The sequence below is a fragment of the Streptomyces sp. NPDC005494 genome (assembly GCF_042872025.1).
Classification (GTDB): domain Bacteria; phylum Actinomycetota; class Actinomycetes; order Streptomycetales; family Streptomycetaceae; genus Streptomyces.
The window spans coordinates 170,899-225,832 of record NZ_JBIAJR010000011.1; the positions used below are offsets into that span (position 1 = coordinate 170,899).

At 71.2% G+C, this 54,934-nt stretch carries 57 protein-coding genes and 1 pseudogene (2 of these 58 running past the window's edge); 26 read left to right on the forward strand and 32 right to left on the reverse strand.

What is annotated here, in order from left to right:
- Positions 1–2,029, forward strand: partial view of an FAD/NAD(P)-binding protein gene (locus tag ACFYQ6_RS28875; RefSeq protein WP_361586860.1) — the 3' portion only. 239 nt of this gene lie to the left of the window's left edge; the window shows 2,029 of its 2,268 coding nt (coding positions 240–2,268); the start codon falls outside the window, past its left edge; its stop codon occupies positions 2,027–2,029.
- Between the two features lie 14 nt (positions 2,030–2,043).
- Here the strand turns inward: ACFYQ6_RS28875 and ACFYQ6_RS28880 are convergent, their stop codons facing one another.
- Positions 2,044–2,637: a DUF402 domain-containing protein gene (locus ACFYQ6_RS28880; protein ID WP_361586857.1), complete on the reverse strand. Its 594-nt coding sequence runs from the start codon at positions 2,635–2,637 to the stop codon at positions 2,044–2,046.
- A gap of 341 nt (positions 2,638–2,978) precedes the next feature.
- Between ACFYQ6_RS28880 and ACFYQ6_RS28885 the strand changes: the two genes are divergently transcribed.
- The 3 genes from ACFYQ6_RS28885 (at position 2,979) to ACFYQ6_RS28895 (ending at position 5,223) form a co-directional block, all read left to right on the forward strand.
- Complete coding sequence (locus ACFYQ6_RS28885; RefSeq protein ID WP_361586854.1) at positions 2,979–3,650, forward strand: pyridoxal 5'-phosphate synthase; 672 nt, start codon at positions 2,979–2,981, stop codon at positions 3,648–3,650.
- 234 nt (positions 3,651–3,884) lie between these two features.
- Complete coding sequence (locus tag ACFYQ6_RS28890) at positions 3,885–4,628, forward strand: hypothetical protein (RefSeq protein ID WP_388765718.1); 744 nt, start codon at positions 3,885–3,887, stop codon at positions 4,626–4,628.
- Positions 4,615–5,223, forward strand: a complete 609-nt coding sequence (locus ACFYQ6_RS28895; RefSeq protein WP_388765719.1) for a Fic family protein — start codon at positions 4,615–4,617, stop codon at positions 5,221–5,223. Before ACFYQ6_RS28890 ends, ACFYQ6_RS28895 begins: the two co-directional genes overlap by 14 nt.
- Positions 5,224–5,354: 131 nt before the next feature.
- Here ACFYQ6_RS28895 and ACFYQ6_RS28900 read toward each other — a convergent pair whose 3' ends face one another.
- Together ACFYQ6_RS28900 and ACFYQ6_RS28905 are read right to left on the reverse strand one after the other, a co-directional pair.
- Complete coding sequence (locus tag ACFYQ6_RS28900) at positions 5,355–7,703, reverse strand: ABC transporter permease (protein ID WP_388765722.1); 2,349 nt, start codon at positions 7,701–7,703, stop codon at positions 5,355–5,357.
- Positions 7,700–8,407: an ABC transporter ATP-binding protein gene (locus tag ACFYQ6_RS28905; protein ID WP_361586843.1), complete on the reverse strand. Its 708-nt coding sequence runs from the start codon at positions 8,405–8,407 to the stop codon at positions 7,700–7,702. The genes ACFYQ6_RS28900 and ACFYQ6_RS28905 overlap by 4 nt, the downstream gene beginning before the upstream one ends.
- 224 nt (positions 8,408–8,631) lie before the next feature.
- Here ACFYQ6_RS28905 and ACFYQ6_RS28910 point away from each other — a divergent pair, with 224 nt between their 5' ends.
- Both ACFYQ6_RS28910 and ACFYQ6_RS28915 read left to right on the forward strand, forming a co-directional pair.
- Positions 8,632–9,921, forward strand: coding sequence for a sensor histidine kinase (locus tag ACFYQ6_RS28910; protein WP_388765726.1), 1,290 nt, complete (start codon positions 8,632–8,634; stop codon positions 9,919–9,921).
- The gene (locus ACFYQ6_RS28915; RefSeq protein WP_361586838.1) at positions 9,918–10,634 is read left to right on the forward strand and encodes a response regulator transcription factor; all 717 of its coding nucleotides are present in this window, start codon (positions 9,918–9,920) and stop codon (positions 10,632–10,634) included. The genes ACFYQ6_RS28910 and ACFYQ6_RS28915 overlap by 4 nt, the downstream gene beginning before the upstream one ends.
- Before the next feature lie 61 nt (positions 10,635–10,695).
- On the opposite strand, the gene ACFYQ6_RS28920 is transcribed toward ACFYQ6_RS28915, so the two are convergent.
- Both ACFYQ6_RS28920 and ACFYQ6_RS28925 read right to left on the reverse strand, forming a co-directional pair.
- Positions 10,696–11,358, reverse strand: coding sequence for a response regulator (locus tag ACFYQ6_RS28920; RefSeq protein ID WP_388765728.1), 663 nt, complete (start codon positions 11,356–11,358; stop codon positions 10,696–10,698).
- A complete protein-coding gene (locus ACFYQ6_RS28925) occupies positions 11,355–12,482 on the reverse strand; it encodes a sensor histidine kinase (RefSeq protein WP_388765731.1) in 1,128 nt (375 codons plus the stop codon). Before ACFYQ6_RS28925 ends, ACFYQ6_RS28920 begins: the two co-directional genes overlap by 4 nt.
- Positions 12,483–12,706: 224 nt before the next feature.
- Between ACFYQ6_RS28925 and ACFYQ6_RS28930 the strand changes: the two genes are divergently transcribed.
- The gene (locus ACFYQ6_RS28930) at positions 12,707–13,072 is read left to right on the forward strand and encodes a DUF6223 family protein (protein WP_361586829.1); all 366 of its coding nucleotides are present in this window, start codon (positions 12,707–12,709) and stop codon (positions 13,070–13,072) included.
- 7 nt (positions 13,073–13,079) lie between these two features.
- Here the strand turns inward: ACFYQ6_RS28930 and ACFYQ6_RS28935 are convergent, their stop codons facing one another.
- Entirely contained in the window at positions 13,080–14,351 is a 1,272-nt protein-coding gene (locus ACFYQ6_RS28935; protein WP_388765733.1) for an APC family permease, read from the reverse strand.
- Positions 14,352–14,765: 414 nt separating this feature from the next.
- Here ACFYQ6_RS28935 and ACFYQ6_RS28940 point away from each other — a divergent pair, with 414 nt between their 5' ends.
- On the forward strand, positions 14,766–15,302 hold the full coding sequence (locus tag ACFYQ6_RS28940) for an NUDIX hydrolase family protein (RefSeq protein ID WP_361586823.1): 537 nt from the start codon (positions 14,766–14,768) through the stop codon (positions 15,300–15,302).
- Between the two features lie 184 nt (positions 15,303–15,486).
- On the opposite strand, the gene ACFYQ6_RS28945 is transcribed toward ACFYQ6_RS28940, so the two are convergent.
- Positions 15,487–16,476 (reverse strand): helix-turn-helix domain-containing protein, encoded by a 990-nt coding sequence (locus ACFYQ6_RS28945; protein ID WP_361587058.1) that lies wholly within the window; start codon positions 16,474–16,476, stop codon positions 15,487–15,489.
- Between the two features lie 187 nt (positions 16,477–16,663).
- Complete coding sequence (locus ACFYQ6_RS28950) at positions 16,664–17,464, reverse strand: M23 family metallopeptidase (RefSeq protein WP_361587061.1); 801 nt, start codon at positions 17,462–17,464, stop codon at positions 16,664–16,666.
- A gap of 373 nt (positions 17,465–17,837) precedes the next feature.
- On the opposite strand from ACFYQ6_RS28950, the gene ACFYQ6_RS28955 reads away from it, so the two are divergent.
- Entirely contained in the window at positions 17,838–19,166 is a 1,329-nt protein-coding gene (locus tag ACFYQ6_RS28955; protein ID WP_361587064.1) for an APC family permease, read from the forward strand.
- A 104-nt stretch (positions 19,167–19,270) separates the two neighbouring features.
- On the opposite strand, the gene ACFYQ6_RS28960 is transcribed toward ACFYQ6_RS28955, so the two are convergent.
- The gene (locus ACFYQ6_RS28960) at positions 19,271–19,804 is read right to left on the reverse strand and encodes a metallophosphoesterase (RefSeq protein WP_361587067.1); all 534 of its coding nucleotides are present in this window, start codon (positions 19,802–19,804) and stop codon (positions 19,271–19,273) included.
- Positions 19,805–20,061: 257 nt separating this feature from the next.
- Between ACFYQ6_RS28960 and ACFYQ6_RS28965 the strand changes: the two genes are divergently transcribed.
- Positions 20,062–20,934 carry an MEDS domain-containing protein gene (locus ACFYQ6_RS28965; protein ID WP_361587069.1) on the forward strand — a complete coding sequence of 291 codons (873 nt, stop codon included), beginning with the start codon at positions 20,062–20,064 and terminating at the stop codon, positions 20,932–20,934.
- On the forward strand, positions 20,931–21,890 hold the full coding sequence (locus ACFYQ6_RS28970) for a sensor histidine kinase (protein WP_361587072.1): 960 nt from the start codon (positions 20,931–20,933) through the stop codon (positions 21,888–21,890). Before ACFYQ6_RS28965 ends, ACFYQ6_RS28970 begins: the two co-directional genes overlap by 4 nt.
- A 44-nt stretch (positions 21,891–21,934) precedes the next feature.
- Here ACFYQ6_RS28970 and ACFYQ6_RS28975 read toward each other — a convergent pair whose 3' ends face one another.
- The 5 genes from ACFYQ6_RS28975 to ACFYQ6_RS28995 all read right to left on the reverse strand — a co-directional run bounded on the left by ACFYQ6_RS28975 (position 21,935) and on the right by ACFYQ6_RS28995 (position 25,589).
- Positions 21,935–22,336 carry a response regulator transcription factor gene (locus ACFYQ6_RS28975; RefSeq protein ID WP_361587074.1) on the reverse strand — a complete coding sequence of 134 codons (402 nt, stop codon included), beginning with the start codon at positions 22,334–22,336 and terminating at the stop codon, positions 21,935–21,937.
- Positions 22,333–23,391, reverse strand: a complete 1,059-nt coding sequence (locus tag ACFYQ6_RS28980) for a PAS domain S-box protein (protein WP_361587076.1) — start codon at positions 23,389–23,391, stop codon at positions 22,333–22,335. The genes ACFYQ6_RS28975 and ACFYQ6_RS28980 overlap by 4 nt, the downstream gene beginning before the upstream one ends.
- Before the next feature lie 47 nt (positions 23,392–23,438).
- A complete protein-coding gene (locus ACFYQ6_RS28985) occupies positions 23,439–24,095 on the reverse strand; it encodes a response regulator transcription factor (protein WP_361587079.1) in 657 nt (218 codons plus the stop codon).
- Between the two features lie 30 nt (positions 24,096–24,125).
- A complete protein-coding gene (locus ACFYQ6_RS28990) occupies positions 24,126–24,674 on the reverse strand; it encodes an STAS domain-containing protein (RefSeq protein WP_361587082.1) in 549 nt (182 codons plus the stop codon).
- 420 nt (positions 24,675–25,094) lie between these two features.
- On the reverse strand, positions 25,095–25,589 hold the full coding sequence (locus tag ACFYQ6_RS28995; protein ID WP_388765738.1) for a hemerythrin domain-containing protein: 495 nt from the start codon (positions 25,587–25,589) through the stop codon (positions 25,095–25,097).
- 211 nt (positions 25,590–25,800) lie between these two features.
- On the opposite strand from ACFYQ6_RS28995, the gene ACFYQ6_RS29000 reads away from it, so the two are divergent.
- Positions 25,801–26,109, forward strand: a complete 309-nt coding sequence (locus ACFYQ6_RS29000; RefSeq protein ID WP_388765740.1) for a glycosyltransferase — start codon at positions 25,801–25,803, stop codon at positions 26,107–26,109.
- 355 nt (positions 26,110–26,464) lie between these two features.
- Here the strand turns inward: ACFYQ6_RS29000 and ACFYQ6_RS29005 are convergent, their stop codons facing one another.
- Both ACFYQ6_RS29005 and ACFYQ6_RS29010 read right to left on the reverse strand, forming a co-directional pair.
- The gene (locus ACFYQ6_RS29005; RefSeq protein ID WP_388765742.1) at positions 26,465–26,989 is read right to left on the reverse strand and encodes an O-acetyl-ADP-ribose deacetylase; all 525 of its coding nucleotides are present in this window, start codon (positions 26,987–26,989) and stop codon (positions 26,465–26,467) included.
- Positions 26,990–27,206: 217 nt separating this feature from the next.
- Positions 27,207–27,398 carry a hypothetical protein gene (locus ACFYQ6_RS29010; protein WP_388765744.1) on the reverse strand — a complete coding sequence of 64 codons (192 nt, stop codon included), beginning with the start codon at positions 27,396–27,398 and terminating at the stop codon, positions 27,207–27,209.
- Here ACFYQ6_RS29010 and ACFYQ6_RS29015 point away from each other — a divergent pair.
- From ACFYQ6_RS29015 to ACFYQ6_RS29040, 6 genes are all read left to right on the forward strand, one after another.
- Positions 27,397–27,687 (forward strand): hypothetical protein, encoded by a 291-nt coding sequence (locus tag ACFYQ6_RS29015; RefSeq protein ID WP_361585556.1) that lies wholly within the window; start codon positions 27,397–27,399, stop codon positions 27,685–27,687. The genes ACFYQ6_RS29010 and ACFYQ6_RS29015 overlap by 2 nt on opposite strands.
- 549 nt (positions 27,688–28,236) lie before the next feature.
- The gene (locus tag ACFYQ6_RS29020) at positions 28,237–28,578 is read left to right on the forward strand and encodes a CU044_2847 family protein (RefSeq protein ID WP_388765746.1); all 342 of its coding nucleotides are present in this window, start codon (positions 28,237–28,239) and stop codon (positions 28,576–28,578) included.
- Positions 28,579–28,591: 13 nt separating this feature from the next.
- Positions 28,592–32,704, forward strand: coding sequence for a trypsin-like peptidase domain-containing protein (locus ACFYQ6_RS29025; RefSeq protein ID WP_388765748.1), 4,113 nt, complete (start codon positions 28,592–28,594; stop codon positions 32,702–32,704).
- A gap of 517 nt (positions 32,705–33,221) precedes the next feature.
- The gene (locus ACFYQ6_RS29030) at positions 33,222–34,271 is read left to right on the forward strand and encodes a YihY/virulence factor BrkB family protein (RefSeq protein WP_361585568.1); all 1,050 of its coding nucleotides are present in this window, start codon (positions 33,222–33,224) and stop codon (positions 34,269–34,271) included.
- 162 nt (positions 34,272–34,433) lie between these two features.
- Positions 34,434–34,847, forward strand: coding sequence for a phage holin family protein (locus tag ACFYQ6_RS29035; protein WP_388765750.1), 414 nt, complete (start codon positions 34,434–34,436; stop codon positions 34,845–34,847).
- Positions 34,844–35,338, forward strand: a complete 495-nt coding sequence (locus ACFYQ6_RS29040; RefSeq protein ID WP_356739181.1) for a DUF3618 domain-containing protein — start codon at positions 34,844–34,846, stop codon at positions 35,336–35,338. The genes ACFYQ6_RS29035 and ACFYQ6_RS29040 overlap by 4 nt, the downstream gene beginning before the upstream one ends.
- A gap of 152 nt (positions 35,339–35,490) precedes the next feature.
- Here the strand turns inward: ACFYQ6_RS29040 and ACFYQ6_RS29045 are convergent, their stop codons facing one another.
- The 3 genes and pseudogenes from ACFYQ6_RS29045 to ACFYQ6_RS29055 all read right to left on the reverse strand — a co-directional run bounded on the left by ACFYQ6_RS29045 (position 35,491) and on the right by ACFYQ6_RS29055 (position 37,181).
- Positions 35,491–35,634, reverse strand: a complete 144-nt coding sequence (locus tag ACFYQ6_RS29045; RefSeq protein WP_388765751.1) for a hypothetical protein — start codon at positions 35,632–35,634, stop codon at positions 35,491–35,493.
- A 71-nt stretch (positions 35,635–35,705) separates the two neighbouring features.
- Positions 35,706–36,050, reverse strand: a pseudogene (locus ACFYQ6_RS29050) (GNAT family N-acetyltransferase); the annotation flags it as partial.
- Between the two features lie 15 nt (positions 36,051–36,065).
- Positions 36,066–37,181, reverse strand: coding sequence for an NAD(P)/FAD-dependent oxidoreductase (locus tag ACFYQ6_RS29055; protein WP_361585579.1), 1,116 nt, complete (start codon positions 37,179–37,181; stop codon positions 36,066–36,068).
- A gap of 53 nt (positions 37,182–37,234) precedes the next feature.
- Here ACFYQ6_RS29055 and ACFYQ6_RS29060 point away from each other — a divergent pair, with 53 nt between their 5' ends.
- Positions 37,235–37,927, forward strand: a complete 693-nt coding sequence (locus ACFYQ6_RS29060; protein WP_361585582.1) for a TetR/AcrR family transcriptional regulator C-terminal domain-containing protein — start codon at positions 37,235–37,237, stop codon at positions 37,925–37,927.
- Between the two features lie 83 nt (positions 37,928–38,010).
- Here ACFYQ6_RS29060 and ACFYQ6_RS29065 read toward each other — a convergent pair whose 3' ends face one another.
- Positions 38,011–38,766, reverse strand: coding sequence for a DUF6193 family natural product biosynthesis protein (locus ACFYQ6_RS29065; RefSeq protein ID WP_388765753.1), 756 nt, complete (start codon positions 38,764–38,766; stop codon positions 38,011–38,013).
- Between the two features lie 114 nt (positions 38,767–38,880).
- Here ACFYQ6_RS29065 and ACFYQ6_RS29070 point away from each other — a divergent pair, with 114 nt between their 5' ends.
- Positions 38,881–39,489 (forward strand): DNA starvation/stationary phase protection protein, encoded by a 609-nt coding sequence (locus ACFYQ6_RS29070; RefSeq protein ID WP_361585587.1) that lies wholly within the window; start codon positions 38,881–38,883, stop codon positions 39,487–39,489.
- A gap of 286 nt (positions 39,490–39,775) precedes the next feature.
- Here the strand turns inward: ACFYQ6_RS29070 and ACFYQ6_RS29075 are convergent, their stop codons facing one another.
- Positions 39,776–40,447 carry an enoyl-CoA hydratase-related protein gene (locus ACFYQ6_RS29075; RefSeq protein WP_388765755.1) on the reverse strand — a complete coding sequence of 224 codons (672 nt, stop codon included), beginning with the start codon at positions 40,445–40,447 and terminating at the stop codon, positions 39,776–39,778.
- 444 nt (positions 40,448–40,891) lie between these two features.
- On the reverse strand, positions 40,892–41,629 hold the full coding sequence (locus tag ACFYQ6_RS29080; protein ID WP_361585592.1) for an SDR family oxidoreductase: 738 nt from the start codon (positions 41,627–41,629) through the stop codon (positions 40,892–40,894).
- An 83-nt stretch (positions 41,630–41,712) separates the two neighbouring features.
- Here ACFYQ6_RS29080 and ACFYQ6_RS29085 point away from each other — a divergent pair, with 83 nt between their 5' ends.
- The 5 genes from ACFYQ6_RS29085 (at position 41,713) to ACFYQ6_RS29105 (ending at position 45,369) form a co-directional block, all read left to right on the forward strand.
- Entirely contained in the window at positions 41,713–42,315 is a 603-nt protein-coding gene (locus tag ACFYQ6_RS29085) for a TetR/AcrR family transcriptional regulator (protein WP_388765757.1), read from the forward strand.
- 226 nt (positions 42,316–42,541) lie between these two features.
- The gene (locus ACFYQ6_RS29090; protein WP_361585597.1) at positions 42,542–42,901 is read left to right on the forward strand and encodes a hypothetical protein; all 360 of its coding nucleotides are present in this window, start codon (positions 42,542–42,544) and stop codon (positions 42,899–42,901) included.
- A 203-nt stretch (positions 42,902–43,104) separates the two neighbouring features.
- Positions 43,105–44,043 carry an aminoglycoside phosphotransferase family protein gene (locus ACFYQ6_RS29095; protein ID WP_388765759.1) on the forward strand — a complete coding sequence of 313 codons (939 nt, stop codon included), beginning with the start codon at positions 43,105–43,107 and terminating at the stop codon, positions 44,041–44,043.
- Positions 44,044–44,157: 114 nt separating this feature from the next.
- The gene (locus ACFYQ6_RS29100) at positions 44,158–44,553 is read left to right on the forward strand and encodes a hypothetical protein (protein ID WP_388765761.1); all 396 of its coding nucleotides are present in this window, start codon (positions 44,158–44,160) and stop codon (positions 44,551–44,553) included.
- Positions 44,554–44,658: 105 nt separating this feature from the next.
- Positions 44,659–45,369: a hypothetical protein gene (locus tag ACFYQ6_RS29105; protein WP_388765763.1), complete on the forward strand. Its 711-nt coding sequence runs from the start codon at positions 44,659–44,661 to the stop codon at positions 45,367–45,369.
- Positions 45,370–45,553: 184 nt separating this feature from the next.
- On the opposite strand, the gene ACFYQ6_RS29110 is transcribed toward ACFYQ6_RS29105, so the two are convergent.
- Positions 45,554–46,000: a DUF1772 domain-containing protein gene (locus ACFYQ6_RS29110; protein WP_361585609.1), complete on the reverse strand. Its 447-nt coding sequence runs from the start codon at positions 45,998–46,000 to the stop codon at positions 45,554–45,556.
- A gap of 91 nt (positions 46,001–46,091) precedes the next feature.
- Here ACFYQ6_RS29110 and ACFYQ6_RS29115 point away from each other — a divergent pair, with 91 nt between their 5' ends.
- Positions 46,092–46,670, forward strand: a complete 579-nt coding sequence (locus ACFYQ6_RS29115; protein WP_361585611.1) for a TetR/AcrR family transcriptional regulator — start codon at positions 46,092–46,094, stop codon at positions 46,668–46,670.
- Between the two features lie 133 nt (positions 46,671–46,803).
- Here the strand turns inward: ACFYQ6_RS29115 and ACFYQ6_RS29120 are convergent, their stop codons facing one another.
- The 9 genes from ACFYQ6_RS29120 to ACFYQ6_RS29160 form a co-directional block, all read right to left on the reverse strand.
- Positions 46,804–47,682: a fructosamine kinase family protein gene (locus ACFYQ6_RS29120; protein WP_361585614.1), complete on the reverse strand. Its 879-nt coding sequence runs from the start codon at positions 47,680–47,682 to the stop codon at positions 46,804–46,806.
- Positions 47,683–47,785: 103 nt separating this feature from the next.
- Positions 47,786–48,622: an alpha/beta fold hydrolase gene (locus ACFYQ6_RS29125; protein ID WP_388765766.1), complete on the reverse strand. Its 837-nt coding sequence runs from the start codon at positions 48,620–48,622 to the stop codon at positions 47,786–47,788.
- 360 nt (positions 48,623–48,982) lie between these two features.
- Positions 48,983–50,188 (reverse strand): hypothetical protein, encoded by a 1,206-nt coding sequence (locus ACFYQ6_RS29130; protein WP_388765769.1) that lies wholly within the window; start codon positions 50,186–50,188, stop codon positions 48,983–48,985.
- Positions 50,189–50,305: 117 nt separating this feature from the next.
- On the reverse strand, positions 50,306–52,033 hold the full coding sequence (locus tag ACFYQ6_RS29135; RefSeq protein WP_361585621.1) for a serine/threonine-protein kinase: 1,728 nt from the start codon (positions 52,031–52,033) through the stop codon (positions 50,306–50,308).
- Positions 52,034–52,276: 243 nt separating this feature from the next.
- On the reverse strand, positions 52,277–52,549 hold the full coding sequence (locus tag ACFYQ6_RS29140; protein WP_361585623.1) for a DUF3253 domain-containing protein: 273 nt from the start codon (positions 52,547–52,549) through the stop codon (positions 52,277–52,279).
- Positions 52,546–52,674, reverse strand: coding sequence for a hypothetical protein (locus tag ACFYQ6_RS29145; RefSeq protein WP_361585626.1), 129 nt, complete (start codon positions 52,672–52,674; stop codon positions 52,546–52,548). Before ACFYQ6_RS29145 ends, ACFYQ6_RS29140 begins: the two co-directional genes overlap by 4 nt.
- A gap of 59 nt (positions 52,675–52,733) precedes the next feature.
- Complete coding sequence (locus ACFYQ6_RS29150) at positions 52,734–53,003, reverse strand: hypothetical protein (protein WP_356739140.1); 270 nt, start codon at positions 53,001–53,003, stop codon at positions 52,734–52,736.
- A gap of 136 nt (positions 53,004–53,139) precedes the next feature.
- Positions 53,140–54,219 carry a hypothetical protein gene (locus ACFYQ6_RS29155; protein ID WP_388765772.1) on the reverse strand — a complete coding sequence of 360 codons (1,080 nt, stop codon included), beginning with the start codon at positions 54,217–54,219 and terminating at the stop codon, positions 53,140–53,142.
- 185 nt (positions 54,220–54,404) lie between these two features.
- Positions 54,405–54,934 carry the 3' portion of a hypothetical protein gene (locus tag ACFYQ6_RS29160; protein ID WP_361585632.1) on the reverse strand. 31 nt of this gene lie beyond the right edge of the window, so only the last 530 of its 561 coding nucleotides appear in the window; its start codon lies off the right edge, out of view — the gene reads right to left on this strand; the stop codon is at positions 54,405–54,407.

The following is a 54,934-nucleotide window of genomic DNA, read 5'->3' on the forward strand; positions in this document are numbered from 1 at the left end:
GCCCGCCACGAGCTATCTCAACCGTATCGTCGGGCAGGTGGGGTTCGCCGCCGACGAGAGCGTGGTGGACGCCGGCCCCCTGCTGGACCTCGCCGACCGCCCGACCCTGCTGGAATGGTGCCGCAAGAGGTTCCGCGACACCGGCGACCCCGTGTTCGACCTGAGCGCCGAGGACTGGCCGAAGCGTTACGTCCACGGCCAGGCACTGCGCGACCAGTTCGACCTCTACGTGCGGCTGCTGCGGCAGCGCCCGGGGATACGCGTCCTGCTCCACACCGCCGAAGTCGTCGATCTGGACGAGGACGCCGACGGGAGGCTGACCGTGGTCACCGCGGCCGGCACCCGGCCGGTGCGCGCCAGCCACGTCCTCATGGTGACCGGGCACTCCTCCAACGACCCTCTGAAGTACGCGGGGCCTCGGCGGTGGACGGAGTTCGCGGGGCGGGGGCAGGCGGAGTTCCTGCCCTCGGCCTACCCGTTGGACCAGGCCTTCCCGGCCGGTGCTGCTGGCCCCGACCGCGTGGTGGGCTGCCTGGGCATGGGCCTGACCACGATCGACGTGATCCTCCATCTGACAGAGGGCCGCGGGGGCAGCTTCGTCACCGGTCCCGCCGGGCTGCTGGAGTACCGGCCCTCGGGCGCGGAGCCCGCCTCGATCGTGGCGTTCAGCCGTTCCGGCCTGTTCACCTTCGCCCGCCCCTACAACGCCAAGGAGCGCGACCCGCAGAATCTGGAGCACCGGGGAACCTTCCTCGTCGAGGAAGCCGTGGACCGGTTGCGGACGTCGGCCGGACAGCCCGCGCGGGTGGGCAGGACCGAGCGCAGGCAACTGGACTTCCGCGCTCACCTGCTGCCCGTCGTGGTCCTGGAGATGGCGCACCTCTACTACACGACCCTGTTCGGGCCTGAGTTCGGCCGGGTGGCGGAGCAGGCCGCCCGGCCGGAGTACGAGGCGTTCCTCACCGACGGCGGGGCGGGAGCCGCGTCGCAGGTGTCGGTCGAGCGGCTGCTGGCCCCGCTGGAACGGGCCGTCGACGAAGCGGTGGCGCTGGTCGACGGCGCCCTGGCGGGGGCCGGGTTCGGTCCGGCGGAGGTACCGGACTGGGCCGAGGGCGCCCTGGAGCGGTTCCTGGCGGTGGTCTTCGGTCCGGAACGGGCCGAGGAGATGGGCGCCCTGCGCGGTGACGGCGACGCGTTCGCCGCGGCCGTCGCCGCTGCGGATTCCCCCTTCCGGCACCAGAAGTCCGCCGCGGCCGGCCGCTTCTCGTGGGAGCGCATGATCGAGCCGCTGCGCCGCGAGGACTGTCGCACCCCTGAGGAGTACCGGGAGGCGCTGCTCGACTTCATCGACCTCGACCACCGCTGGGCCGCGCAGGACAACCTCTGGAACCCTGCGAAGGCGGCGGCCGACGGGGTCTGGCGGGACCTGCGCCATGTCCTGTCGCACGCGCTCGACTTCGGCGGGCTGCGGGCCTCTTCGCACCGGGACTTCCTCGATGTGTACATGCGCCACCACAACCGGCTGTGCAACGGTGCCGCGCTGGTGGTGATGGAGAAGATGCGCGCGCTGATCCGCCACGGTCTCGTGGACGTGTCGGCAGGACCGGACGCGGTGGTGGAGACGGACGAGTCGGCGGGCAGGTTCCGGGTGCGGGGCCCCGTCACGGGCGCGGACATCGGGGTGGACGTACTGGTGGACTCGCGGGTGCATCCTTTCGACGCCGCGAACGACGTGCGGCCGCTCTATCCGAACCTGCTGCGGCGTGGGCTGGTACGCAAGTGGACCAACCCGGGCCAGGGGGAGCCCGGCTTCTCCCCGGGCGGACTGGACCTGACGACCGCCTTCCATCCGGTGCAGGCGGACGGCCGCACCGACACCCGGCTGACCCTGCTCGGTCCGCCGAGCGAGGGAGTCATGTTCTTCCAGCTGGGGGCACTACGGCCGCATCAGAACCATCACGTGATGCAGGACATCCTGCTGTGGCTGAAGGGGTTCTGGCCCGACGTCACCGCGCCCGGGAGCCGGTGAGCGAGGGCCACCTTTCACCGGAGGGTGCCCGGCCCGATCGGGCCGGGCACCTCCCAGTCCTCCGGCGGGCGCCAGTCACGCCACCGCTCCCACCAGGGGGTTCCGCGGCTGACCAGATCCGTCACATCGGCTGCCGCGCGGCGCACCTGGGCTGCCTGTTCCGCGGAGAGGGCGCCGCTGCGCTCCAGGGCGTGGAACTCCTCGACGTCCTTCCATCGGGAGGGGGAGCCGTCGCCCGGGATCCACAGGTCGAGTTCGAGATCGAGGGTGTCGAAACCGTGTACGCCACGCCGCAGGGGCTGCTGGAAGTTCACGTACCACCCCTCGAAGGCGTCGCCACTACGGCGTTGCCAGACCGCGTAGGCGTCGGAGGCGCGCTGGATCTGGAGGACACCGTCGGACTGCCAGACCGGGTCGTGCAGGCTCCAGGGGTGCGGCCCCCAGCTGAACTCACCGGCGCCGAAGGTGAGCGGGGTGCGCTCGGAGAGGTAGACGGCCACCAGATCACCTTCGTCGGCGACCACCCGCACCGGGTAGAGCAGCCATTCCCGGCCGTCCAGCATCTCTCGTCTCGCGACGACCTGCCCTGGAGTGAATCTCGCCTGCATGGGACGACATTACCCCTTTCCGATCATGGTTCTGCCGCAATCCGGCCATCCGCTGTACGCTCCATCTGGCCTGCTGGCGGCCGTAGTTGGTCTTGGTCGTGCGGATGAAGTACGTTTCCGGAGGTCTGCGCCCCGCGGACCTGCGCGAACCATGCTGTGGCCGGCCCGCCGGGGGGCCCGCGCCCCTGCGCACGACCCGCGTCCCGTCGCGCCGTGCCCGTCGCCGCCAGGCGGATCCGGCCGGACGCACGGCATGCTCCGCCGGGCCCTCCCGGAGCCGCCCGGTACCGTTCACGCCGTCCTTGAAGATCCTGCGAACCCCGAGTGGAGAAGCGAGACACATGGCCACTGAGCAGAAGTCACCCACCGTGCGTGAGGTGCTCCGGAGTCTTGACGTGTTCGCCGGCGCCCTGCCCCGGTTCGGTCCGCAGGACACCCCGGACACACCGCAGGACCTGTTCACCGAGTGGCTGACGGAGGCCATCGCGGCAGGCGTGCGCGAACCGCACGCCATGACGCTGTCGACGGCGGGGCAGGACGGCACCCCGTCGGCCCGGGTGCTGCTGCTGAAGGACGTCGGCCCGGCCGGCTGGAGCTTCGCCTCCCACGCGGCCAGCCCCAAGGGCCAGGACCTGGCGGCCACTCCGGCGGCCGCTCTCACGTTCTACTGGCCGCTGCAGGCCCGCCAGGTGCGGCTTCGCGGCGCGGTGGCGCCCGAGAGCCCGGAGCTCAGCGCCCAGGACTTCCTCGCCCGCTCACTGGGATCCCGCGCGGAGGCGCTGGCCGGCATGCAGAGCAGGCCGCTGGACGACCCGAAGAGCGTCTCGGCGGCGACTGAGGAGTCGCTCGCCCGGCTGGAACGCGAGCCGGACCTGGTGGTGCCGGAGTGGACCCTGTACACCCTGGCTCCTCACAGCGTCGAGTTCTGGCAGGGCGACAAGCAGCGCAAGCACACCCGGCTCACCTACCTCCGTTCCGACGACGGCTGGGACAAGCAGCTGCTCTGGCCGTGACTCCCGGCGCCTCCCCGACGGCCTGCCGTACCCACACGGCCGGCCGTCCGAACGGCGTCGGGGACACGGCCGCCCTCCTGCCGGCCCAGGAAACCCCCGGTCTCCCCGCGGTCGGGGCTGCCCGGTGCTGACCCGATGAAAACCGTTCGCGCTCCCGGAGTTTCGAGCCGAGACTGATGGGTCGAACACCTCGGACAGGAAGTGTGGCCGGCGCTGACGTACAACCGTGACACCTTGCCCTTTCCCGAGAACCGTGTGCCTCTCCTCACCTACGAGGACATCCGGAACTGGGACGCGTTCGACCCGGCTCTCCACCCGTTCGCCTGGGACGAGGACGAGGAGGCCCACCTCCGCTCGCTGGTCCGCGCGTGGGTACCACCTGTGCTCTCCGGAATGGCCGGCTGGTGGCAGGGCGAACGCTGGTGCGAGAGTCAGGTGGACGCGACGGTCCGGGAACGCTACGGCAGCTGGGCCTGGGGTTGGAGCTGGTCCTACCGCGACGGCGGTCCCATCGGTAACTGGGTGAGCGGGGCCGACTCGGTGACGACCCCCGAGGAGACCGCGGAACGCGTCGTAGCCGCACTGCTGGAGTGGCGGGACTGGCTGGAGCGGACAGCCCGGCGCTTCGCCGAGATGGCTCCGCCACCGGACGCCTCCCCCGAGAATCGCAGCTGGCACCTGGAACGGGCCTGCGTCCGGCTCGTGACCCACACGCTGGACTCGGGTGCGGAGGGCGGCTGGCACGTCCAGGCCTCGATCGTCCTGGGCTGGTTCCTCACCTCCACCGGAATGGACGACGCCGAAGCCGCGCGAGCGGTGAACGACGCGATCGGCGGCCGGTTCGAGAGCTGGGTCGCCCCGGAACGGGGGCTGATCGAGACCGTCGGCGAGGACCTGGCCGCCGGCCTCACCGGCCACCCTCCGTACCAGGACCACCGTGAGAGGGCCGAGCTGGAGGAACTCCATGACCGCTGCTGACAGCCTTTCGGTCTGGCAGCGCGTGCGCCGTGAGGTCGACTGGCAACGGGCACCGGCCCTGCGACGGACCCCGCACGGCCGCGACGGGTTCCGGGCGTGGTGCGAGGGACCGGTGCGCCGGCGCGATCCTGTGCGCGCCGGCCGTCTGCTCGCCGCACACGCCCTGGCCCGAGGCGACGCCGCACGCCGCACCCCGCTGGACTTCGCCCTGCTGGCCGGTTGGCAGCGCGAGGTCCTCGGTGCGACGCAGGCATCGTTCCGCTCGGGTGACGCCCATGCGAAGGCCGGCCGCGAGCGCTACGTCCTGACACCCGACACGCAGGCCGACTTCGATTCCTGCCTCCGCGAAACGACCGACCCGCACGTCCCGTTGGCCGCCCGCGCGGCCCGGGCCTACCTCGACGTGGCGTTCTTCCACCCCTTCACCGACGGCAATGCCCGCGCCGCGCTGTTGACCTTGGTCCATGTCCTGGCCCGGGAGGACATCGTCCTCCCCGAGGTCGGTCCTCTCCAGACCACCCGCTACGCGGATGACCCCGCCGGGGCGGCCGACCTCGCCGTTCTCATCGGGGTGCTCGACCGCCGCCGGCACTGAGACGTCCGGGGCCAGAGCCCCGACCCCACCGCGACCAGGTCGGCCGCCTCCAGCACCGGCCCGGTCGCGGTGGCCGGCCGGCCTGCCCCCACCGCTGCCGCGGCGGGGGCAGGAGCTCCGCATTCGACCTCCTACTCGGTGCGCAGGGCGGTGGCAGTCCGGGTCCTGGCGGCCCAGCCGGCGGGCAGGAGTGCGCCCAGAGTGGCGATGAGCAGGCCGCCCAGTGCGAGCGGGACCAGTACGGTGCCGTCGTGCACGGCGATGACGGAATCGGGCAGCCGCAGTCCCACGCTGTCACCCATCGCGGGCAGGACCCAGCCGTGCAGGGCCACGCCCAGCGGCACACCCAGGGCGCCCGCGACCAGGCCGGTCACCACGACCGAGGTGAGGACCATCGCGACGGTCTGTCGCGGGGTCATGCCGAGCGCCTTGTGGACACCGATCTCCCGTACCCGCTCGCGGGTGTCGAGCAGCACGCCGTTGAGCACACCGAGCGCCGCGACGGCGACGAGCATCAGCGTCAGCATCGCGGACAGCGCGTTGAGCGTGACGACCATGTCGCCGCCGGCGTCGCGTCCGCCGGCCTGAGCGGTGGCACCCAGCGGTGCCAGGTCCTTGTTCAGCGCGGTGATGTAGGCGGAGACGTCGGTACCTGACGTGACCGCGATGTGATGGCTCGTGTCTGTCAGGTCGGGATGCGCGGCGGTGAGGGTCGAGGCGTCGGTGAAGACCTGCATGCCGGAATTACGGGGATCGAGGACTTCGCCGACGAGCCGGACCGTGACCGGCTCGGCCAGGCCGCTCAGGGTGATGCTGTCGCCGATGCGGGTGCCGGTGGCGGTCAGGAAGGGGGTGGGGACCACGGCCTCGCCGGGCCTGTCGATCCAGCGGCCCGCGACCATCGTGTAGCCGCCCCACGAGGCGTCGCCGGTGAAGGCGACCACGTCGACGGTGCCGGCCAGGCCCGACACGGTCGAGCGGACTGTCGAGGCGCGGTAGTACGTGCCGGTTCCGGCGGCGGACTCGACGGCCTCCGCTACTGCGGCGGGGTCGGCGTCGGGCTGCTTCCTGCCGCCGGGGGGCTGAGGCCCGAAGTCCGGCATGGGCGCGGGCACGGTGACGTCGGCGACGTCGTGGGCCTTGGCGTCCATCACCTTGCCGAGCGTGGCGCCCATCCCCACGGTGAACGTGACCGCGACGGCGCCGAACAGGATCGCCGTACCCATGGCGAGCGCGCGGGCGGGCCGCGCGAAGGGCCAGGACAGGCCGAGGGCCACCGGCCGCGGCAAGGGCAGGCGTCCGGCCAGGCGGGCCGCCCACCGGCCGCGCCCCGCCGAGGCGTTACGCCCGACGGCGAGCGCATCGACCGTACGCAGCCGCCCGGCCCGCCAGGCACTCGCCCACGCGGTGGCCGTCACCAGGCCGAGCACCCCGGCGATCACCGCCAGGTCGACCCAGGGGGCGATGGCCAGGGACGAGGAGCCGTAGACCGCCGCTGTCTCGGCCATCACCGGGACGGCGAGCAGGTGGCCGGCGAGGACGCCGAGAGCTGTACCGACGCCGGCCGGGATCAGTGCCTGGCCGATGTAGGCGCGTACGACCTGGGCCGGGGTGAAGCCGACGGCCTTGAGGATCCCGATGCGGCGCGTTCCCGTGCCGACGGCTGACGCGACGACGTTACCGACGATGAGGGTCGACATGACAAGGCCCAGGGCGCCGAACGCCATGAGGAACGGGACGTAGAGGGCGGTGTCGCGCTCGGCGTCCTTCTTGACGGTCAGCCAGGACTGTTCGCCGACGGCCGCTCCCGGCGCCAGGGACCGTGTCACGGCTTTGCCGCCCGCGGTGATCTGCGCGGCGGTGCCCGCTTTCGTGAAGCGGTAGAGCATCTGGTACCCGCCGCTTCCGGGCGCGGTGAGCGCCGGCATCTGGGCCGGGACCACCCAGGCATCGGCGGTCCGCGTGACCGAGCGGGCGACACCGACCACCGTGAGGGCCGGTTCCTCGGGCAGATGGGTGAAGGTGACCCTCCTGCCCAGGGCCGGGATGAGCGAGGAGTCGGCGGACAGCACGATCTCGCCGGGACGGGCGGGCCACCGTCCCTCGCTCAGCGCCATCGTGTCGACGTCCCGTCCGGGATCGGGCCGGCCTACGACGGTCATCGGCCAGCCCGGGCCCGCCTCGCCCGCCCGCGGGGTGACGGTCGCCGTGCGGAACGGTCCGGCCGCGCCGCTCACCCCCGCGGTGTCCTTGGTTTTCGACAGCTGTCCGGCGCCCACCTCGCCCGCGTCGAAGTCGACCGAGAGATGTGCGCCACGCTGCTGGGCGAAGGCGTCGTCGAAGGGTGCGCCGGAGACCACCATCAGCGATCCGCCCAGGACGGAAGCGGCCACCGCCATCATCGCTGCGAGCCCGACCACCAGCGTCTGCACCCGGCGGCGTCCCACCCCCGAGCGCACGACTTCGGAGAGCGCGCTCAACGGACGGCCTCCGGGGAGACTGCCTGCGACGGGACGTCCTCGGTGACCCGGCCGTCGGCGATCCTGACCGTACGCCGCGTGCAGGACCGGGCGAGGGACAGGTCGTGGGTGACCACGACGAGGGTCTGGCCGTCGGCGTTGAGGTCCCTGAGCAGCCTGCTGACGTCCTGTCCGGCGGCTGTGTCCAGGGCGCCGGTCGGCTCGTCGGCCAGCAGCAGTGGCGGCCTGTTCATCAGCGCCCGGGCCACAGCGACGCGCTGCCGCTCGCCGCCGGACAGCCGCCCGGGACAGGCCCGGGCGTGCCGGTCGACGCCGAGGTTCTCCAGGAGCTCCGCCGCCCGCCGGCCCGCCTCGGCGCGTGCCATGCCCGCGAGGCGTGCCGGCAGGACGACGTTGTCGGTGACGGTCAGATCGTCGAGCAGGTTGAAGAACTGGAAGACCATGCCGATCTTCGAACGCCGGTAGAGGGCGGAGCCGGACTCGCTCAGCTCGTCCACGCGCACCCCGTCCACGGTGACGGTCCCCGTGTCCGGCCGGTCAAGGCCCGCGATCAGATTGAGCAGCGTGGACTTGCCGCTGCCGGAAGGACCGAGGATCGCCACGGCCTCGCCTCGCCGCACGGTCAGCGACGCCTCGTGCAGGGCGGGCGGGCCGTCGTCGTATCGGCGGCTCACCCCGCGAAGTTCGATCACCGGCACGGTCATGAAAGGGCTCCTTGCGTAGGGTCGGTGGGCTGTGTGCGCTGTGTGAACGCTAGGAGCGGCCCCGGCCCGCGCGCGTCGCCCGCCCGGACCCCTTGCGGTAACGCGTCGGGATGAGCACCGCAGATGTCATCCCTGCGATGTAGGCGTGCGATGTATGCGGTCCGGTGGGAACGGCCTTCGAGTCGGATCCCACAGGCCCGGGCGGCAGCGACAATGAGCCGGTGATGAACGTGCGTACGACGCTGGTGCGGCTGCGGAGGGCCGCCCGCGACGCGGTCCGCGATGCCAGGACTCCGAGTGGCCCACCGCTGCGGCCCACCCGGCGCGCCTGGCAGTTCGACGTACTGGTGGCACTGGTACTCGGGACCGCCACCGTCTACTACGGCGTCGACAACACCGGCGTCGTCGTGCTGCGAGAGGTCGCACCCGGTGTGGAGGTGGCCGTCCCGCGCCCGTACGGCCCCGGTGGCATGGCGTTCATGGTGACCCTCGCGGCCGTCGCCTCCGGTGCTCTGGCGCTGCGCCGCCGCTACCCGTTCGCCGTGTTGTGCGTCGTGACGGCCGCGACGCTGGCGACTCCGCACAGCGTGATGCGGCTGACCTTCTACGCGTTCGTCGTCGCCGTGTACAGCGCCGCCGTGCACAGCCCGTACCGGACGGCCACCCTGGCCGCGCTGCCGGTGTCGGTCGCCCTGGTCTGCACCTCGGGGAACTCGGTGACACCGATCGTCCCCAACGAATACATCGCCCTGCTGATCCTGGTCCCGATGGCCGGGGCCGCCGTCGGTCTGCGTACCTGGAAACTCCGTACCGCCGAAGGCCGCACGCGGCTCTCCGCCCTGGAGCGCGAACAGGCCGAGGTCCTGCGCCGGGCCGTCGAGCACGAGCGGGCCAGGATCGCCCGCGAACTGCACGACGTCGTCACCCACAACGTCAGCGTGATGGTCATCCAGGCGGGCGCTGCCCGCAAGATCATGAAAACCTCCCCCGAGCAGGCCGGCGAGGCGCTGCTGGCCGTGGAGGCGGGTGGCCGGGCGGCCATGACCGAACTGCGCCACGTCATGGGCCTGCTCACCATGGACGACCGGGCGGACGGCACGGACAGGGACGCGGGGGCAGAGCTGTCCCCGCAGCCCGGCCTCGACCAGCTGGAGACGCTCGTCGGCCGTGTACGGGACACCGGGCTGCGCGTCGGCCTGACCGTGACGGGACCGCCCCGCCCCCTTACCCCCGGCCTCGAACTCGCCGCGTACCGCGTGGTCCAGGAGGGCTTGACCAACGCTGTGAAGCACGCGTCGGGCGCCACCGCCGCCGTCACCGTCGAGTACGGTCCTCAGCACCTCCGGGTGGAAGTCACCGACACCGGCGGGCGCCCGGGTGCGGGTACCGGAAGCGGCCGCGGCCTGATCGGCCTGCGCGAGCGTCTCGCCCTCTACGACGGAACCTTGAACACCGGCCGGCGGCTCACCGGCGGCTACCGTGTGGAAGCCCTGATCCCCTTGGAGACACCGTGACCGAGCCGCTGCGTGTGCTGCTGGCCGACGACCAGACGCTCGTCCGCACCGGATTCCGGATGATCCTCGGTGCCGACGGCATCGATGTCGTCGCCGAGGCGACCAACGGCCTCGAAGCGGTCGAAGCGGTCAGCCGCACCCGCCCCGACGTGGTTCTGATGGATGTCCGGATGCCCGTGATGGACGGTCTGGAGGCCACCCGCCGCATCCTCACCGGCACGGCCGGCGAACCGCGCGTGATCATCCTGACGACCTTCGACCTCGACCGTTACGTCTACGCGGCGCTGTCCGCGGGGGCCAGCGGCTTCCTCCTCAAGGACGTCACCCCCGAGCAGCTGACCGCAGCCGTCCGTACGGTCCGTACCGGCGACGCTCTCCTCGCTCCCGCCATCACCCGCCGTCTCGTGCAGCGGTTCACCCGGCGGGGCAGCGACACCGCCGCCCTCCACCGCGACCTCGCCTCGCTCACCCCGCGTGAACTGGAGGTCCTCGGCCTGCTGGCCCGAGGACTGAGCAACGCCGAACTCGCGGCCCGCCTCCATCTCGCCGAGGCGACCGTCAAGACGCACGTCGCCCGCATCCTCGGCAAGCTCGGACTCCGCGACCGCGTCCAGGCCGTCATCGTCGCCTACGAAACGGGTCTGGTCGGCATCGGCGAACGCGAGACCACGTCCGAGACCGAGACCGTCGGCCGGTCCACCGAGTGGACGTAGGCCGAAGCGGCCAGGCCCCCTTCCCGCCTCGGTCGTCCGGTGGAAGGGCCGGGCGCCGGGGTCAGAAGGTACGCGGGGTCACCAGGCCGGATTCGTAGGCACGGACCACGAGCTGGGCGCGGTCGCGGACGCCGAGCTTGGCCATGGCCCGGTTGATGTGGGTCTTGGCGGTCGACGGGCTGATGACCATGCGGCCGGCGATGTCGTCGTTGGACAGGCCCTGCGCGGCGAGGGCGACCGCCTCGCGTTCGCGGCCGGTGAGTTCCTCCAGTCCGCCGCCGGTGCGGGCGGACGGCGGCTGGGTGACGTACCGGTCGATGAGCTTGCGGGTGATCGACGGTGCGAGCAGGGCGTCACCGCGGGCGGCGACCCGCACGGCGTGCAGGAAGTCCTCCGGCACGATGTCCTTGACGAGGAACCCGGCGGCGCCGGCGCGCAGCGCGTCGAAGACGTACTCGTCCATGCCGTAGTTGGTCAGCATGACGACGTGCACGCCGGCCAGGGAAGGGTCGGCGGCTATGCGCCGGGTTGTCGCGATGCCGTCCATGACGGGCATCTGGATGTCGACGAGCGCGACGTCGGGCAGTTCTGTCCTGATGAGCGTCAGGCCTTCGTCGCCGTCGGCCGCCTCGCCCACGACCTCGATGTCGTCCTCGAGGTCGAGCAGCGCGCGGAAGCCGCTCCGCAGGAGCGGCTGGTCGTCGACCAGCACGACCCGGATCACGACGCTTCGCCCGAGGGAAGTTCGGCCCGGACGGAGAAACCACCCGCGCTGCGAGGCTCTGCGCTCAGGCGACCGCCCAGCGCGGTGACGCGTTCGCGCATGCCCAGCAGCCCCAGGCCGGGCGTCGGCGCGGTGTCAGGCATGGCCTTTCCGTCGTCGTCTACGCAAATCGCGAGTGTGCCCGGCCGGTGGTCGATCGACACCGAGGCGGTGGTGGCGGCGGCGTGCCGGGAGATGTTGGTCAGCGACTCCTGAACGATCCGGTAAGCGGTGCGTCCTACTGCGGCCGGCACGGCGTGCGAGGGCCCGTCGATCGTCAACGCCGTCTCCAGACCGGTCGTTCGGAACTGTTTCACCAGACGGGGAATGTCGTCGAGTCCGTGCGGCGGGGCGATGTCGTCGTCGCGCAGCGCCTCCAGGGTCGCGCGCAGCTCCCTGCTCGCCTCCCGGCCGGCTTCCTGGATCGCCAGCAGGGCCGCCGGCACCTGCTCACCCCGCCGCCGGGCCACGTGGACGGCGACCTCGGACTGCACCTTGATGACCGAGATCTGGTGGGTGAGCGAGTCGTGCAGCTCCCGGGCGATGCGCAGCCGCTCTTCGTCCGCCCGGCGCATGGCGGTCTCCTCGCGGGTGCGCTCGGCTTCGTCCGCCCGCCGTTCGGCTTGGCGCACGGCCTCTCCCGTGGCGAAGGCCGCGATCAGCCAGGCGATCTCCAGAGTGGTCCGGGCCTGCGTCACGACCTCACGCGCAGGGCCGCCGGGGAGGACCGAGGAGGTGAGCAGCAGCGCGGTCAGCAGGCCCACGGACGCGGCCAGGGCGACGGTGCGGTGGCCGGCGCGTACGGCGCTGTACACGGCGACCAGGTAGGAGACGGCGAGCACTTCGAACCCGGCCGCCTGGTGTCCCACCGCGCACAGCCCTGCGACGGCCAGCACCACGCGCGGTGCCTGGCGGCGCGCGGCCAGCGCCAGCGCTCCGGTCGCCAGAAGCGCCGTGCCGAGCACCTCGCGGCCCCCGGACGGGTGGGGCCCGGACAGGGCGGTGCTCAGCAGCAGCGCCGCCACCCCCACAGCGATCGACCAGTCGGTGACCATGGCCGGAACAGCGAACCGCCCCATTCTCATGGGTGCACCGTAGCCGGATCCGGTGGCCGGCGAGCCCGGCTGACGGACGAGCGGCCGGCTACCGCAGGCGCGGTACGGACGCGTCGCCTACGGCACCCGCGGTACCCGGATGCCGCGGCGGCGGCAGGGAGAAGTGCCCGCGCCTGCTGGACGACCGGCAGGGGACACGGGGCGCATCCTCAGGGCGCATCACAACGTTCGACGACGGAGAGGGGAGAGCGGTGATGAGCGCTTCAGCAGTGCTGGTGGCGGCCGCAGAGGGCGGGATCATCGGCGACGGGCGAACGGGAGCCAACCTGGCCCTCGGGGTAGGTCTGCTCGGCGTGGTGATCGGCTGGCGAGCCCTTGCGCGTTCCAGCGGCCGGAGCGGCAGGGCGCGCACCGGCGGGATGTCGGCCGTCGCGGTGGGGGCGGTGGGCACGGTCCTCGCGGTGCTGCACCTGGCCACCTCCAGCGGGGGTCCCGGCACCGGTAACGGACTTGTCGGCGCCGTCATAGCTGTGCCGCTGGGCCTGGGCGGCGTGTTTCTCGGTGGCCGGGCTCTGTACCGCTTGCGCCGCGCCGGCCGGTCGATCCGGATGACCGCCTGACCGCGGGTCACACCCTGCGTGCGGCCACCGCGCGCCGGACACCGTAGGCGGCGGCGCCGAGGGCCAGGACCGCGGCACCCAGGACCACGGAGGACACCGGGAGGGCGAAGGCCAGGACGAGGCAGCCGGCCAGCCCTAGTACGGGAATCGCCCTGGCCTTGCGGCCCTTGTCCGGGGTGAGGGTCCAGGCGGAGGCGTTGGCGATGGCGTAGTACGCCAGGACGCCGAAGGAGGAGAACCCGATCGCACCGCGCACGTCCCCGGTCGCGGCGACCACGGCCACCACTGTGCCCACCACGAGTTCGGCGCGGTGCGGCACCTTGTACTTCGGGTGTACCGCAGCCAGGGCGTGGGGCAGGTGCCGATCGCGGGCCATGGCCAGGGTGGTGCGCGAGACACCGAGGATCAGGGCCAGGAGGGAACCGAGCGCCGCCACCGCCCCGCCGGCACGCACCACCGGCACCAGCCAGTCCGCGCCCGCCGCCCTGGCGGCGTCCGACAGGGGCGCGGCTGCTTGCGCCAGCCCTTGCGGGCCGAGGACGCTCAGCACGGAGACGGCGACGGCCGCATAGACGACCAGCGTGATGCCGAGTGCGATCGCGATACCCCGGGGGATGGTGCGCTGCGGGTCGCGGACCTCCTCGCCGAGGGTGGCGATGCGCGCGTACCCGGCAAAGGCGAAGAACAGAAGGCCCGCCGCCTGGAGCACCCCGCCGAAGGTCGCGTCGTCCCCGACGTCGAGCCGGGCGGCGCTCGACGCTGACGAGGTGAGCGAGGCGGCCACCACGGCGGCAAGGACCGCCAGGACCACGGCGACGATCACCCGGGTCAGCAACGCGGACTTCTGCACCCCGGCACAGTTCACCGCGGTCAGCCCCACCACAGCCGCCACCGCGACCGCGTGGGCCTGGCCCGGCCACACGTACGAGCCCACCGTGAGAGCCATGGCCGCGCAGGAGGCGGTCTTGCCCACCACGAACCCCCACCCGGCGAGGTAGCCCCAGAAGTCGCCGAGCCGCTCGCGGCCGTACACGTAGGTGCCGCCCGAGGCGGGGTACCGGGCGGCGAGCCGTGCTGAGGAGGTGGCATTGCAGAACGCGACCACGGCGGCCAGAGCCAGGCTGATCAGCAGCCCGGAGCCGGCCGCGCGCGCTGCCGGTGCGAGTGAGGCGAAGATCCCCGCCCCGATCATCGCCCCCAGGCCGATAATCACGGCGTCGGACACCCCCAGCCGCCGCTGCAACTGCTCCGGCCCGACGGCCCTCGACGGCTTGCTCATGGCCCCAACCCCCGGCGACGGAGCCGCGTCTCTCACGGACTCCGATATCGGCCGACGATATCGGAGCCGGAGTATCGGCTGACGATGCCGGAGCGGATGCGAGTGCCAGGAGGACCGAACCTGCCCGGAGATCCAAGCCCTTGAGAAACCGATGCTGTTGTTGTCCCGAGACGCCACGACGCTGAGGAGAAGAACCCAACTGCCCTCCGTCCACCGGGACTCGGCCCAGCCGTCGCCCCACCGGACGACGTCCTGTGACGGGGGCCGAGCATCTCGATGGGTCAGGCGCTGGTTCGGTCGGGCAGCCGACGGGGGCAGATGGGGACGCGACTGTGCGACGAAGTCTCGGCAGGAGGCGAGTGAACTGTGGCAGACATGCGACCGGAATCGCGGGTGGGTAAGTATGATCAAGCGATGTCTGACATGACGGAAACCACTCCCGGCTGGCTCACGACGGACGAACTGGACATGGCCAGGGCCCGGATGCCCGTCCTCTACGTCGAGGCGGTTCCTGTGCGGGTGGACGAGAGCGGCGATGTCACCAGCATCGGGCTGCTCCTCCGGATCGGCACCGACGGAACCATGAGCCGCGCCCTCGTCTCCGGCCGGGTCCTGCATCACGAGCGAGTCCGTGACGCCCTGCTGCGGCATCTGGAGAAGGATCTCGGTTCGGTGGCCCTGCCGCGTGTTCCCGCCTCGCTTCAGCCCTTCACCGTTGCCGAATACTTCCCCACCAGGGGTGTCACCCCGTTCCACGATCCACGCCAGCACGCGGTGTCCCTCGCTTACGTCGTACCGGTGACCGGAGATTGCCGCCCGCGGCAGGACGCGCTGGACCTGGTCTGGTTCAGCCCGCAGGAGGCGGCCTCACCGGCTGTGCAGAGCGAGATGCCGGGTGGCCACGGTGTACTTCTGAAGCAGGCTCTGGCCCACATGGGACACACCTACTGACGGATGCCGGGATGGCGGGTGCGCTACCCGCACCCGTCATCCCGGCATCCGTCCGCATCGGCGGAGGAGGGCCTGCCTGAGATCCGGAAACGGACCAGGCAGGCCTTCAGTTCGGGCGGCCGTGCCCCGCACCCCCCGACTCCCCTCCCCCACACCGGATCCCGGGCTCCCGCCCGCACGGCGCTCACTTCAGGACGCCCTCCAGCACCGCCCGGCCGAGTCCGGTCCGATGGTGGAGCACCCGCACGCCTTGGCGCTGGGAGAGCAGCAGTCCCGCCTCGCGGAGCACGCTGGCGTGCCGACTGGCCGTCGACGGCGCGAGGCACAGCGCCGCGGCGATGTCCATCGTGGTCATCGGCCGGTCCAGCAGCCGGAGGAGTGCGGCACGGGAGGCGCCGATGAGCTGGGCCACGGGGGCGTCCCCGCCGGAGCGGCTGCGTTCGAGCCAGCCGGGCACGGGCGAGAGGGGGTGGACCAGGACCGGCGGCAGTTCCTCGTCGACGAGGGCGAGCGGTGCGCGTACGCAGAAGAAGGCCGGCACAAGGGTGAGCGTCCTGCCCCGCAGGCTCAGTTCACGCTCGACCGGATACGGAGCGCGCAGCCTTCCCTCTCGGTAGCGCCACCCGGGCAGTTGGTCGTACCCGGTGAGCAGGCCCTCCGCGCCGTGGCTGAGGACGGCTTGGGCGCGTACGGTCCGGTCGGCCGTCACCTGCGCGCGCATCGCGCTGAGGTAGGGCTCGACGGCGACCTGATGGTAGGCGCGCAGGGCCGTTCCCAGGCGGTGCAGCGCCTCGGGGCATCCGTCGGCCAGGGTGCGCAGGCCGGGCGGGACAGGGCCTGCCCTGTGCGCGTGGAGTCGGCCGATCTCGGCGCGGAGGCGGCGTCGAGGTGTGGAGAGCAGCCGGTCGAGCCCCGTCTCCAGGTCCGTGTCCCCGCGGCCGGGGGTGAGGAAGTCCGGGAAGTAGGAGCCGTCCGGGCAGAGTCGCGTCAGTGCGCGTGTCACCGGGACGAGGCCGGACCGCCGCAGGGCCGCGACCACCTCCCGGCGCCACGCCCCGAAGGTGAGCGGCGCCTGGCGGTTCTGCAGGAGGTGCAGACTCAGCGCGGTCTCCCAGAGCGGGTCCACGCCGGACGCGACGCGTAGGCGGGCCAGTTCCTGGCTCGTGAAGTCCACCCGTAGCACGCGCACCCCCGGTGGTCGCGGACGCCGGTCGCGCCGTCCGGCGAACTCTACGCGCATCACTGAAATGACGCATGCATGCCAGATGGTTGCTACGGCCGGGCGCCGCTTCGACCGCGACGTACGGGGGTCCGGCCGGAACCGGGCGCCGGCCGGACCTTCTACGGGCGATCGCGGTGGCTCAGCAGAGCGGGACGCCGGGCAGCTTCGCGTCCGGATGATCGATGTAGATGTTGCTGATGAAGCCGTTCTGGTCACGCAGCTTGCTCCACCAGTTGTTGCTGTATCCCTCGGCGTTGACGGTGTCGCCCTGCTTCTGGCACAGTACGCGCACAGCCGTCGGACCGGCGAGGGTGGTGACGACGGGCGCGCTGACGCGGGCGTCGGACCGGACGTTCACCCCGCTGCCCCACGTGTTGAAGGGGACGCCACTGCCGCCGCAGCCGTTGTCGCTCGTCAGGTACGCCTGGTTGTAGCTGCCGGGGTAGGAGAGGGCCGCGCCGTTGATGACGATGTTCTGGCCCACACCGTTGAGCAGTTGCTCGTAGTGGATGTGTGCCCCGGAGGAGTTGCCGGTGCTGCCGGTGACACCGATCTGCTGCCCCTGGGCGACGTACGCGCCGCTGGGGACGGAGTAGGCGGAGAGGTGGAAGTAGTACGTCTTCCAGCCGCCGCCGTGGTCGATGGCCACGTAGTTACCGGCACCGCTCGGCTGCGAGTAACGGGTCGCCGTGCCGGCCGCCGAGGCGAGCACCGGGGTGCCTGCCGTCGCACCGCCGTCGGAGCGCACGAAGTCCAGCGCGCGGCGCACTTCGGCCGAGTGGTGGCTGTACGTCCAGCGCTGGCCGCAGGGGTAGGGAGCCTTGAAGGCGGGTGCGGCCGTCGTACCGGCCTCCCCCGCCTGCGCCGGGGCGACCGACAGTCCGGCGAGGGCCGTCAGGGCGGCGACGAACAGGACCGGAAGGCGTCTGAGGAACCTCACGAATGCTCCTAGGTAGGGTAGGCGGCCCGGACGGAGCCGGGTCGAGGCCCGGTGAGCTGCCGGAAACGTAGCGGGGGCACCTACCGCTGACAAGCGTCCGCCCGGCTCCTTCGAGCAGGGACGAAATGCTTGCGTCTCCCGCACAGCCCTCACCCCGTGGCCTCCAGGCACCACAGCGTCGCCGGGCCGCCGGGCTCCGCGGCGTCGGCAGCGGCGGGAGGCGCGGCCCGTGGTGGCGTAAGCCGGGCACCCCTTTCGCTGCCGCGGATGGGTGATGACTCCACGAACAGGGCGACCGCTGCGTACACCTGACCCCGGACGCCCTCCGGGTGTCCGCTGTCTCGCCGACGCCGGGCCGGGTATACGGGACGACGTGAAAACTCCCCCCGCAACGCTCCCGGCCTCACACGCGCCGGCAACGCTCAAGAAGTCCCTGACCACCCCGCTGCTCTACTTCTTCATCCTCGGCGACGTCCTCGGTGCGGGGGTGTACGTGCTGGTGGGCCAGGTCGCCGCGAAATCGGGCGGCGCCGTGTGGGCGCCCCTGCTCGCCGCGCTGGCTCTGGCCCTGCTGACAGCGGCCTCGTACGCGGAGCTGGTCACCAAATATCCGCGCGCGGGCGGCGCCTCGCATTACGCCACCTTGGCGTACGGGCCGTTCGTCGGGTTCTTCGCCGGCTTCTGCATGCTCGCCGCCGGAGTCGTGTCGGTGGCCGCCCTGGCCCGCGGATTCGGCGGCGACTACCTGTCCGAGTTCGTCTCTCCTCCCGTGGTGCTCGTGACGATCGTCTTCCTGGTGGCTCTGGCGCTGCTGAACGCGCGAGGGATCAGTGAGTCGACTCGGGCCAACGTCGTCGCCACGGTCGTCGAGGTCAGCGGGCTACTGCTCGTGATCGGGCTCGGAGCCTGGATCGTGTGGCGCGGCGACGGCGACGCGGGAAGGCTGACGGAGTTGGGTACCGCGAGCGAGGGGCCCGTGGCGGCCCTCCTGAGCGGAGCGGTGCTCGCCTACTACTCCTTCGTGGGGTTCGAGACCTCCGTCAACGTGGCCGAGGAAACCCGTGACCCCCGCCGCTCATATCCGAGAGCACTGTTCGGCGCCCTGATCACGGCGGGCGCGGTGTACGCCTTGGTCGGAGCGGCAGCCGCGGCGGCCGTGCCGACCGAAACGCTCGCCGGGTCGAGCGGGCCGCTCCTCGAGGTCGTCCGGGCCGCCGGCGGGGTGCCCACCGAAGTCTTCAGTGCCATCGCCCTGGTGGCCGTCGCGAACGGGGCACTGCTGACGGGCATCATGTCCTCACGCCTGGCCTACGGCATGGCGCGGGACGGCCTCCTGCCCGGTTTCCTGACGAAGGTGCTGCCCCGTCGGCGCACGCCCTGGGCCGCGATCGCCGCAACCACCGGCCTCGCCCTGCTCCTGGCACTGACCGGGGATGTCTCCACCCTGGCCTCCACGCTGGTCCTGCTTCTCCTCGTGGTCTTCTTCCTCGTCAACACCGCGCTCCTGGTACTGCGTCGCGATGCCGCCCCTCGCGAGCACTTCCGGGCGCCGACGGCTGTACCCGTTCTCGGGGCCGTGTCCTGCGTCGCCCTGGCCACGCGCATCGAGCAGGAGGTCTGGCTGAGAGGGCTTCTTGTCCTGGCTGTCGGCGCGGTCCTCGGGGTCATCGCCGCGGCACGGTCACGGCGCAGCCGTGGTTGAGCCGGGTCCGGTCCGCGGCGGCCGTCACGGACTGCCGGGACGGCAGGCGTAGCCGCGGGAGAACCGGGCGCCCACCGTCGAGCAGCGCGGTCCCGGCGGGCGACTCAGCGCCTCGGCAGGCGGTGCAGGACGACCTCGCCGAGCGCCCCGTCCGCCGATGTGCACGTCATGTACGTGCAGTACGGCTGCCGTCTGCGGTCCGTCGGCGACCCCGGGTTCAGCAGGCGCAGCCCGCCCGGGGCCTCGGTGTCCCAGGGGATGTGGCTGTGGCCGAAGACGAGGACGTCCAGGTCCGGGTACTGCGCGGCGCAGCGCGCCTCCCGACCGCGGGCCGGCCCCGTCTCGTGGACGACGCCCCACCGCAGGCCCCCGAGGCGGACGCGGGCCACCTCCGGCAGCCGGGCCCGCAGATCCGGGCCGTCGTTGTTGCCGTGCACCCCGATCAGGCGTCGCGCCCGTCCCTCCAGCAGGTCCAGGGTGGCCGCGTCGACCCAGTCCCCGGCGTGGATCACGACGTCCGCCCGGTCCGTCTCGCGCAGCAGTTCGTCCGGGAGCCGCTTGGCGCGCAGGGGCACATGGGTGTCCGAGACGAGCAGCAGCCGTACAGGAGCGTCCTTCGCGGTCGTGTCCTCGTCCATCGACGTGTCCTCTTCTCCTGCTCCGGCACAATCTCTCCAGGGCTTCGGCCGACGACCGGCCCCCGGCAGTCGGCGGGTGAGGCCCCCTGAGACACTGTCTGCCCTGACCAGGCCCTCCACGACACGCCGGTTCGTGCGACACTCCACGCTCACCCGGCGCTTCTCCAGCGGACCCGCCGACCCGGTGCGGAGATTCCGCGGAGGAAAGCGTGTTTCCATGTTCGGGAGGGCACATCGGACGGCAAGGGGGGCACAGCGTGCCGGTGGCGGAAAGGGGTGCGGCGCACCCCGGGCCGGAGTCGCGGGAGGGGCACCACTCCAGCGTGGTCTTCTCCGACGACCAGCAGTGGGCGGAGCACCTCGGCGCCTTCGTCCGGGACGGGCTGGCAAAGGGCGAGAGGGTCCACTACTTCGCGGACACCACCGACCCTGAACGGGTGCTGCGCGCGCTTGCCGACGCGGGCATCGACGGGGCGGGCGCCGCGGCGCGGGGACAGCTGTCCGTGTCGGTCGCCGCGCGGACGTACCTGGCCGGTTCCGCCTTCGATCCGGACGCGATGATCGGGCTGTGGTTCGACACGGTGGAAGCGGCCCGCGCCTCGGGTCACCCAGGAGTGCGGGTGGTCGGCGAGATGTCCTGGGGAGCGAGCGACGTCGCCGGCGCCGAGAGGCTGCTGGAGTACGAGCTGCGCATACACGAGGAGGTCTTCGCGCATCTTCCGCTGACCGCGTGGTGCTTCTACGACCGCCGCCTCATGTCCCCCGAGCACGCGAATGTCCTGGCCGGCGCCCACCTGACGCACAGAGGTGAACCGCACGGCGTACCGGCCCTGCGGGTGGCGCCGCTGACGGACCGGCCCGGACTGCTGATGTCCGGGTCGGCCGGCTACGACACACGGGAAGCGGTCGCCGCCGCGGCCGCCGTCCTCTCGAGCGCGGCCCCCCGGATGGAGCTGGACCTCGCGGCACTGCGTCATCTCGACGCGGCTTCGCTGGCCACGCTGGCGGGTGCCGCGGCCGGGCGGCCGGGTGGCGCGCCGCTCAGGGTCCGGCAGGCACCTTCGCCCCTGAGGCGACTACTGCAACTGTTCCCGGAGCTCGACTCCGTGGTGGAGGTCGTGGACCGATGACAACGCACGAGCCGGCCTCGGCCGTCCCCGGCCGGGAGGCCGCCTTCTACCACCCGGCTCTGTTCTACGGCACCGAGGACGAGTACCTCGACGGTGTCGGGACGTTCGTCCAGGACGCCTTGGAGCAAGAGCATTCCGTGCTGGTGGCCGTGCCCGGCCCGGCCCTTCCGCTGCTGCAGGACTTCGTCGAGGCCCACCGCAGGCACGTCACGTGGGTGGACATGCGTCAGGCCGGGCGCAACCCGGGCCGCATCCTGTCGATGCTCCAGGAGTTCGCCGACCGTGCCGCGGCCGCGGGCACACCGGCCTCGATCGTCGGAGAGCCGATCTGGGTCGGGCGTACGGCGGCGGAGGCGTGGGAGGCGACGCGCCACGAAGCGCTGATCAACCTGGCCTTCACCGGTCGCCCGGTCAGCATCCTCTGTCCCTACGACACGGCGTTGCCCGAGGACGTGCTGGCACAGGCTCACCGCACCCACCCGGTGGTCGGAGCTCCGGGGGCGTATCGTGCCAGCTCCCGCTACACAGATCCCCATGAGGTCTCTCGCGACTGCGACACCCCGCTGCCCGAGCCGCCGGACGCGGTCGTCGTCCCGTTCGGCGAGCAGGCTCTGGCCTTCGTGCGTGACGAGGCCGACCGCTGGGCGGCCGCCGCCGGTCTGCCGCCGGTCCGCCGCACGGACTGGCTCCTCGCCATCGGCGAGGCGACCAGCAACTCGGTGCGTCATGGAGGAGGCCGCGGGACTCTGCGCCTGTGGTGTGCCGACGGTGAGCTGGTCGCGGAGATCCGCGACCAAGGGCTTCTGGCCGATCCCCTCACGGGCCGCCGCCGGCCCGACCCGCAGGCGGCCACCGGCGGCCGAGGTGTGTGGATCATGCATCAGGTGTGCGATCTGGTCGAGTTCCGGACGGTGGCGCAAGGGCTCGTCCTGCGTCTCCACATGGCCCTGGAGTGAGCCGGAGGCGTTCCCCGCGGCGGACCTCACCCGCCCTGGCGCTGTCACGGGAGTTCCGCCAACCGGCGCAGAGCCGCGAGGAGTTCCCGATTGCTCGTGCCTTTGAGTACGTACTCGGAGACGCCTGCGCTCGCCATCCGTTCGACGGACCCTTTGTCGTCGTACGCGGAGAACGCCACGATGCGGCTGGCCGGTGAGCACCGCGCCATGTCCCTGGCGACGGAGGGGCCGTCCCCCGGGAAGCGGACGTCCAGAACCACGAGGTCCGGTCGATGACGTCCGGCGAGCCGGAGCGCCTCCTCGCCGTCGCACGCGGTGGCCACGACCTCCATGTCGGGCTGAGCCCGGATGACCTCGCTCAGGGTCTCCAGGAGCATCGCATTGTCATCACAGAGCAGCACGCTGAACGGTGCGCCGGGAGAGCCGTCCGATGCCGCCGCGGTCACGGGGCACCGTCCCCCGGCTCCGGGGGCGGAAGCGGCAGCGGGTTCGGCACCCAGAACTCGACGGTCGTCCCCGTTCCGGGGCGGCTGTGCATGGACCACCACCCGCCTGCCGTCTCGGCTCGCTCCCGCATCTCGATGACCCCGAAGTGCTCGCGGGTGCGGTCCTTGGGCATCGGTTCGCCGGTTCCGTCGTCGGCGACGTACGTCAGGATGCCGCCGTCGGCAGACCTGACGCGGATGTCGACCCTGCTCGCGCGCGCGTGCTTGTGCACGTTGAGCAACGCTTCCTGAACGATCCGGAAGATGGTGATGGCCGTCTCGGGCGTCGGCGTACGGTCCAGCTGGTGATCGAACGAACAGGTCATCCCCCAGGAGGAGCGGACGACATCGTCCAGGTGGCTGGTGAGCCCTTCGATCAGGCCATGCCTGTCGATCCCGGGCGGATGCAGCCGGAACGTCAGACTCCGGAGGCGCCCGATCGCTTCGCGCACCGTCGCGTCGAGACGCTGCAGTTCGGCGGCGTGCGCCTCCGGCACCCGCTCCGCCAGTAGTTCCAGCCGCATCCCCACAGCGACCATGGCCTGGATGGAGTCGTCGTGGACGTCCCACGCGATACGGCGTCGTTCCGTCTCCTGCGCCTGGACCAGGTGATCGAACAGCCGCCGCCGCTCGCTGAGGGCCTGTTGCGCCGCTCGTCGTTCGGACATGTCGCGGGTGACCTTGCCGAACCCCTGCAGTACGCCCTTCTCGTCCCACAGAGCGGTGATGACCACGTTCGCCCAGAACCTGGAGCCGTCCTGGCGGACGCGCCAGCCCTCGTCCTCCAGCCTTCCTTCGGCCACTGCGGTTTCCAGCTCCCACTGCGGCTTGCCCGACGACTGGTCCTCGGGCGGGTAGAAGACCGAGAAGTGCTGGCCGAGGATGTCCGCGGCTCGGTAGCCCTTGATCCGTTCGGCGCCCGCGTTCCAGCTGATGATGTAGCCCTGCGGGTCGAGCATGAAGATGCCGTAGTCCAGCACGCCTTGGACCAGCAGCGTGAAGGCCGTTTCGGACATGGGAGCAGCCTGCTTGCGTGCCCACTTCTGCGGGCGTGCTTCCCGGGTCATTCGAGGAGCCCTTCACGTCGCGCGATCGTCACGGCTTCCAGTTGGGAGCGTGCTCCCAGCTTCTCCAGTACGCGCTGGACGTGGTTGCGCCCGGTGTTCAGGGCGACCCCCAGCTCCTCACTGATCTCCGCGGTGGTGCGTCCCTCCCCCAGGAGTCCGAGGGCTTCCCGCTCGCGCGGAGTCAGGTTCGCACCGACCCCCGGCGCCCGGCCGGTCAGCCGTCCCAGCACGTCACCGAGCACGTCCTGGCTGAACACCGTCTCGCCCGCCGCCACCCGGCGTACGGATTCCTCGAGTTCCCTCAGACCGCGCGCCTTCAGGATCAGTCCGGCTCCGCCGGTCTCCGCGACGCGGGCGGCCACCGACCCGCTGCCCTCGGCCGCAAGGATCAGCACCCGCACGTCGGGTACGAGAGCGCGCAGGTCGGCGATGGCGTTCACCCCGTCGCCGTCCGGCAGGCGCCGGTCCATGAGTACGACATCCGGCTCGCAGCGCCGCGCGTCGGCCAGCGCCGATGCCACCGATGCCGCACGCGCCACGACCTGAAGGTCGGGCGAGCGCTCGAGGGCGAGACAGATCGCCTCGGCCACCATGTCGTGGTCCTCGACCAGGAGGATCCTGACCGGTCGGCTGCGCGGGGACGGGGAGGGCATCGGTGCATCCTTAGGTGGCGGACCGCATGATCATGCCAGAAGGTCCCGGAAGGACGCCTGCTCGGTGGCCTTCCTGGCGGCGGTGGCCTCTTGGGCGGCGGCAGCCATCCTGGCGGTGGTGGACTCGTCGGCGGTGGTGGACTCGTCGGCGGTGGCGGAGTCGGCGGCGGTGACCTCGCCGGCGGCAATGAGCTCGAATTGCGCGTCACACCGGATCGCGGGCGTTCCCGGAGCGCGCGTCCGCTCCGTGTCCGTGGCCGCGTTCCCTCCAGTGAAGAGATACCCGGCCCCGATGAGGGAGAGCAGGCGTGCCAGTTGGCTGCCGACCCCTTCCACGACGAGATCCACACCTGCCCGGAGCACGGCCGCCCGCGCCCTGAGCAAGGCGCTCAGTCCGGCGCAGTCGCAGAAGGAGACGCCGGTCAGATCCAGGCAAAGGCTCACCGGCTGCTCCGCCAGGACAGCCGTCACCACCTCCAGGACGTGAGGGGCGGTGTCCAGGTCGAGTTCGCCGACGAGAGTTACTCGTGCGACGCCCGAACGAACCAGGACATTCGACGTGAACGGAGAGGTGGTCACAGCGTCCCACACCTCTCTGCGCTCACGTGCCGCACATCCCTGCGCAGCACGGCCCCACGAGCCCTTCCGGCGAAGAGGCCACCTGTCGTCAGCCGTCGCATCACTACCCCATAGCGCGAGGACACCAGTGATGACTAGTGAATATGCACTAGGAGAGGAAGTCAACGTGTGCCGCCGGAGGCGTGGGGCGGCGGCGGACGGCCTAGGAGCGCGGACCGCTTTGGACCAGCCCTGTACCGCGTCGGGCCGAGGCGTCTTCCTTCGACACGGGGTGGCTGGTGGCCGATTCGGTGCCGCGGACCGCCGTGCCGCACCACAGGAAGGCGGGCATGAACCGACGCGGCACCCGTCCGGGATGCCGGACGGGTGCCGTCAGGCCGGACGGGTGCCGTCGGGCCGGGCGGCCGGTGAGCCCGGCGGTCAGTGAGCCCGGACGACTGCGCGGACGCTGTCGATGGACCCGCAGTCGGCTTTCAGGTGCTTGCTGCGGTCACGGAGGAAGACCTCGCCGAGTTCGGCCCGGCGCTCCTCCGGCACGTTCTCCCGGGCCCCGTTGAGGATCGTGCGCTCCTCCTCGTCCAGGTGGTGGGTGACGGCCGCCGCGAGCTCCTCGAGCTTCTCGTCCCACTCGTCCGAGCCGACCTCCTCCACCTCCATCAGGGCGAGCAGCGCCTCGTTGCCCTCATGGTGCTCCTCTTCTCCGTGCTCGACCGCCTCGTTGTCCACGTTCCGAAAGCGCTTCAGCGCGGGGTAGATCTCGGTCTCCTCCGCCTCCCCGTGGGCGATCAGGAGTGCGGCGAAGTCCCGCAGGGCCGCCTCGCGGTCCTCCTCGACGCTCCGCATCCGTCGCAGCAGGCCCTCCATGGTGCGATGGTCCTCGAGAATCGCGGTCACCACATCACGCGCTTCGGACATCACAAGCTCCTCTCCTCGGACAGTGCTCCGCTGGTACCCCGGCGAGGGGCAGATAAGCGGAGGCCGGCACGTGGGTGCGACAGCGCTGCGGGGAGGGACGGAGGCGGTCTCGGAGCGCTCACCCCCCACCCGCCGACTGCACGCTCCCCAAGATCCCTGTCATCATGTGCCTGACATAACGCTGCCCCTGAGGAGCCCCACGATCATGCGCATGACCCGTCTCGTCACCCTCGGCCTGGCCTCCGCGCTCGCCCTCACCGGCGTGCTCGTCACCGGCCCCGTGGCCGGCGCCGCAGCCCAGGCCGGCTGCCAGTACAGGGTCGTGTGGCCGACCGCCGGCGTCTACGAGAATCCGAATCCGAGCAGTGTCGTCGTCAAGACCAAGCACGCCGGCGACATCGTCGGCGCATCGACGTGCGAGGGCGCGTCCTACAACGAGTACGGCTACGTACTGGTCGCCACGGATGCGGCAGCAGACGGACGAGGCTGGATGCGTGCCGAGGCGGTTGTCAGCGTCTGACGGTGAACCAGGGGGCCGGGTCTGTTCGAACTCCGGCTCCCCCACCATCGGGCTCGGGAGCCGGCTGGAGATGAGGGGCGGGCTCCCGGTGGTGTCCAGCAGGCCTGGCATCGCCTGGCGGGTCTTTCGGGGATCTCTGGTGGGGTGCGATCACAGGACCTGCCGGCGTCGGCATAACTGCTCCCTGCAACGGTGCGCCTGTGAGCTGTGACCTTGCTGCACCGGCACGGCCGGACTTCGGTGGGTCCAGGAGCGAGGACGACGCCGATATCGATACCGGTACTGGACGATCTTGCACCTCACCGTGATGTACGGACGACCGGTCCACGGCCCCGCTGGGTGCCGCCGAGCGAGCCTACGAGGCCAGAGCCTCCTCGAAGCGGGCGTACGCCTCCTCGTCGAAGAGCACGAACCGGACCTCGGTGACTGGGGCGAGCGCGGCTCGGCGGACCGTGCGCACAGCGATCCGCGCTCCGTCGTCGAGCGGCCATCCGTAGATGCCCGTGGAGATCGCCGGAAACGCAACCGTCCGGGCTCCCAGCTCCGACGCCACCCGCAACGACTCCCGGTAGCAGGAGGCCAGCAACTCGGAACGATCCTCCGTGCGCGACCAGACCGGGCCCACCGTGTGGACGACGTGTTCCGCGTGCAGCCGACCGGCCGTCGTCGCCACTGCCTGCCCGGTCGGCAGGCCTTTGCCGTAGTACGAGGCTCTCAGATCGCGGCAGGCCGCGAGGATTTCCGGCCCGCCACGCCGGTGGATCGCGCCATCCACGCCGCCACCACCCAGCAGCGAGGAATTGGCCGCGTTGACCAGGACGTCAGCGTGCTGCTCAGTGATGTCCCCGCGCACGAGAGTGATCGTCAGTGGTGTCGTCATGGAACCATCCTGCCTCCACAGCCGACGCGGCCACGATCCGCCCGGCAGTGCCTGGACCATGAGCGACTGTGTACGCCACGACGCCGCGGCCGTACCGCGCGACTTCGGCGCTTCGCGGTGGACGCGGACCCGCCCCGACCCCGGCCGGGCAGGCCGGAGCGGGTCGGATCAGGCCGTGTCCGGGCGGCGGGGGCGGACCGGGTCCGCGTGGGTGAGGTCAGCCGATCGCGCGCAGTACCAGCCGGACCATTCCTATGATTCCTCGCCCGATCCACCCGAGCAGCCCCGTCTCCACCGCCAGCTCGGCGGCGTCCGCCGCCGTCTCCGCCCGGTCGGCCTTGGAGCGGCACCGGGAACAGGAACGGGGCCAACGGCGCTTTGTCGCACCGCACTTCCTACACATCACCATGATCTCATTCTCTCCTGGCCGCCCGACGCCCTGCACCCGCAGCTGTGCCCACATGGTCCGCGCCCTGGCCGCCCGCGACCCCCGGACCGCTCCGGCAACCGTGGCGCGCCTCACCCGGGACCCAGACCGCGCTGTCCGGGAGGCCCTCACCCGCCACCCGAACCTGCCGCGGCCCCGGCTGACGGAACTTCTCGACGACGAGGAGCTGGCCCATGTGGCCGCGGCGAACCCGGCATTGGAGCCCGAGGTGCTCCATCGGCTGGTGACGATGCAGGGCCGGCGGGAGTGACCGCCGCACCCTGACGGGGTCGGCGCATGAGGCCGGCGCCGCCACACGGCGCGGTCCTCCGCCAGGTCTGCGCCTGGTGCTGCCGGAACAGCGGTGGGCGTTCCGGTGGCGGCCGGGACCGGTCTCGGTGGGCCTGTCGACCGGCAGCACGCAGCCGAGCGATGCCCGTGTCGGGGGCGGCCTCCAGGGAGGTGGGAGCACCGGTGATCATGAGGAGCAGCACGCCGCCCTGGACACCGGCAAGCAGCGCCGCTGCCTCCCGGTCTGCATCCAGGCCGGGGGCGGTACCGCCCTCCGCCTGCAGGTGACGGATTCCCTCGGCGAGGTCCGCCCACCGCGTCAGGGCCCCCCGGCGCAATCGATTGCGCCGGCCCCGTCCCCGGCGGCTGTCCCGCTGACCGTCACGCGCATGATCTGGCCATTCCCCGAGCTATGGCTGCGGCCGTGGTGCACGGGTGGTACATCTGTGCCCATGACGAGGGTCGGCGCATTCACTCGGCCCCGGCAGGATCGGACCGCTCACAGACTCACACAAAGACAGGGGGACCGGTGGGCAGCGTTGTGCGCATACCGCTGGAAGACGGTGGTGCGGTGCTCCTGGAGGTACTCGGCGATGGGGACGCGCTGGGCGGGCCGGTCAAGGCCGGCCGGCTCGGGGACCTGGTCGATGAACTCCCGGCCGGTCTTCGTACGGTGCTCCAGCCGGTGACGGTCGCCTCCCGGACCATCCTGGAACAACTGACACATGCCCAGCCGGACGAGCTGGAGGTCGAATTCGGGGTCAACCTCGCCGGCCGCGCCGGAGCCATCATCACCAGTACCGAGGCCTCCTGCCACCTCAAGGTGCGCTTGCAGTGGAACAAGGCCGAGCAACCGCCGTCCGCAGGCTGAGGACGGAGGCGACGTGGCGGGACCGGCACCGGAGGCGTCAGTCGCCCGGGTCTTCGCGGCAGACGGCCGGACGGCCGGTGCGGGGTTCCTGGTGGAGGAAACCCTGCTGGTCACGTGCGCGCACGTCACACGGAACGCGGGTGTGTCCACGGGTGATGAGGTCACCCTCCACTTCCCGCACGCCGGCCACGTGGCGCGCTGCACGGGGACCCTGCTGGCCGAGGGCCGGCGCGCCCCCGAGGCACAGGACCTCGCGTTCATACGGCTCGACAACCCCCCGACGGGAACCGGGGCATTGCGGCTGGGTTCGTCGGCGGACGGCCGAGGTCACCGGATATGGAGCTACGGCTTCCCCGCCCAGGCACCGTCCGAGGGGCATTTCGGCTATGGGCAGGCGGGCCATCTCCTCCCGGTCGACGGTACGCCCGGTGGGCTGCTCCAACTCTCCGACAGCAACGACCTGGCCACCGGCTTCAGCGGAAGCCCGGTGGTCGACGAGACGACCGGGCTCGTCATCGGGATGATCACTGCCATCGGGCCGCCGGACGAGCATCTCAAGGGTCTGGGCATCGCCTACGCCACTCCTGTCCAGGCGATCCGGGAAGCCTGGCCCGGCCTGATCGAGCGGGAGGTGTGCCCCTACCTCGGGCTCGACACCTTCACGGCCGACCAGGCCCAGTGGTTCCATGGGCGCACCGCCGCCGTCGATCAGGTGCTGGAAGCGCTGGCCGGTCCGCAGCGGGCGGTGCTGCTGCTGGGCCCCTCGGGCTCGGGCAAGTCCTCGCTGATACAGGCGGGTGTGCTGCCCTCACTGGCGGAAGGCCGGCTGCCCGGCAGCGACCGCTGGCTGCCCGTGGTGGCCCGTCCAGGTGAGGATCTGCTCGCCGAGCTGGAACGGTCCGGCCTGCCGGGGGCCGCCGACGGGCTGGTGGCGGCTGTGACGGCGCGGCTCGATGCCGATCCCTCGTACGACCAACTCCTCCTGATCGTCGACCCCTTCGAAGAGCTGTTGCGGGAAGGGCCCGGCGAGGCAGGCGGAGAGCCACCGCACGCCTGCCGCACCGCACTCGACCAATTGGAGGCCTTGGTCGTCTCGGACGTCCCGGCCCGGATGATTCTCGTCGTGCGGGACGACTTCTACCCCCGGCTCGCTGTCGCTCCCGGCCTCCGGACTGCGGTGAAATCCGGGCTGGTGGATGTACCGGCGACGCTCGGCACGCAGGAGCTGCACGAGATCATCACCCTGCCCGCGGAATCGGTCGGACTGCGCTTCGCCGATGGTCTGCCGCAACGCATCGTGACCGATATCCTGAACGCCGAACCCGCGCGGGCGGGCGCCGGTTCCCGGCGTGCCCGCTCGACGATGCTGCCGGCACTCGAACTCGCCCTCAGTGAGCTCTGGCGCAGGCGGACGGACGGTCGCCTCACCCATGACGCGTATCAGCGCCTGGGCAGTATCAGCGGCTCCCTCGCCACTTGGTGCAACACCGCGCTTCATCGTCTGGCCCCGGCCCAGCAGCCGATCGCGCGGCTGCTGCTCACCGCGTTGGTGCGCCCGGCCGACGAGGCTCGCCGTATACCCGCCGTCCGCCAGCAACTGCCGCTGAGCACGTTGCGGGACATCACCGCCGACGCGGGAGACGGTACGGATGCGGGTGAGGTACTCGACACGCTCATCCACACCCGCGTGATCATCACCCGTAACCTCCCTGACGGCCCTCGCACCCCGGTCGCCGAACTCATTCACGAGGCGCTGATCCGTGACTGGGGCGAGCTGAGGGAATGGGTCCGCGAGGATCATCGCTTCCAGGACTGGTTGCGCCGGGCCGAGGAACAGTGCGCGCGTTGGACGGAGCACCAAAGGTCGACGGACGAACTCCTCAGCGGATCGGCGTTGAACGAGGGCCTGGAGCACGCGGCGGCACGCCGGCTGCCGCGGGTGACGTCCGCGTTCCTCCAGGCGAGCCGGGACCACCAGCAGACCAGGCACAGGAGACTGCGCCGGCTGAACAGCGTCCTGGCTGCCGCCCTGGCCACCGTGCTCCTGGCGGCAGGAATCGCGATATGGCAGCGGCAGTCCGCCGTCGAGGCCGAGGAGATGGCCCGGTCGAGGCAGCTCGCCGCCCAGTCCGCGAGCCTGATCGATTCCTCGCCCGACCTCGCGTCGCTGCTCGCCGTCCAGGCTTACCGGACGAAACCCACCGAGGAGGCGACAACTGCCGTGTACGCCGCGGCAGGCCTGCCCCTGAAACGACGGCTTCCGGACGCGACGCGAGTGACCATGGCCCTCAGTCCCGACGGGAGGAACCTCGCTGCCGTCGACGACGAGCAGCATGTGCGTGTCTGGTCGCTGTCCGACGGGAAGGCCCGCAAGCTGCGGCTTCCCGCCGCGAACCTGCGGGAAATCGTGTTCGACCCGACGGGAGAGACACTCGTAACGGGTACGGACGACGGCCGTATCCGTCTGTGGGACGTGGGGTCCGACCGGCAACGCGGCAAGATCCTGGATTCCGGTGAGTGGCCTGTCGCGGCACTGCGTTTCACTCCCGATGGCCGGCGGCTGCTCAGCAGCGACACCGGCTCCGAGATCACGGTGTGGAACCTGGCAACGCACCGGCCCGCGCACCGGTTCACCGGCTACACCGTCGTGAGGGCGGAGTCGTTCCACGCGTTCTCACCGGATGGGCGCACCGTGGCCATCGGCAGCGGCAACGGCACCCTCGAACTGTGGGACGTGGCGAGCGGTGAACGCAGGGAATCCTTGGCCTCGCACGGCGACGAGGCCATCGGGACCCTGGACTTCAGCGCCGACGGCTCACTCCTCGCGGTCGGACATCACGACGGCTCGACCGCTCTGTGGAGGGTCACCGGGGACGAGCGAACCGTCACCACCCTGGAGGGAAGGGACCGGACCACCGTCGACGACGTGACGTTCGGCCCGGACGGACAGACGCTCGCAGCGATCTACGTCGACGGCACCGCGAGCCTCTGGGACGTCCCGGCCCGGAAGGCCCTCGGCGTGTACCACCGTGTGACGCGGCCCGCGTTCTTCACGCCCGACGGCCGTTCCCTCGTCACCGGGGGCGCTGAGGGCGCGCGGGTATGGGGCCTGGGCACCGTTCTGCCGCGGCTTGCCCTGAACGCCGGCACGGCGGGGCACGCCGGGGCCCCGCCGTCTCTGGTGTTCAGCCCTGATTCACGCGCGCTGCTGGCCCGCGGCGACACCGTGCAGCTGTGGGCGGCGGCCGAGGGCCGGCTGCGAGGCGAGCTGTCGGGCCGCGTGGTGTGGGCCACGGCGTTCGACGCTCGTGGGCGTGCGCTGGCAGTGGGATGGAGCGAAAAGGGCAGGGTCGAAGTCTGGGACGTTGCCACGGGCCGGACCGTCGCGACGCCGGGGAGGCACGACAGCGGCTACGTGGAGGCGGTGACACTCAGCGCTGACGGTGAAGTGCTCGCCTTCGCCGAGCACGGCGAGGACGCGGAAGTGCGGCTGGTGAACACCCGTACCGGCACAATGATGCCCGGCGTTCCGATGCCGGACCAGGACAAGGGGCAGGCTGAACTGGCCCTGTCGCCCGACGGAAGGATTCTGGCCGTCAGCCAAGGGCAGCGGACCAGGTTGTGGGACACCGCCGAGGGCAGAACGCTGATCACGGTCGAGGACTACGGGAAGCTGATGTTCTCGCCTGACGGGCGGAGCCTGGCGATCGGGCAGGACGAGGGCGACATCCGCGTCCGGGACACAGGCGACGGCAGCGTCAGCGCGACGCTCACCGGTCATACCGACCACATCACGGCCACGGCGTTCTCCACCGACGGTATGACGCTCGCGAGTGCCGGCTACGACGGCACGGTGCAACTGTGGGACCTGTCGACCCAACGGTCCCGCACCACGTTCACCTTGCCCGGAGGCGTTGTCACATCAGTGGCCCTCAGCCCGGACGGGCGGTCTCTGGCAGCCGGGACGGAGGGCCGGGTCGTACGCCTCTGGGACGTCGTCCTCTCCGCGCCCGGCAAGGCGATCGATTCCATCTGCCGAGCCGTGGCCCGCGACCTGACCACTGCCGAACGGCGAAACTACGCCCCCGGTTCCGGTGACGACCCCGTCTGCCCGGAGCCGCCGTGACCGCACCGGCACGGTCGCGTCGGACGGCAGGACGGACTCCCGTCGCGTACGAGGGCAGTCGGGTGGGAGCGCGTACGCCGGGATGCCTACGCGCCGCTGCGCGTACCAGGTCGAGCAACGGCATCGTTGCGCGCAGCGGTTGACGTGCGGCTCAGCGTGACCGCTGCTGCCGGATGACGCTCTTGGCGGTGTTGCGGATCCGCTTCGTGCGGCCTCGTCCGGCGAGGAGCTGGAGCACTTCGACGTTCGAGGTGGGGGCAGCCCGGAGTTGCAGCCAGTTGCTTGCGTCGAGGAGGGCGTTCGGATGCCAGGGCCGATCGAGGGCGATGTCATGCCCTGCCCGTCGCCCTGAGCAGTCCCGTCACCGGCCACCACCAGGACCACCGGGTCAACAGCGCACCTGATGAGACGTCACCCCGGCCTGCAGGCGGATACAGCGTCGCGGTCCCGCACGTGGCCCCGGCTTCTGGGGTGCCCTCGCGGACATGAGTGGCGCCGCGGTGGAAACCCGCTGGGTATGGCAGACACACCGAAGCCGGCACGACCCGGCAGCGATCGCAATTCCGGCGCCACGGATCCGGCTACCGGAGTGGGCCCCGATGAACAGGTCGAGGAGCGGGCACCGGACGAGCCGGCCGAGCTGCCCCGGCGGTCCTGGACCGCCGTGCTGCGCGGCACGCTGAAGGAGTTCAAGGACGACGAGCTCCCGGACCGTGCCGCCACGCTGACCTACTACGGGGTACTGGCGCTGTTCCCCGCCCTGCTCGTTCTGGTGTCCCTGCTGGGCATCGCCGGCGAGTCGGCCACCGAGCAGGTCCTGCGGAACTTGCAGAAGCTGACGCCCAACTCCGCCCGGGACGTGATCAGCGACGCGGTGGAGCAGCTCCAGGGCAACTCGGGCGTCGGGTCGTTCATGGCGCTCGCGGGTCTGGCCGTCGCCGTGTGGTCGGCTTCCGGGTACGTCGCGGCCTTCATCCGCATCTCGAACGTGGTCTACGAGATGCCCGAGGGCCGGCCGGTGTGGAAGATCCTGCCGCTGCGCCTGGCCCTGACCGTGACGCTCATGGTCCTGGCGTGTGCGAGCGCACTCATCGTGGTCTTCTCGGGCGGCCTGGCACAGCAGGCAGGCACCGTTCTGGGCGTCGGGGACGCCGCCCTGACCCTGTGGTCGATCGCGAAGTGGCCGGTCCTCGTCCTCCTGGTCACCGTCATGATCGCAGTCCTCTACTGGGCCGCTCCGAACGCCAAGGGCCGCGGCTTCAGGTGGGTGACCCCGGGCAGCTTCCTGGCCCTGGTGATCTGGATGCTCGCCTCGGCCGGTTTCGCTTTCTACGTCGCCAACTTCGCCGCATACAACAAGACGTACGGCGCCCTCGCCGGCGTGATCGTCTTCCTGGTGTGGCTCTGGATCACCAACCTGGCGATCCTCCTGGGCCTGGAGTTCGACGCGGAGATGGTGCGGCAGCGCGCGATCGCGGGCGGATTGCCCGAGGACGAGGAGCCGTACGTGGAGCCCCGTGACACCCGCGCCTGGAGCGCCGGCGACCGCCGCCGCATGACGCAGTGAGCGGCTTCTCTCCGTGGGACGGATGCGGACGCGGTTGCCGGGTAGCCGGGCGACAACGGCGTACACATCCCGATGAGGGAGTTCCTCGCCGCGGCCGACTGCCACGTGAGGAGTCCGCCCCTGACGATTCGGACCGATCGAGGAAGGCAAGGTGACCTCATCATGAGCACAACGGAGCAGCAGCCTCGCGCCGACGGCGAACAGGTGGGCGCGCTCGTATCGCGCGCCTCGCAGCAGATCTCGGAGCTGGTCCGCGAGGAGATGCAGCTGGCACGTTCGGAAATGACGCAGAAGGGCAAGCGTTTCGGAAAGGGCGGCGGCTTGTTCGGCGTCGCCGGTCTCATCGGCATCCTGGCGGCCCAGGCGCTGGTGGCGACCTGCATCGCCGCGCTCGCGCTGGCCCTGCCCCTGTGGGCAGCGGCCCTGATCGTCACTGCCGTGCTGGCGGTGTCTGCTGCCGTGGCCGCCCTGGCCGGGAAGAAGCAGATCGCGCGGGCCGGCGCACCCGCTCCCGAACAGACCATCGACAGCGTCAAGGCCGATCTGGCCGAGATCAAGGAGAAGGCACACCGATGAACGACGAATCGCAGAACAAGATGGGCACTCCCACTCCTGAGGAACTGCGCGCGCAGGTCGAGCAGACGCGCGACGAACTCGGGCAGACCGTCGAGGCGCTGGCCGCCAAGGCCGACATCAAGGCGCAGGCGAAGGAGAAGACGGCCGCGGCGAAGGCACAGGCCGCGGAGAAGACCGCCGCCGTGAAGGAGCAGGCTGCGGCCAAGGCCGCGTCGGCCTCCGACCAGATCCGCGAGAAGACGGGGCAGGCGGCACAGTTGGTGCAGGACAAGACCCCCGACGCCGTGCTGGAGAAGACGGCTCAGGCCGCCGCACAGGTACGGGAGAGCGCGGCCCAGGCAGGGCAGTACGTGGCGGCCAAGACGCCTGACCCGCTGCGGGAGAAGGTGGGCCAGGCCGCGTCGGCCGCACGTGCCAACCGCACCCCGCTCCTCGCGGGCGGCGCACTGCTCATCACCTTGCTGCTGATACGCCGCGGACGCGCACGGTGAAATCGTCCAGGAGCGCCCCGGGCCGGTCGGCCCGGGGCGCTTCGTCGATCAGAGGCCTGAACGTAATCCGCGTCGGCCAGGCTCCGCGTGCGGGGCGGACGACATGAACTGTCCTGCACAGCGCATCATGGCGCGCCGCCCCGGCATGCGCGTCAGCCCAGGGTGCGGCCTGCTTCGCCCGCCAGCTGCCGGGCAGCCCGGTTCACGGCGAGCGCTGGATGTAACGCGATGACATCGGCCGGCTCCCGCCGGATGAAGTCGCCTCCGACTTCGACGAGTTCGTCGACGGTGCACACGATCTCGGTCTCGCCTTAGGTGGCCCGACGAGTCGGCTCCCTCTCCCCCGTCTCCGCAGCCGGGGGATGTGTCAGTGCAGGTCGAGCCGCATCAGAACTCGAGGGTGGCCGGCCAGCACCGAGGTGGTGTCGGCAGCGTGGACGAACCCGGCGCGCTCGAAGTTCCTCCGGATCCCGGCGTATGCCGTCGTCGTATCGATCCTGGCATCACCGCTGTCGAGCGGGTACGCCTCGATCACCGGGGCGCCGTGGGCACGGGCGAACTCGACCGCACCGGCGATCAGCGCGTGCGAGATCCCCTTCCTTCGATGCCCCGGACGTACGCGGATGCACCACAGGGACCAGACCGACAGGTCGTCGACGTGGGGAATGCTGCGGCTGCGCGCGAAGGCTGTGTCCGAGCGCGACGCGGGAGCTCTCACGTTCGTCGGTCACGACGGCTGGACCTCGTCGAAGAGGACCAGGGCTTCGGCGGGGTCCGGACTCACGAGGCGCTCCAGGCCGGCTGTGGTGACCCGCCCCCATCTGCCGGCCCGTTCCCACATCCGTTCCTCGAAGGCACGGACGGCGTCGTCCAGTTCTCCCGGGCCGGTCGCGATGGCCTCGGCGAGTTCGGCGCCTTCCAGCATCGCGAGGTTCGCGCCCGCCCCCAGGGGAGGCATGAGATGGGCGGCGTCGCCCAGCAGCGTCACGCCGGTGACATGGGGCCAGGTGTGGGGCGCAGGCAGGACGTGGAGGGGGCGGTGGACAAAGGTGGTGCCGTGATGGAGGAGATCGAGGACGGGGGCTGCCCATCCGTCGAACAGATCCAGCAGCCTCGTTCGCACGGCCTCGGCATCAGCCCCATCCAGGCTCGCGTACCGGTCCAGCGGCGCACGGAACTGGGCGTACACCTTGACGTGACCGCCGCTGTTGCGTTGGGCGACGAGGCCTCGGTTCACGCCGTACACAGCCAGCGAACCGTCGCCGATCAGCCGGGCGAGGTCCGGGTGGCGGGTGTCGACGTCGTCCAGGGAGGTTTCCACGAAGGTGACCCCGGTGTAATGCGGCGTCACCGCCGAGACCGCCCGGCGGGTCCGGGACCAGGCACCGTCCGCGCCGACCACGAGGTCGAACGGCTCCTGTGTCCCGTCCGCGAGACGGACCAGTGCGCCCTCCTCGCCCGGTACCACCTCCGTCACGTGCTGCCCCCAGCGGACGTCGAGGGGACCGAGCAGCAGGTCGCGCAGGTCGCCGCGGTCGATCTCGGGATTGGCCCGGTCGTCCGGGCGGGGGCGCCAGTCGCGCAGGACGGCCCCGGTCGGGTCCAGGATGCGCATCGCCTGCCCTTCCGGACGGGAGAGCGCCAGGAACTCCGCGAGCAGCCCCGCCTTCTCCAGCGCGAGCTGGCCCAGCCCTTCGTGCAGGTCCAGCGTGCCACCCAGAGGGCGGGCGTCGGGGGCAGTATCGCGCTCCAGGACGGTCACGGGGTAACCGTGGCAGTGCAGGACCCGCGCGAATGTAAGGCCTCCGGGGCCGCTCCCGATCACTGCGATTCGATGCCTCATGGCGATACACTGTATTGACTGAATACGATGCATCGCAACAGTACGATGGGCCCATGACTGTGTGGGACCGCCCGGAGCCGCCATCTCGCCCCGTACCCCTCGACCGGGAGCGGATCGTCGCCGCCGCCGTCGCACTGGCCGACGAAGGCGGGCTGGAGGCCGTGTCCCTGCGTAAGGTCGCCGCCCGGCTGGGCGCCGGCCCGATGCGGCTGTACGGATTCATCTCCACCAAGGAGGAGCTGTTCGACCTCATGGTGGACGAGGTCCATGCCGAGATCCTCACCGAGGAGCAGCCCGGTGACTGGCGGGAGGCGCTGCGCACCCTGGCCCACCGCACGAGACGGACCGCTCTGCGTCACGAGTGGCTGGCTGATCTGCTCGGCGGCCGCCCGGCCCTGGGCCCGAACGGCCTCGCGGTCGCCGAGGCCACGCTGACCGCCCTCGACGGCATCGCCGACATCGACACCGTCATGCGCGCCGTGGAGACGGTCGGCGCCTACTACACCGGCGCAATCAGACGCGAGGTCACGAACCGGCGAGCCGAGCGGGCCTCGGGCTTGTCCAAGCAGGACTGGCAGCGGGCCTCCGGCCCGTATCTGACGAGGATGCTGTCCACGGGCCGCTTTCCCGCGCTGTCCAAAGCCGTGTACGACGGCACGGACGTCGACGCCGAGACCTCCTTCACGACCGGCCTGGAGTGGGTGCTCGATGCGGTGGCCGCCAAGGTCGACCTGCCGCCGGCGTGACGGACGCGGGCACGTCACTCCCGCGCTTTGGGACAGTTGGCCGGCGGCGGGCCGTCGAGCCCGCGACTCGTCGTGCGTTCCGGTCATCCGTCGAGGGTGCCGAGAATGACGGGACCGAGGCCGGCCGGGAGCGTGAGTACGGCCGTTCGCACTGCTTCCCGCGCGGTGGCGAACCGGCCGAGGTCGTCGCCGACACCCCCCGTGCCGACCCCGTACACGCCGTCGCTCGTGGCGGACACGGATACTCCGGCCGCGGCCAGTCGTGGCCGGGTGCTGGTCGCGAAGCGCAGGACCCAGTGGCTCGTGAACGGGTAGAGGGCGCGCAGTGCCGGTTCCGCGTAGGCCGCTTCGACGAGGGCCCGGTAGTTCGCCGGCCCCGCCGCCGCTTCCCGCTCTGCGGCTTCCTGGCGCAGGTGCTGCCACTCGGATCGCACGAGTCGCGCGGGATCGCTGTCGGGTACGTCGGACCGTCCGGTCAGGTGCACGAAGGGGGCCACCCGGCGAATGTCCTCCAGTGACGCCCCGTCGTGCCAGGCCCGGGAAGCTCTGGCGACTGCAGCCAGGTCGCGGGTCTCACCGTCGATGAGGGCGAGGCCCTGGAACGAGTCCGACCCCCGGACCGACCACTGACGTTCGCGGGACCAGCCGGTGATCTTCAGTTCCTCACGGTGCGGAAGCCCGCTCGGGACGATCGCGCGCAGCAGCGGATCCGCACCCGGGGACATGACAGGCACGGCGGCGAGCCATCCGTTCGCCTCGGCTCGGAGCGCCGCGGCGAGGCTGCCGCGAGCCGTGACATCCGGATACAGCGCGGAGGAGGCAACAGGTGACGTGGGCATGAGCCCTGAGTGTGCCGCCCGGGCGACTCACCCTGAGCACGAACGCCCCATCCGTGTTAGGGATCCGGCAGAAAGGGGCAGAGGAACTGCGGAAATCCTGACAAAAGGAGCGTCATGCCAGCCCCCACCCCTCGCTACACGGTCCCCGGTCTCACCACCAAGAACGGCCAGCAGCTCGTCACACTCCTGAGCTCCCGGCTGCACGCCCTCAACGATCTCGCGCTCACCCTGAAGCACATCCACTGGAACGTGGTGGGTCCCCACTTCATCGCTGTGCACGAGATGCTGGATCCGCAGACCGCGGCAGTGCGGGAGATGGCTGACGGCACCGCGGAGCGCATCTCGGCGCTCGGTGGTGTGCCGCAGGGCACCCCCGGCGTGCTGGTGGCCGAACGCACCTGGGAGGACTACAGCATCGGCCGCGCCGACGCCATCGCCCACCTCGGCGCCCTGGACCTCGTGTACACCGGTGTCGTCGAGGATCACCGGTCAGCGGCCGCCAAGGCCGGCTCGATCGATCCCGTCACCGAAGACCTCCTCGTCGAGCACCTGCGCTCCCTGGAACAGTTCCAGTGGTTCGTTCGCGCACACCTCGAGAGCACCGGCGGAGCTCTCTCCACCGCGGGGACGGCGACCGAGGAGCAGGCCGCGCGGGCCGCGGCCCCCACTCGCAAGACCGCCGCCAAGCGACCGGCGAAGAAGGCCAGCAGGGCGAAGAAGTGACCGCGGTGCGTGCTCCCGGGGCACCGGCGCCCTTCCGGGCACCGGACCGCGGGCGACGGCCTCGGTAGGCCGGCCCATCCTCGCCGCGGCACATGTCCACGCGGCGGCCACGTGCCCTGAGCTTCGATCAGGTCGGAAGTGCACGGTTGGCCCCGCACAGGCACGGGTTCTCGTTGCCGAAGGCGGCGAGGCTCACCCGCGGTTCACGGGCGAGCCTCTGACGTGGTGGCGAACAGGCGGGCCGGGCACCGAGGCTCGCTGCCCCGCCCCGCCTGCTCGGGCGGGATCAGCCCAGAGGGGAGGCCGTGTCGCGCAGGAGGGCCAGGGCAGGGCCGTACATGCGGGCCTTGATGGTGCCGAGCGTGTCACCGGCCTTGTCCACCTGAGCCGCCGCGAGCTCCACGGCGGCGGAGCGTACGGCGTCCTCGGAGACAGCGTGGTCGACGATGCCCGAGGCTTCGGCTTCGCCGCCTCCGTAACGATGAGCGGTGACCATGGCCCGGTGGGCGGCCTGCGGGGACAGCCGCGCCTGGATGAGGGCGGACATGCCGGGCGTGAACGGGATGTTGATGCTCGCCTCGGGCAGGCACCAGAAGCCTCGGTCGGCGCGCATGACACGGAAATCATGAGCCAGGGAGAACATCGCCCCGGCAGCGAAGGTGTGCCCCTGCAGCGCGGCGACGGTGACCAGCGGCAGCGACAGCAACCGGGCGAAGAGTTCCTGGACGGATACGACGTATTCCTGCTGCTGGTCGGCGTGGGCGAACAACCAGTCCAGGTCGAGTCCGCTGGAGTAGAACTTCCCCGTGGCGGCGGTCACGAGGGCTCGCGGCCCTTCCGCCTTCTCCACCTCGTCCAGCGCCGCTCCGACGGAGGCGACCCAGTCCGGGTGGAAACGGTTCTCACCGTCACCGAGGTCGAGAACGAAGACATTCTCCTGGCGATCGAGCGTGGGCATACATGCTCCCTCGAAATGGGTGGACACAGAGGCCGGTGGTGGGATCCGGGCGCGTGACGGTGAGCGCGGCACGGTTTCGCGGACGATGTCCGGCCCCTCCCCCGGCGCGCGGCTCAGCGGCTCGTCGATCTCGGTGGTGACCGCGTCCAGCCGTGCGAACAGGACGGCGGCGGAACGCGCCGATCACACAAACTACCTTCCAGTAACTTACGAGCTGCGCCAGGGAACGTGCAAGGGGCCCGGCTCGTCGGCATCCGCGATCGCCCTCCCGGACGACACGGGAACGGCCCGGCGCACGAGCCCGGATCGCGGGTTCGCGGTCGGCACACGGCGCGATCCGCTCCGCTCGCCGCCTCGGGCGCCCCGGGCTCGTACGACGCACACGCGCGACCGGTGGCGCGCCCCGGCGGTCCGGGGAACCGGGGGCGCTCCACCGGCTCTCGCTCAGGCCCGGGTGTAGCCGCCATCGGCGAAGAGTTCCGCGCCGGTGACGAACGACGAGGCGTCCGAAGCCAGGAAGAGGGCGGCCTCGGCGATCTCCTCGGCTTCGGCCAGCCGCCCCAGCGGCACGACGGCCTCGGCGAACCGGTCGGCCTCCGGCCCCGCGACGCCCAGCAGGCCAGGGGTACGCGTAGGTCCCGGGCTCAGGACGTTGACCCTGAATCGGCGCTCCCGGGACTGCCGGGCCCAGTTGTGCACGAGGTTGCTCAGGGCCGCCTTCGAGGCGCTGTAGACCTCGAGTTGCTCATTGGGTCGCATGCTGTTGCTCGAGCCGACAACCAGGACGGAGGCGTTCGCCGCCAGCAACGGAAGCGCCTTCTGCACGGTGAACAGCGGACCCTTGACGTTGACGGCGAGCGTCAGGTCGACGTCCGCCTCGGTGTGGGCGCCGAGCGCGGCGTCCGCGACGACTCCGGCATTGGCCACCAGCACGTCGATGCGCCCGGCCTCCTCGCCGACTCGCGCGTAGAGGGCGTCCAGGTCCGCCAGGACCGAGACGTCGGATCGCACGCCGGTGGCCGCGGGACCCAACTCGTCGACTGCCGCTTCGAGGCGGTCGACGTCCCGGCCGGTCACGAAGACCCGGGCGCCCTCCCGGACGAAGCAGTGGGCGATGGCCAGCCCGATCCCGCTGGTCCCTCCGGTGATCACGGCCACCTTCTCGTGCAACACGCCTGGCATGTCGAGCCCTTCAGTTATGGAATGGATCGTCCATAACGTAGGCAGTAATGGACGATCGGGTCAAGAATGGATAGGCTGAAGCCATGCCGAGACCACGCGCATTCGACGAACGCCAAGTCCTGGAACGGGCCCGGGAGCAGTTCTGGGCGACCGGCTACGCGGGAACCCGGATGGACGACATCGCCCGGGCGACCGGACTCGGCAAGGGCAGCCTGTACGGCGCGTTCGGCGACAAGGGCAAGCTGTTCCACCGCGTGTTCGGCGACTGGTGCACCGCGGTCGTCGAGGTGGCCGAAGGACGACTGACAGGCGGCCCGGACGCGGAGGCCTTGGCCCGGCTGTCGGGATACGTGCACCTGATGGCGGAGAACACCGCTTCCGACTCCGAGCGCCGGGGGTGCCTGCTGGCCAAGGGTGCGGCGGAACTGGCCCAGAACGATCCGACGGTCGCCGGACGGTCGGCCGAGACCATGACGGCGCTGCTGGCCCTGCTGCGGACCGAGATCAGCGCCGCCCAGCGCCACGGGGACATCGACAGCGCCGCGGATCCGGAGCGGTTGGCGGCACTGCTGCTGACGGTGGTCCGCGGTGTCGAAGCGGTAGGGAAGGCCGGCTTGGCCCCGGAGACGCTGCGGAACGTCGCAGACACCGCGATGGCGGTCCTGCCCCGGCCCGAGGTGCGATGACGGCTCGCACCCGGGCGCAGGCCGGCGCGCGAGAACCGACTCGGTGCCGTCAGGACCCGATGAGGCGCCCACACCTCTGCGGAGCGTCCTCAAGGGCAGGGCTCACGGCCTCCCCCTTCACGGAGCTCCTGACCGTGGCCGGCCCGACGCCCGTCCGGCCACAGTCAGCCCATGTCCCGTGCAGCACACGGGGTTTGCGCACACCTGCCTGATACGGTCGGCCCCCGTGGACTTCACCTCCGGCGGGGCAGGCGGGCCTCGCCTCGACGCCGCCGCCCTGGCCCGGGCTGAGCAAGGTAACAACCTGTGGGGAACCCTCACGTACCCGGTCGGCGCCCGGCGCGCAGCCGAGGAGTTCCGCGCCGCCGGCTGGAGCGTCCGCCGGTCGAGCTGGACGGATTTCGAAGTCGAGTGCGCCTTCGCCGAGTTCGAGCTGCTTCCCGGTGATTCCGTACTGATCAGCGGGTTCGTGGATCCCGACCGCGTCGCTGTGCTCCTGACCGCTCTGAGGGAGATGGGCCTGGCGTTCACCGTCGAGTTCGAGGACGGCGACGGGCAGGAGCACGTCTACCGCTCCGCTGCCTGAACCCCCGGTTTCCGGTCGTGCCCTTGTGGTGCGCGGTCCGCCGGGCGGCGGCGACCGGCGCAGGTCCGGTGGTGGCCGGCGCGGGTCCGGTGGTGGCCGGCGCAGGTCCGGTGGTGGCCGCGCAGGTCCGGTGGTGGCCGCGCAGGTCCGGTGGTGGCCGGCGCGGGTCCGGTGGCGTCGGTGAGACACGTAGGGTGCCGAGGATGATGGCGATGCCCCAGGAGTTCGTGCGGAACACCGTCGACCGCGAAGGGGAATGCGGGGCGGCGTGGATCGCCGAGCTGCCGGACGTCGTGGAGGAGTTGCTGGGGCGCTGGGGGTGCGTGCCGGATGGCGAGGTCATGCACGGTGGCGTCGGCCTCGTCGTTCCGGTCCGGCGGGAGGGTGAGGGGGATGCCGTACTGAAGGTGTCCTTCCCGCACCCGGGCAACGTCCACGAGCCCGATGCGCTCGTCGTGTGGGCCGGATGCGGCGCCGTGCTGCTGCACGAGCGCGACGACGAACGGTTCGCCATGTTGCTGGAGCGGGTCCGGCCTTCGACCCTTGCCGAGGTCGAGGACGGCGACGAGGTCGTAGCGGTCGCCGGGCGGCTCCATCGCCGCCTCACCGTCCCCGCTCCCCAGGGCCTGCCCCGGCTGTGCGAGCGGGCCGGCGCCTGGGAGGAACAGCTGCGCACGGACGCCCGGGAGCTGACACACAGGCTGCCACCTCGAGTACTGGACGCCGCCCTGGCAACCGTCCGGGAGCTGGGGCGGGTCCAGCCGGACACGCTCGTCCACGGCGACTTTCACGCCCGGAACATCCTCCGGGCCGACCGGGAACCGTGGCTGGCCGTCGATCCCAAGGGGTACGCAGGGGATCCGGCGTACGACGGCGGCACGCTGCTGAAGTCCCGCGCGCTGAGGCTCCTCGAAGCGGACGACCTGCGCAAGGCTGCCCACCGCGCCCTGGACGTCTTCACAGAGGCCGCGGAGCTCGACCGCGATCGCGTCCAGCGGTGGGCACAGTTCCATGCCGTCCAGGCAGCATTCTGGGGTCGGCGGCACGGTTTTCGCATCGCACGCAGCGGACCACGGCGGGACTGGCTCACCGATTTCGCCGACCGCCTCGCGGACATGCTCACCGAACCTCGTGGAAGGTGAGGGCCGACCCCGACCGGTGGGGGCAAGCGCGGCGCCCCTTGTTCACCGCGGGGCTCCCGCTCCGGCCTTCGAGATGCTCCGTACGTAACGATCCGCGGGTGAGATCCTGCTCGTATGAACGATTTCGGCGACGCCCACCTGCGCACCTGGACGCTGCGCCTCATGGCCCTCCTCTCCGCCGATCGCCACGCTCAACTGGCGTGGCTGCGCGGGCAGGAAACGGAGACCACGGACGTCGCTGAAGAGATGGAGCTGCTCTGCCGCGTCGCCGAAGGTCTCGCGGAGCGCGCGGTCTTCGCACCCGGCGAACTGCGTGATCTGCGGACGGTCGGCCGTCGCCTCGGCACGATGGATGTCTCCCACCGTGTCGGCTACTGGGCCGATGCCCTCTCCACAGATCCGGCGTGGGACGACATACGCGCTCTCGCCCGCCAGTTCCTCGTCACGTCGCTGGGCGACTGGCGTCAGCCACTGCCGCGCCCGGTGCGTTCAGGCACGGGCGACAACTGAGCGCTCACCCAGGCCACCTCGGCTCCGGTTCAGCGGTCATACCCGCACATGCCCTCGGAGGCGATCTCCCGCTGAGGCAGGCACAGCCGGCTGTAGCCTCCGTCTGTGACCGAGAACAACGGCCGGAGACGGAGTCCTGGTCCTGGAGCGCTGCCGCACCGGCGAGTGCTTCTGAACGACACGGATTGGGCATCGCTCGCCACCGTGTGCGGCACGGGCGAATCCCTGCCGGCGGCATTGGCACGCCTCCTGGACCCCGACCCGGCCGTCACGGCCGACGCCGCCGGCAAGGCGCTGGGGGAAGTGACCCACCAGAACACCCTCTACGAAGCCACCGTCCCCGTAGCGCTGTACGTCGCGAGCATCCTCGATGAACCCGGCGTCTCGGCAGGGGACTTCGGCCCCGAGGCCGACATGCCACCGCCCCGCCGCCCGACCCTCGTGAGGCTGCTGCGCTGGCTCGGCGACACCGCATACGACGCTGACGACGCTGACGACGCTGACGACGCTGACGACGCTGACGACGCTGACGACGCATGCTTGGCCATCGCCGAACGCCGATGCTACGGGCGGGACCCCCACGAGAACGAGGAGATGCGCGCGTTTCGAGACCTGCGGCCGGCGATCTTCTCCGCCGTCCGACCCCTGCTCGATCACCACAGTACGGACGTACGTGAGGCAGCGTTTGTCGCCGCCGCCCCCTCGCAGAGCACCCTCTGCTCGCCGAACGCCGCAGCGAGCTGGCCGGTCACGCTCGCCACCTCCTGGCCACGAGTGCCGATCGGCGCAGCCGAGACCGTGCCCTGGATGCGCTGAAGGCATGGGGTCACGACACGAACGATCTCGAGAACCCCTCTGATGTGGCGGCCCGCGAACGCTACGCACGTCTCCGGGCCGAACGCTCCGGGTGGGACGGCGGATACAGCAAGCACCCGCCGTTCTGACCCGCTTCGCTTCCGTGGGCGAGCGTGCCGCCCCGGGCGTGATGCGGCCCGCCCGCTCACGTGAGGGCGGCGACCAGCAGGGCGAAGGCGGCCATGATGACGGCGACACGGACGTAGTGGAAGCGGTCCCAGCGGTTCATCTGCTGCTTCCAGTCGGCGGGCCGGTTGTCGGGCGTCCAGGTCTTCCCCCGGTTGTTGATCGGTACGAGCAGCAGGATCGACATGATCACGCTGACGATCAGTAGCGCGCCACCGGTGATGACCAGGCCGGTGCCGTCGCGGTGCCACCCCGCTACGGCCCAGACGGCGACGAGGACGAGCGAGCCGATGTACCAGACCGGCATCACGGCGCCGAGCATCCGGCCTCCGTGGGCGCGGCCGAGCTGACCACTGTCGCCGGGAAGTGCGTTGAAGATCGGATTCATGACGAAGGCGACGGAGAACTCCACCCCCACCATCACGCCGACGACCACGGTGGTGAACACCTCAAGTGCGTTGAGCATGATGACCCCTCCTGGGATCTAGCGCCGCTAGATGACGGTTCAACGCTAGCCCTACTGCCGCTCGGTTGTCTAGCGCTGCTAGGATCGAGTCATGTCGGTACAGGAACGCAAGGAGCGCGAGCGGGCGGGCCGCGAACGTCTCATCGTGGCGACGGCCCGTGAACTCGCCGAGCAGCAGGGCTGGGAGGCAGTCACCACCCGCCGCCTGGCCGAGAGCATCGAGTACAGCCAGCCCGTCCTCTACAGCCATTTCCGCGGCAAACGGGAGATCATCGGCGCCGTCGCCCTCGAAGGCGCGGCCGAGATGGCCGCGGCGGTGCGCACCGCCGCCTCACGAGCGGACAGCCCTCGCGCCCGGGTGACCGCTCTGGCGCACGCCTACCTCGACTTCGCGGTACGCAACCCGGCCGTCTACGAAGCGATGTTCCAGCTCGACGGCGGCCTGGTGTTCGCGGACGAGGACACCCCGGCGCCTCTCAAGGATGCCTTCGCCGCCCTGCTGGAGAACCTCGACGAGGCCGCGGGGGACGGTGTCCACCCAGGCCTGTTCACCGAAGTGTTCTGGGCCTCCCTCCACGGGCTGGCGACCCTGACCAGGGCTGGACGACTGCCGCCGAAGGACACCGGCCTCAGGACGGAGCTGCTGGTGGACCGGCTCGCCGTACTCTGAGGCGCTGCCGGGCTGCTCCCGCAGGCCACGGTCCAGGCCGCAGCCCCCGTGCGGCCACCGCTCGTGGAGCGAAGCCGCGCCGTGGGACCGCGTACGCGACCCGGAGTCGTCCGGCGACGGCCGTCGGCCGGCGTCACCGGGGCCGGAACGGGGCGAGTGTGGCGCGTACGAGGTCGACGGCGCCCCAGTCGGGCTCGAACTGCGCGATGACGGCCAGGTGCTGGCGTAGCTGGAGGATCGGCATGCGTGCACGCCAGCCCCGGTCGAGCCCGGTCAGCTCGGCGTACAGCTCGAAGAACACCTGCGCCTCTGGAGGCGGGGACGTCGTCCACAGGTGGGCCAGGTCGACCTCGGCCCATGTGTACGACACGGCCGGGTCGATCAGCGCGGGCATGCCCTCGTGGGTGGCCATGACGTTCAGGGCCCACAGGTCGCCGTGCGTCAGGCAGGCTGGCCTGACCGGCAACAGCTCGGGCAGCCGGTCGCACAGCCGCTCCAGCGCCGCCCGGTCCGCGGTGTCCAGCACTTCCTGGACGCGACGCTCGCCGAGCCAGCGCAGCAGGCGGTGCTGGGCGAAGAACTCGAACCCGTCGTCCTCCCAGGTGTTCACCTGCCTGCGTCGCCCCAGCCAGTTGTCCCGGTGCCACCCGAACCGGGGGTGACGCGTCGTGGTGTGCAGGTGGGCGAGCATGTGCGCCAGCTGCTCCCAGAACGCCTGGGTGCCCGGCCGGGGTCGCAGCACGGCCAGCACGAGCAGGTCGCGGTCCGCGAGGATGATCTCAGGCGTGGCGCCACCCGCCTCGCGCAGCACCGTGAGCCCTTCGGCCTCCGCGGCGAAGGCGTCGTCCGACGGTGACTCGCGGAACGCCTTGACGAACACCGACGTGCCGTCACCGCGCCGCGCGAGCCCCGCGGTCGCGGCAAGGCCCCCGGTAGTCGGCTCGACCTCGACGACATCGGTCAGGCCGGCCGCGTGCAGGCGTCCGAGCAGGAAGGACGTGGAGGCCGTCACGCTGATGCTCCTCTCGCTGGTCACGCATCATCGCAAAGAGGGGCCGGGCCCGCAGCGACTCGTTCGAACTCCCTGAACTCCACGCACTCCAGCGATGACGAGCTCACCCCTTGATGAACTCGACGACCTGCGGGGCGATCTTCTTCGGGGCCATGACGACGGCACCATGGTTGAGGCCGGGCAGGCTGCGGTGATCTGCCTCCGGCAGGATCTCGGTGAGGGCGCGTGCGGCACGCCGGAAGGCCGCCGAGCTCTTGCCGCCCGTCAGTACACGGGTGGGCACCGCCACCCCCTTCCACTCCTCGGCGTCGAGCGGCCTGCCTTGCTGCGTATCCCCCATGATCGCGATGTCGTAGGGCAGCGTGCGGGCCAGCTCGGTGAGATTCGCCCACATCTTCGGCATGAGTCTCATGAAGAGCACGGCGACGCCGGGCATGCCCTGCACCCTGGTCATGAAGTACTTGACCGCCTCGCCACGGCGGCCTTCCGCGAGCAGCAGGGCGATCTGCTGGGCGAGGTCCGTGGGCGGCGCGTCGTCGCCTTCGGCAACCACGAAAGGCGGTTCGTACAGCGCCAGACGGTCGACGCCGATCCCCGCAGCAGCCGCGCGCAGGGCGAGCACCGCGCCGGAGGACGATCCGAACAGGGACGCCGAACCGCCGACGTGTCCGATCAGGGCGGCGATGTCCTCGATCTCCCGCTCGGGAGCATAGGCGTCGGCGTCTCCGCTGGCGCCCCTTCCGCGCCGGTCGTAATTGATCACAGTGAAGTGCTCCGCGAGGAGGGCGGCGAGTTTTTTCGTGTCGGAGCGATCGGCCAGTGCCGAGGCGACAAGGACGACGGGCGGGCCGAGGCCCGACTGCTCGAATGCGATCTCGGTGCCGTCGGCAGAGATGACACGGGTGTCGGTCCCGGTCGGCTGCTGTTGGGATCGTGACATGTTCATTACTCCGCTTGTCAGAGGCGATGGTGTGTGTTGCTGACAAGACCCTCGCGGAGCGCAAAACTCATCGGGGCAGCGGGAATTGACTGCCGGTCACATGGCGAGTCCCATAACCGGGAAGAACCGGTGGGCCGTCCGCCGGACGAGACCGGTGCCGCACGGTGGGAACGGCAGCTCCGCGGTGTGCGGGACCCGCGACCGCTTCGCGTCCTGTCCCCAGGCCGACTCGGGTCCCCCGGCCGCGGTTCGGGGGCATCACCACGTCGCCGCTCCGGTCGGCGGCGCACGCGGTGACCGGAACTCCGGCCTGCGGGGACGAGAGTGCCGCGGGTCCTCAGGGGGTGAAGGGGATGCGCGTCAGCGTGTCTCGACGAAACACGTGACCACCGGATCCGCGCCGACGCCCCAACGGGCCTCGCCGGGCCAGGTGTAGCGGAAGTGGTCCTTCTTCACTCCCTCCTCGGTCCAGGACGCGGGAGCCGACCCGTACGCGTCGGCGCATGCCTCGCGGGCCATCCTCTTGGCCTGCTTGTAGCCCGGGTACGCCGCGTCGAAGCGGGCGTGGGCGAAGACACGGGCCTCGTGGGCCTGCGCACAGGGAACGGAGACCATCATGTCGAGGGTGCGGGTGCCCGTGGTGAGATCGGCGCATCCGCCCTTCTTCATCTCACCGACCGGCATGACGGACTCCGCCGCGTCGAGCGTCTGCTCCGTCGCCGCGGGCATGGCCGGCGCGGACGCCCCGAATGTGCCCACCCTCAGGACGGCGCGCAGCCCGGTCGTCTCCGCCAGGGCGCTGTCCTTCCTGGTGTCGAGCAGGCCCGAGAAGTCGGCCTCCGCCCGTGTGATGCGCCCCTTGGCGTCCGTGGACATGCTGAGCGACACGGGCGTAGCCGTACCGTTCGGGTCGATGTCGGCGGCGAGCTCGGAGCTCAGGTCCTTGGGGAACATGCGCAGGGCGTTGAAGGCGGTGAGTTGCGCCTCGTAGGCGCGCCCGCCCTCGGCGACGGACGAATGCTTCACCTTCTGGGCTCCGCTGAGGACTTCGAGAAGTGTGCCGCCGAACGCGGACTCCGTCCCTCGCAGCGAGTCGACCGCGGCGCCGGTTCCGAACGCGTCGAAGGACCCTTCGTAGCGCAACCAGTAACCGGCCTCGCCCGCGCGCAGCCGGATGGTGTCCGGCTCGACCACGACCTGGGTCCGCACAGGCGCCCTGGCCGTCCCCAGCCGGACCCCCAGCAGGACGTCCCGGGCTTCCTCCGGCAGACCCTCAGCCACCGCCCAGGCGCTGGAACCGGCGGCCCTGCCGCCGGAGAAGTCGATCCGTCCCGTGGTCGTCTGCACCGTGTCGCCCGACGGCGAGGTGAAGGTCAGGGTCTGGGTGAAGGTCGCGGTTCGAGCGGCCTGAGTGGTCAGCAACGCCTGGCGGGGCTGTTGCTCGGCCGGCACGTCGAACACAGGATGGGCGGGTTTGTCGTCGGCCGCGCCGCCGCTGCACGCGGTCAGCAGCAGGGCAGCCGAGACGACGGCTGCTCGGAGGGGCAGGAGGTGGCTTCTGATCACGTCGGTTCGACCGTGCACGCAGGCGATCGGTTGCCCTCCCCCGGATAACGGAACGGTCACCCGTCCTGCCTCGCCCTGCCCTGAAGTGCGCACGGTCGGCCCGCGTCCCCGGCTGACTCAGGCCGCGTCCCGCCAGACGGTCAGGTCTCCCTGGAGGAACGCGAGGTCCGGCAGGGCGGTGGACTTCGTCTGGATCACGTACAGACCGATGTTGCCCTGGTCGTCCTTCATGCAGATCTCGGTGCCGGCGGCTGCCGCGGCCAGCGACCACTCATGGCTCGTGGCCTTGGCGAGCATCAGCCTGCACTCGTCGAGGGTGGTCCCGTGACCTCCGAACATCTGCATGAACACGGTGTGGTCACTCTTCAGCTCGCACCCGGCCGACTCGCAACTGAGGCGGACGTCGCCCTTGCGGTTCTCCAGCTGCGGTTCGGTGCTCTTCAGGCTCATGGAGTTGTCCGTGTACAGATGCACCAGAGGGAACCCCTCGGGCCGCGGCTCCCTGGGCGCGTCCGACGCGGGGGCCGCGTCCGCGGGTGTCCCGTCATCTGTCCCGGCCCCGGCCCCGGCCCCGGCGGCCGACGCGTCCGCCGCGGGTGAGGAGGCCGGTCCGGATCCCGGCGACCGTACGGCCGGTTCCGTGGCCGAGGTTCCGGGGCCGGCTTCGTCCGCCTCGACGAGCCGCTCCCTCACGTCCTGGAGCACCCATGCCAGGGCCGCCACGAGCAGCGCGCCTCCCGTCACACCGACGGCTGCGATCAGCGCCGTACGCCGTCTGCGTGCCTTCTGCTCCTCCGGCGTCTGCTGCGGCCTCGTGTACGCGTACACCGATGCGGGCGTCAGCACCGGCGCCGACGCGACCGCCGGAGTCGACGGCTCCGAGAGGTGGGCGGGGGCCGGCGCGGGCAGCAGCTCCGAAGGAAGGGCGGGCGTCGGCGCGGGCACCGGCGCCGGAACCGTGACCTCCGGACCGGCGATCTCCCGCCACACGGCAGCGCCCCCTGCCGCTTCGGCGTCCGCCGTGAGGCGCCGGCGGCACCACTGCACGATCTCAGCCGGAGTGGCCCGCTCCGCCGGGTCGGCAGCCAGGCACCGGGCGAACAGAGGACGCAGCGCCTGGGGCAGCAGGGACAGATCGGGTTCGGCGTGCACGATCCGGTAGAGCACGTTGACGGCCGATCCGTCGCCGTAGAGCGGCCTGCCCAGGGCCGCGAACGCAGCCGTCTGGCCGAGCGCGAAGACGTCCGTCGCCGCCGTTATCTCGCCCCCCGCCGCCTGCTCCGGTGCCATGTAGAAGGGAGTCCCGAGGGCGCCTCCGGTCGCCGTGTACGCGGTCCCGTCGGTGGCCAGCGCGATGCCGAAGTCGATCACCCGCGGGCCGTCGGCTGCCAGCAGCACGTTCGACGGCTTCAGGTCACGGTGCACGATGCCCTCGGCGTGGATGACCTGAAGCGCCTCGGCCACCCCCGCCAACAGCCACAGCAGGGCGGGTACCGGCAGCGGCCCGCTCCGGGTCACCGCCTCCGTCAAGGACGGCCCCGGCACGTACAGCGTGGCCAGCCACGGTGGAACGCCGTCCGCGTCGGCGTCGATCAGCTCGGCGGTGTACGCCCCACGGACCCGGCGGGCCGCCTTGACCTCCCGGCCGAACCGGCGCCGGAAGTCCGGATCGTCGGCCAGCTCCGGACGCACCACCTTGATGGCCAGCGGGCGGCCGGCCTGCGTGTGCGACAGATACACCCGGCCCATGCCACCCGCGCCCAGGCGTGCGGCGAGCCGATAGCCCGCCACCATGGGCGGGTCGTCTGCCTGGAGTGGCTGGAAGAACTCCGTCGCCTGGCTCATGTCTTGCTCTACCCCCACTGTGACGCGCCGGCCAACGGCACCAGCCTATGCGGGGTTTCGGCGGGCGCCGCGACCGGTGTCTCTCCACGTCGGGCGTGCGGAGTGCCGACCGGGTGAGGCCACCGTCTGCTGGTCGGCTTCCGCGGGGGGTGGCGGTGCGTGCACGCCGTATCGGCGGGCCGGTTCCGCTCTGCCGGGTGCCGTCGGCCGTCAGGAGCTCGTGGGGCCGTGGGCCCCGGTGCGTCAGCGGGCGCGGCGGATACGGATCGGGCCGCGGGCGTGAGCCGGGTCGACAGGACTCCCGGACCGGGTGATCTCCACCTCGCCGGCCGTGACAAGACGCCGGGCCGCTCGACGGACCGGCTCCATCAGCGCGCGCCAGCCATCGTCCTCGCCTTCGTACGCGGCTCGCGCGGCATCGGAGGGGCAGATCGTCGCACTCGGCCCGCGCCGCTCGAGCAGGTCCAGGATGACTCGTTCCAAGCGCCGGTCCGTCTGCCGTTCGGTGTCCGTCACTCCGCCAGTGTCGCACCGGAGGCGAGGGCGGGCGCGTCGATCTCGTGCCCGCCACGACGGCGCTCGCGCAGTCCCCTGGATGAGGCTCCCGCAGCCCGGGAGACGAGCACCCCACGTCCCTTCATCCGGACGAGGGGTGCTCGAAGGTCCGCCGGCGGCACGGCCTGGGGCCTACGAATGCGGCTCAGGAGGCCAGTAGGGCGCCCAGGACCATGCCGCCGATCAGGCCCACAGCGCTGACCACGATGGCGGGCACGGCGAGCCGCTCGTGCCGAACGGCCTTGGCCACGATGGCGAGAACGAGGCCCACCACGCCGAAGACGATCGGCAGGAAGAGTAAGGAGATCACACCCAGCACCATCGCGACGATACTGAAGACGTTGCCGGTCGCCGTGCGCTGCGGGGCGTTGTGCGGGTGCTGCCCTGCCGGTTGGTTGCCGTACTGCGTGGTCATCTGCCTCTCCTTCGGGACGATCACCGGCTCGGCCCCCGGATGGGCCGGCCCATCCCACGGGTACCCGCAACTCCTCTGCGAACACCACACCTTGAGCCCATACACGTGGACGTCCGGAAACGCCTCGGGAGTCCTCTCACGCGTCCGGGAAAGGCTGTGTACGGCGCCGGGTGCGGCCTGCCGCCGCCTGCCCTTCGGCCGTCCCGGCCGACCGGCTCGCCACGCTCCGGGCCTTCTTCGCAGAGGGTTTCGCTGCGGCCCTCTTCTCGGGAGTGGCCTTCTTGGGGGCTGCCTTCCTGGGCACGGTCTTCTTCGGAGCAGCCTTCGCCGAAGTCGGCTTCTCGGCAGCGGTCTTCGCCGAAGCCGACTTCTTCGGAGCGGCCTTCGTGGCGTGGTCGGCCCGTCCTCCTGCCGCCGTGGTCTCTGCTGCCGGCTCCTTGCCCGACCTGGCCTCTCCCGCCCCGCCGGAGCGCTTCTTCCCACCGCGCTTCGTGGTGCCGCCGGCGGGTCGCGGACTCCGGCGGCGGGCGGGCCGGGGCTCGGTTCTCGCTCCGGTGTCACGTCCTTCGTCGCGCTGAGCTTCTTCGTCCCCGGCGGCGCTCTCCCCGGAATCGCCCGGGGCCGGCCCGCCTGCCGTGTCCGCAGCGATGTGGCTCGCCTCGTCGACCGCAGCACCGGTGCGGTCGCCCACGTCCTCCACGGCTGTGCCCGCGCTGTCACCGACGGACTCGACCGCCGCCCCTGCACTTCGCCCGACCTCGCCCACGGCCGTCCCGGCGCCCTCGCCCAGCTCGCCTACGGCCCTGCTGGTGCCGGCACCCACGTTCTCGACCGCCGCGGCCGCACCCTTGGTCAGCTGCTCGAGGATCTGGGGATTACGGTCGACCGTGGTCAGCAGGCGGGTGACGATGACGGCGATGTTGTGCAGCCGCACCCTGAGCTGCGCCTGTACGTCAACGCCTTCGATACCCAGCGTGACGCGCCCCAGCCGTACGTCCGCCCCGACGTTCAGTTTGAGGAGGTCCAGCACCTCCGCCTGCAGGGAGACGTGGGCCTCGAGGTCCTCCACTTCCAGGTCGAGTTCGTCGACGTGGAGGGCGGGGACGTCCAGGAAGACGTCCGACGGGCCCTTGCCGCCACCCTGGGCCTGCGGGACGGCGAGCTCGTGGGGCTCCGGGTCCTGGTGCTCGTGATCCTCGCCGTCCGGGCTGGGCATGATGCGCACACATCCTCGATGGCCCCCGAGGCTGATCTTCACGTTCAAGTGTCGACCGGGCGAAACCATTACGCAACGTAGGGCCGCGGGGGTCGAACCCGTCGTGCGCGTCCCTGACCGCGAAGCCGCCCCCGGGTCGTGCGCAGGCGCCCTCCAGGGCAGCGGAGCTGTGGGCACGGCCGGCTTCAGTGTGCCCGTGTCGTCGGCTCCTCGGCCATGAACTCCGTGATCAGGGCTGCCGGGTTGGCGGCCGAGGTCAGCTCGAACATCGCGTCCGGGTCGAACATGTCGTAGAGAATCACCGGGACAGGCCGCCCCAGCACCTCGACGATCCGGCCGCTCTCGTGCAGGTACCGGGCCGCGCCGAGGCACACCTCGTAGAACCACTCGACCAGCCGCTCGTCGGCGCCGCGCGGCTCGTCGTCGTCCTCGTACCAGAGCTGCCGGAACTCCGCCTCCTGGCGGTGCGCCTCGGCGCCCTCCGCCTCCAGCCCGACGGACCTCACCCCTTCGAGCCCCGTCACCGGAAAGCACGCGTAACTCCACCGCGCCTCCCAGGAGTCCGCCCCCGTAGCCGCCGCTTCCGCGCAGTCCGCCTCGGTCGTGTAGCCGATCGCCACGTACGGATACCGCGGGTCCTGGTCGACGCTGTCGATCCGGAACGTCACCGCGTATATCCCGTCGTCCGCCGGGAAGCCCTTGACGATCTCGGCGG

Bases quoted from the DNA above. Each gene is read 5' to 3' on its own strand.
- ACFYQ6_RS28880 (WP_361586857.1), bottom strand. From the start codon at position 2,637: ATGCAGGCGAGATTCACTCCAGGGCAGGTCGTCGCGAGACGAGAGATG.
- ACFYQ6_RS28885 (WP_361586854.1), top strand. From the start codon at position 2,979: ATGGCCACTGAGCAGAAGTCACCCACCGTGCGTGAGGTGCTCCGGAGT.
- ACFYQ6_RS28895 (WP_388765719.1), top strand. From the start codon at position 4,615: ATGACCGCTGCTGACAGCCTTTCGGTCTGGCAGCGCGTGCGCCGTGAG.
- ACFYQ6_RS28905 (WP_361586843.1), bottom strand. From the start codon at position 8,407: ATGACCGTGCCGGTGATCGAACTTCGCGGGGTGAGCCGCCGATACGAC.
- ACFYQ6_RS28910 (WP_388765726.1), top strand. From the start codon at position 8,632: ATGAACGTGCGTACGACGCTGGTGCGGCTGCGGAGGGCCGCCCGCGAC.
- ACFYQ6_RS28925 (WP_388765731.1), bottom strand. From the start codon at position 12,482: ATGAGAATGGGGCGGTTCGCTGTTCCGGCCATGGTCACCGACTGGTCG.
- ACFYQ6_RS28930 (WP_361586829.1), top strand. From the start codon at position 12,707: ATGAGCGCTTCAGCAGTGCTGGTGGCGGCCGCAGAGGGCGGGATCATC.
- ACFYQ6_RS28935 (WP_388765733.1), bottom strand. From the start codon at position 14,351: ATGAGCAAGCCGTCGAGGGCCGTCGGGCCGGAGCAGTTGCAGCGGCGG.
- ACFYQ6_RS28940 (WP_361586823.1), top strand. From the start codon at position 14,766: ATGTCTGACATGACGGAAACCACTCCCGGCTGGCTCACGACGGACGAA.
- ACFYQ6_RS28960 (WP_361587067.1), bottom strand. From the start codon at position 19,804: ATGGACGAGGACACGACCGCGAAGGACGCTCCTGTACGGCTGCTGCTC.
- ACFYQ6_RS28970 (WP_361587072.1), top strand. From the start codon at position 20,931: ATGACAACGCACGAGCCGGCCTCGGCCGTCCCCGGCCGGGAGGCCGCC.
- ACFYQ6_RS28980 (WP_361587076.1), bottom strand. From the start codon at position 23,391: ATGTCCGAAACGGCCTTCACGCTGCTGGTCCAAGGCGTGCTGGACTAC.
- ACFYQ6_RS28985 (WP_361587079.1), bottom strand. From the start codon at position 24,095: ATGCCCTCCCCGTCCCCGCGCAGCCGACCGGTCAGGATCCTCCTGGTC.
- ACFYQ6_RS28995 (WP_388765738.1), bottom strand. From the start codon at position 25,589: ATGTCCGAAGCGCGTGATGTGGTGACCGCGATTCTCGAGGACCATCGC.
- ACFYQ6_RS29000 (WP_388765740.1), top strand. From the start codon at position 25,801: ATGACCCGTCTCGTCACCCTCGGCCTGGCCTCCGCGCTCGCCCTCACC.
- ACFYQ6_RS29005 (WP_388765742.1), bottom strand. From the start codon at position 26,989: ATGACGACACCACTGACGATCACTCTCGTGCGCGGGGACATCACTGAG.
- ACFYQ6_RS29015 (WP_361585556.1), top strand. From the start codon at position 27,397: ATGATCTCATTCTCTCCTGGCCGCCCGACGCCCTGCACCCGCAGCTGT.
- ACFYQ6_RS29010 (WP_388765744.1), bottom strand. From the start codon at position 27,398: ATGGTGATGTGTAGGAAGTGCGGTGCGACAAAGCGCCGTTGGCCCCGT.
- ACFYQ6_RS29030 (WP_361585568.1), top strand. From the start codon at position 33,222: ATGGCAGACACACCGAAGCCGGCACGACCCGGCAGCGATCGCAATTCC.
- ACFYQ6_RS29035 (WP_388765750.1), top strand. From the start codon at position 34,434: ATGAGCACAACGGAGCAGCAGCCTCGCGCCGACGGCGAACAGGTGGGC.
- ACFYQ6_RS29040 (WP_356739181.1), top strand. From the start codon at position 34,844: ATGAACGACGAATCGCAGAACAAGATGGGCACTCCCACTCCTGAGGAA.
- ACFYQ6_RS29055 (WP_361585579.1), bottom strand. From the start codon at position 37,181: ATGAGGCATCGAATCGCAGTGATCGGGAGCGGCCCCGGAGGCCTTACA.
- ACFYQ6_RS29060 (WP_361585582.1), top strand. From the start codon at position 37,235: ATGACTGTGTGGGACCGCCCGGAGCCGCCATCTCGCCCCGTACCCCTC.
- ACFYQ6_RS29065 (WP_388765753.1), bottom strand. From the start codon at position 38,766: ATGCCCACGTCACCTGTTGCCTCCTCCGCGCTGTATCCGGATGTCACG.
- ACFYQ6_RS29070 (WP_361585587.1), top strand. From the start codon at position 38,881: ATGCCAGCCCCCACCCCTCGCTACACGGTCCCCGGTCTCACCACCAAG.
- ACFYQ6_RS29075 (WP_388765755.1), bottom strand. From the start codon at position 40,447: ATGCCCACGCTCGATCGCCAGGAGAATGTCTTCGTTCTCGACCTCGGT.
- ACFYQ6_RS29080 (WP_361585592.1), bottom strand. From the start codon at position 41,629: ATGCCAGGCGTGTTGCACGAGAAGGTGGCCGTGATCACCGGAGGGACC.
- ACFYQ6_RS29085 (WP_388765757.1), top strand. From the start codon at position 41,713: ATGCCGAGACCACGCGCATTCGACGAACGCCAAGTCCTGGAACGGGCC.
- ACFYQ6_RS29095 (WP_388765759.1), top strand. From the start codon at position 43,105: ATGATGGCGATGCCCCAGGAGTTCGTGCGGAACACCGTCGACCGCGAA.
- ACFYQ6_RS29100 (WP_388765761.1), top strand. From the start codon at position 44,158: ATGAACGATTTCGGCGACGCCCACCTGCGCACCTGGACGCTGCGCCTC.
- ACFYQ6_RS29110 (WP_361585609.1), bottom strand. From the start codon at position 46,000: ATGCTCAACGCACTTGAGGTGTTCACCACCGTGGTCGTCGGCGTGATG.
- ACFYQ6_RS29115 (WP_361585611.1), top strand. From the start codon at position 46,092: ATGTCGGTACAGGAACGCAAGGAGCGCGAGCGGGCGGGCCGCGAACGT.
- ACFYQ6_RS29125 (WP_388765766.1), bottom strand. From the start codon at position 48,622: ATGTCACGATCCCAACAGCAGCCGACCGGGACCGACACCCGTGTCATC.
- ACFYQ6_RS29135 (WP_361585621.1), bottom strand. From the start codon at position 52,033: ATGAGCCAGGCGACGGAGTTCTTCCAGCCACTCCAGGCAGACGACCCG.
- ACFYQ6_RS29145 (WP_361585626.1), bottom strand. From the start codon at position 52,674: ATGAAGGGACGTGGGGTGCTCGTCTCCCGGGCTGCGGGAGCCTCATCC.
- ACFYQ6_RS29150 (WP_356739140.1), bottom strand. From the start codon at position 53,003: ATGACCACGCAGTACGGCAACCAACCGGCAGGGCAGCACCCGCACAAC.
- ACFYQ6_RS29155 (WP_388765772.1), bottom strand. From the start codon at position 54,219: ATGCCCAGCCCGGACGGCGAGGATCACGAGCACCAGGACCCGGAGCCC.